The 57,671-nt window shown below is 61.7% G+C and carries 45 protein-coding genes, 2 tRNA genes and 1 pseudogene (1 of these 48 running past the window's edge); 23 read left to right on the top strand and 25 right to left on the bottom strand.

The features are described 5' to 3' along the window. Positions 1-1,454, top strand: partial view of a hypothetical protein gene (locus LAN64_03315; GenBank protein ID MBZ5566860.1) — the 3' portion only. The gene continues 73 nt to the left of window position 1, outside the view; 1,454 of the gene's 1,527 nt are visible here — the last part of the coding sequence; its start codon lies off the left edge, out of view; its stop codon occupies positions 1,452-1,454. 118 nt (positions 1,455-1,572) lie between these two features. On the opposite strand, the gene LAN64_03310 is transcribed toward LAN64_03315, so the two are convergent. From LAN64_03310 to LAN64_03280, 7 genes are all read right to left on the bottom strand, one after another. After that, on the bottom strand, positions 1,573-1,935 hold the full coding sequence (locus LAN64_03310; protein ID MBZ5566859.1) for a cupin: 363 nt from the start codon (positions 1,933-1,935) through the stop codon (positions 1,573-1,575). 49 nt (positions 1,936-1,984) lie between these two features. Beyond that, positions 1,985-2,764, bottom strand: coding sequence for an inositol monophosphatase (locus LAN64_03305; GenBank protein ID MBZ5566858.1), 780 nt, complete (start codon positions 2,762-2,764; stop codon positions 1,985-1,987). A 188-nt stretch (positions 2,765-2,952) separates the two neighbouring features. Then, complete coding sequence (locus LAN64_03300) at positions 2,953-3,249, bottom strand: RNA chaperone Hfq (GenBank protein ID MBZ5566857.1); 297 nt, start codon at positions 3,247-3,249, stop codon at positions 2,953-2,955. Between the two features lie 130 nt (positions 3,250-3,379). Continuing rightward, positions 3,380-4,360 (bottom strand): VWA domain-containing protein, encoded by a 981-nt coding sequence (locus tag LAN64_03295; GenBank protein ID MBZ5566856.1) that lies wholly within the window; start codon positions 4,358-4,360, stop codon positions 3,380-3,382. Between the two features lie 35 nt (positions 4,361-4,395). After that, positions 4,396-5,097, bottom strand: coding sequence for a molybdenum cofactor biosynthesis protein MoaE (locus LAN64_03290; protein ID MBZ5566855.1), 702 nt, complete (start codon positions 5,095-5,097; stop codon positions 4,396-4,398). Between the two features lie 18 nt (positions 5,098-5,115). Beyond that, a complete protein-coding gene (locus LAN64_03285) occupies positions 5,116-6,717 on the bottom strand; it encodes a hypothetical protein (protein ID MBZ5566854.1) in 1,602 nt (533 codons plus the stop codon). A 38-nt stretch (positions 6,718-6,755) separates the two neighbouring features. Beyond that, on the bottom strand, positions 6,756-8,393 hold the full coding sequence (locus LAN64_03280; GenBank protein ID MBZ5566853.1) for a hypothetical protein: 1,638 nt from the start codon (positions 8,391-8,393) through the stop codon (positions 6,756-6,758). Between the two features lie 30 nt (positions 8,394-8,423). Here LAN64_03280 and LAN64_03275 point away from each other — a divergent pair, with 30 nt between their 5' ends. Further along, positions 8,424-9,389, top strand: a complete 966-nt coding sequence (locus LAN64_03275; GenBank protein MBZ5566852.1) for a sel1 repeat family protein — start codon at positions 8,424-8,426, stop codon at positions 9,387-9,389. A 62-nt stretch (positions 9,390-9,451) separates the two neighbouring features. On the opposite strand, the gene lon is transcribed toward LAN64_03275, so the two are convergent. After that, entirely contained in the window at positions 9,452-11,899 is a 2,448-nt protein-coding gene (lon, locus tag LAN64_03270; GenBank protein ID MBZ5566851.1) for an endopeptidase La, read from the bottom strand. Positions 11,900-12,497: 598 nt separating this feature from the next. Between lon and LAN64_03265 the strand changes: the two genes are divergently transcribed. The 6 genes from LAN64_03265 (at position 12,498) to metH (ending at position 19,163) form a co-directional block, all read left to right on the top strand. Continuing rightward, positions 12,498-13,133, top strand: a complete 636-nt coding sequence (locus LAN64_03265; protein MBZ5566850.1) for a TetR/AcrR family transcriptional regulator — start codon at positions 12,498-12,500, stop codon at positions 13,131-13,133. A gap of 37 nt (positions 13,134-13,170) precedes the next feature. Next, on the top strand, positions 13,171-13,581 hold the full coding sequence (locus tag LAN64_03260; GenBank protein ID MBZ5566849.1) for a DUF1761 domain-containing protein: 411 nt from the start codon (positions 13,171-13,173) through the stop codon (positions 13,579-13,581). Between the two features lie 39 nt (positions 13,582-13,620). Continuing rightward, positions 13,621-14,181: a hypothetical protein gene (locus LAN64_03255; GenBank protein MBZ5566848.1), complete on the top strand. Its 561-nt coding sequence runs from the start codon at positions 13,621-13,623 to the stop codon at positions 14,179-14,181. 57 nt (positions 14,182-14,238) lie between these two features. Then, the gene (locus LAN64_03250) at positions 14,239-14,883 is read left to right on the top strand and encodes an SRPBCC domain-containing protein (GenBank protein ID MBZ5566847.1); all 645 of its coding nucleotides are present in this window, start codon (positions 14,239-14,241) and stop codon (positions 14,881-14,883) included. 130 nt (positions 14,884-15,013) lie between these two features. Beyond that, positions 15,014-15,556, top strand: coding sequence for an NADH-quinone oxidoreductase subunit NuoI (gene nuoI / locus LAN64_03245; protein MBZ5566846.1), 543 nt, complete (start codon positions 15,014-15,016; stop codon positions 15,554-15,556). A 94-nt stretch (positions 15,557-15,650) separates the two neighbouring features. Further along, positions 15,651-19,163 (top strand): methionine synthase, encoded by a 3,513-nt coding sequence (gene metH / locus LAN64_03240; GenBank protein MBZ5566845.1) that lies wholly within the window; start codon positions 15,651-15,653, stop codon positions 19,161-19,163. 42 nt (positions 19,164-19,205) lie between these two features. Here metH and LAN64_03235 read toward each other — a convergent pair whose 3' ends face one another. Together LAN64_03235 and LAN64_03230 are read right to left on the bottom strand one after the other, a co-directional pair. Beyond that, entirely contained in the window at positions 19,206-21,002 is a 1,797-nt protein-coding gene (locus tag LAN64_03235; protein MBZ5566844.1) for a redoxin family protein, read from the bottom strand. 326 nt (positions 21,003-21,328) lie between these two features. Then, a tRNA-Gly gene (locus LAN64_03230) sits at positions 21,329-21,402 on the bottom strand. 149 nt (positions 21,403-21,551) lie between these two features. Here LAN64_03230 and LAN64_03225 point away from each other — a divergent pair. Next, positions 21,552-23,129 carry a UbiD family decarboxylase gene (locus tag LAN64_03225; protein MBZ5566843.1) on the top strand — a complete coding sequence of 526 codons (1,578 nt, stop codon included), beginning with the start codon at positions 21,552-21,554 and terminating at the stop codon, positions 23,127-23,129. Between the two features lie 80 nt (positions 23,130-23,209). Here the strand turns inward: LAN64_03225 and LAN64_03220 are convergent, their stop codons facing one another. Both LAN64_03220 and LAN64_03215 read right to left on the bottom strand, forming a co-directional pair. After that, on the bottom strand, positions 23,210-23,677 hold the full coding sequence (locus LAN64_03220; protein MBZ5566842.1) for an Rrf2 family transcriptional regulator: 468 nt from the start codon (positions 23,675-23,677) through the stop codon (positions 23,210-23,212). A gap of 218 nt (positions 23,678-23,895) precedes the next feature. Then, the gene (locus LAN64_03215) at positions 23,896-25,209 is read right to left on the bottom strand and encodes a sigma 54-interacting transcriptional regulator (GenBank protein ID MBZ5566841.1); all 1,314 of its coding nucleotides are present in this window, start codon (positions 25,207-25,209) and stop codon (positions 23,896-23,898) included. Between the two features lie 376 nt (positions 25,210-25,585). Between LAN64_03215 and LAN64_03210 the strand changes: the two genes are divergently transcribed. The 8 genes from LAN64_03210 (at position 25,586) to LAN64_03175 (ending at position 35,840) form a co-directional block, all read left to right on the top strand. Next, positions 25,586-27,451 carry a S8 family peptidase gene (locus LAN64_03210; GenBank protein MBZ5566840.1) on the top strand — a complete coding sequence of 622 codons (1,866 nt, stop codon included), beginning with the start codon at positions 25,586-25,588 and terminating at the stop codon, positions 27,449-27,451. 43 nt (positions 27,452-27,494) lie between these two features. Continuing rightward, on the top strand, positions 27,495-28,220 hold the full coding sequence (locus LAN64_03205; GenBank protein MBZ5566839.1) for a hypothetical protein: 726 nt from the start codon (positions 27,495-27,497) through the stop codon (positions 28,218-28,220). Between the two features lie 22 nt (positions 28,221-28,242). Then, positions 28,243-28,824: a GAF domain-containing protein gene (locus tag LAN64_03200; protein MBZ5566838.1), complete on the top strand. Its 582-nt coding sequence runs from the start codon at positions 28,243-28,245 to the stop codon at positions 28,822-28,824. A gap of 448 nt (positions 28,825-29,272) precedes the next feature. After that, positions 29,273-31,705 carry a diguanylate cyclase gene (locus tag LAN64_03195; GenBank protein ID MBZ5566837.1) on the top strand — a complete coding sequence of 811 codons (2,433 nt, stop codon included), beginning with the start codon at positions 29,273-29,275 and terminating at the stop codon, positions 31,703-31,705. 13 nt (positions 31,706-31,718) lie between these two features. After that, positions 31,719-32,585, top strand: a complete 867-nt coding sequence (locus tag LAN64_03190) for an ABC transporter permease (protein ID MBZ5566836.1) — start codon at positions 31,719-31,721, stop codon at positions 32,583-32,585. Continuing rightward, positions 32,582-33,388, top strand: a complete 807-nt coding sequence (locus LAN64_03185; GenBank protein MBZ5566835.1) for an ABC transporter permease — start codon at positions 32,582-32,584, stop codon at positions 33,386-33,388. Before LAN64_03190 ends, LAN64_03185 begins: the two co-directional genes overlap by 4 nt. Further along, positions 33,385-35,016 carry an ABC transporter substrate-binding protein gene (locus LAN64_03180; GenBank protein ID MBZ5566834.1) on the top strand — a complete coding sequence of 544 codons (1,632 nt, stop codon included), beginning with the start codon at positions 33,385-33,387 and terminating at the stop codon, positions 35,014-35,016. Before LAN64_03185 ends, LAN64_03180 begins: the two co-directional genes overlap by 4 nt. Beyond that, on the top strand, positions 35,013-35,840 hold the full coding sequence (locus tag LAN64_03175; GenBank protein MBZ5566833.1) for an ABC transporter ATP-binding protein: 828 nt from the start codon (positions 35,013-35,015) through the stop codon (positions 35,838-35,840). Before LAN64_03180 ends, LAN64_03175 begins: the two co-directional genes overlap by 4 nt. A gap of 44 nt (positions 35,841-35,884) precedes the next feature. Here LAN64_03175 and LAN64_03170 read toward each other — a convergent pair. After that, a tRNA-Ala gene (locus LAN64_03170) sits at positions 35,885-35,960 on the bottom strand. Positions 35,961-36,083: 123 nt separating this feature from the next. Here LAN64_03170 and ribA point away from each other — a divergent pair. Then, positions 36,084-36,716 carry a GTP cyclohydrolase II gene (ribA, locus tag LAN64_03165; protein ID MBZ5566832.1) on the top strand — a complete coding sequence of 211 codons (633 nt, stop codon included), beginning with the start codon at positions 36,084-36,086 and terminating at the stop codon, positions 36,714-36,716. 165 nt (positions 36,717-36,881) lie between these two features. Here ribA and LAN64_03160 read toward each other — a convergent pair whose 3' ends face one another. The 10 genes and pseudogenes from LAN64_03160 to LAN64_03115 all read right to left on the bottom strand — a co-directional run bounded on the left by LAN64_03160 (position 36,882) and on the right by LAN64_03115 (position 50,501). Further along, entirely contained in the window at positions 36,882-37,583 is a 702-nt protein-coding gene (locus LAN64_03160; GenBank protein MBZ5566831.1) for a 1-acyl-sn-glycerol-3-phosphate acyltransferase, read from the bottom strand. A gap of 43 nt (positions 37,584-37,626) precedes the next feature. After that, a complete protein-coding gene (locus tag LAN64_03155; protein MBZ5566830.1) occupies positions 37,627-39,525 on the bottom strand; it encodes a hypothetical protein in 1,899 nt (632 codons plus the stop codon). Further along, positions 39,522-40,940, bottom strand: a complete 1,419-nt coding sequence (mpl, locus tag LAN64_03150) for a UDP-N-acetylmuramate:L-alanyl-gamma-D-glutamyl-meso-diaminopimelate ligase (protein ID MBZ5566829.1) — start codon at positions 40,938-40,940, stop codon at positions 39,522-39,524. Before mpl ends, LAN64_03155 begins: the two co-directional genes overlap by 4 nt. A 118-nt stretch (positions 40,941-41,058) precedes the next feature. Continuing rightward, positions 41,059-42,030, bottom strand: coding sequence for an LD-carboxypeptidase (locus LAN64_03145; GenBank protein MBZ5566828.1), 972 nt, complete (start codon positions 42,028-42,030; stop codon positions 41,059-41,061). Continuing rightward, positions 42,027-42,812 carry a diaminopimelate epimerase gene (gene dapF, locus LAN64_03140; protein MBZ5566827.1) on the bottom strand — a complete coding sequence of 262 codons (786 nt, stop codon included), beginning with the start codon at positions 42,810-42,812 and terminating at the stop codon, positions 42,027-42,029. The genes LAN64_03145 and dapF overlap by 4 nt, the downstream gene beginning before the upstream one ends. Positions 42,813-42,828: 16 nt before the next feature. Further along, positions 42,829-44,532, bottom strand: a complete 1,704-nt coding sequence (locus LAN64_03135) for a hypothetical protein (protein ID MBZ5566826.1) — start codon at positions 44,530-44,532, stop codon at positions 42,829-42,831. 102 nt (positions 44,533-44,634) lie between these two features. Next, complete coding sequence (locus LAN64_03130; protein MBZ5566825.1) at positions 44,635-45,558, bottom strand: sugar kinase; 924 nt, start codon at positions 45,556-45,558, stop codon at positions 44,635-44,637. Beyond that, a pseudogene (gene mtnP, locus LAN64_03125) lies at positions 45,559-46,417 on the bottom strand (S-methyl-5'-thioadenosine phosphorylase). Positions 46,418-47,704: 1,287 nt separating this feature from the next. Continuing rightward, positions 47,705-49,081: a hypothetical protein gene (locus LAN64_03120; protein MBZ5566824.1), complete on the bottom strand. Its 1,377-nt coding sequence runs from the start codon at positions 49,079-49,081 to the stop codon at positions 47,705-47,707. A gap of 373 nt (positions 49,082-49,454) precedes the next feature. Beyond that, positions 49,455-50,501 (bottom strand): 3-isopropylmalate dehydrogenase, encoded by a 1,047-nt coding sequence (locus LAN64_03115; GenBank protein ID MBZ5566823.1) that lies wholly within the window; start codon positions 50,499-50,501, stop codon positions 49,455-49,457. A gap of 162 nt (positions 50,502-50,663) precedes the next feature. On the opposite strand from LAN64_03115, the gene LAN64_03110 reads away from it, so the two are divergent. From LAN64_03110 to LAN64_03095, 4 genes are all read left to right on the top strand, one after another. Further along, positions 50,664-51,767: a folate-binding protein gene (locus LAN64_03110; GenBank protein ID MBZ5566822.1), complete on the top strand. Its 1,104-nt coding sequence runs from the start codon at positions 50,664-50,666 to the stop codon at positions 51,765-51,767. Between the two features lie 93 nt (positions 51,768-51,860). Then, complete coding sequence (locus tag LAN64_03105) at positions 51,861-52,481, top strand: DUF1844 domain-containing protein (protein ID MBZ5566821.1); 621 nt, start codon at positions 51,861-51,863, stop codon at positions 52,479-52,481. Next, positions 52,478-53,248, top strand: coding sequence for an MBL fold metallo-hydrolase (locus LAN64_03100; GenBank protein ID MBZ5566820.1), 771 nt, complete (start codon positions 52,478-52,480; stop codon positions 53,246-53,248). The genes LAN64_03105 and LAN64_03100 overlap by 4 nt, the downstream gene beginning before the upstream one ends. A 113-nt stretch (positions 53,249-53,361) precedes the next feature. Continuing rightward, entirely contained in the window at positions 53,362-54,303 is a 942-nt protein-coding gene (locus LAN64_03095) for a bifunctional riboflavin kinase/FAD synthetase (GenBank protein MBZ5566819.1), read from the top strand. Positions 54,304-54,402: 99 nt separating this feature from the next. Here LAN64_03095 and LAN64_03090 read toward each other — a convergent pair whose 3' ends face one another. Beyond that, entirely contained in the window at positions 54,403-54,933 is a 531-nt protein-coding gene (locus LAN64_03090; GenBank protein ID MBZ5566818.1) for a class I SAM-dependent methyltransferase, read from the bottom strand. A 221-nt stretch (positions 54,934-55,154) separates the two neighbouring features. Continuing rightward, complete coding sequence (locus tag LAN64_03085; protein ID MBZ5566817.1) at positions 55,155-55,619, bottom strand: hypothetical protein; 465 nt, start codon at positions 55,617-55,619, stop codon at positions 55,155-55,157. 957 nt (positions 55,620-56,576) lie between these two features. On the opposite strand from LAN64_03085, the gene LAN64_03080 reads away from it, so the two are divergent. Next, positions 56,577-57,560, top strand: a complete 984-nt coding sequence (locus tag LAN64_03080) for a hypothetical protein (GenBank protein ID MBZ5566816.1) — start codon at positions 56,577-56,579, stop codon at positions 57,558-57,560. Positions 57,561-57,671 lie beyond the last annotated feature (111 nt).

Raw genomic sequence — 57,671 nt, 5'->3', positions numbered from 1 at the left:
CGTCGGCCGCGATCCGCGCCGTGCTGTGCGTGCGAGGCGGGCAGTTTTTCTGGGTTGACGAGGGGCGTATCCAGCGCTCCTGGTCACTCCTGAAGCACGTGGGCCATCCGCTGACCACGCTGGACACCCTGGTGCGCAGTTCCGACCATTGGTTGTTCAGCGTCGTCGGCACCGTGCCGGCGACGGCGCAATACGTGGTCATGCGTCTGCGAGGCGGGCCGGCAGTCCCGAGTTTTGCTGACATCGCGGCGGGCAGTTGGATTTCTGCGCTGTGCTTTTCACTGTCCGGCCTGGCGTGCAATGTCCTGGTGTACGCGATCGCCCGCCGGAGCGGCGCGGGCCGGGCGGAAGCGCTGCTCGCCGCTTTCCTGATGTTTTGCTCCACTTCGGCAACCATCTACTCGCGCCATCTGTTGCCCTACGACACGTCGCTGGCATTTGCCCTGCTCGCGCTCTGGCTGGGAATGAAGCACGAGGCAGGCATCGAACGCTCTGTGCTGTGCGGATTGGTGGCAGCCGCCGCGTTCGGCGTTTACAACGGTTACTGGCTATTAGCAGCGGTTGTGCTGGGGGCGCACCTGTTGTGGCCGGGATGGTCGCCGCTGGTGATGATCCGGCGAGCGCTCGCCGCGGGGATCGCGTTTACATTGCCGCTGCTCGTGCTGCAAGTAACGTCGTTGCTCCGGATGCTGCCGCCGTTCTTCGATCAGCAGCGCCAGTTTTCGCGAACCGTGACGCAAGGCTCCTACGCCGAAGGATGGTCCCTGCCGTGGGCATATCTGTGGCATTCCGAGCACCTGCTGCTGGTGTTGTGGCTGGTGGGCTCCGCCGCGCTCGTGGTCATGGTGGTTACCAACTGTGAATTCCGCCGACGCGGCATGGCCTGGCTGGCTATGCTGGTGGCGATCTACGCCGGTTTGGTGGTGAGTTCGGTCGTACTGGGAAAGTTTGTCGTGTACGGCCGCAACGCGCGCGAGATGGTACCCTTCCTCTGCCTGGCGACCGCGCCGGTGCTGGCGGCGGCACTGCGCCGGGGACCCAACCGGCGTGCGGCCGCGGTCTGTCTGTTACTGGTGGCGCAGTTTTCGTGGAACCTGCGCCGACCGCTGACGCAGCGTTTCCCCACCCAGGTGAGCCGTCTGGCTGCGGCCTATGTGCCGTTGCGCCATGCCAGCAGCTTCGGCAAGGGCGCGCTCCTGATCGGCGATTGTCGCTACCACAATTCCGCCCAGGTAGAGGGCGAAGCGCGCTACGTGCTGATGAACACCTGCTTCGCGATTCCCTTCGTTGCAGGTCCCGCGGCGCCTGCCGGGCGCGTGGTCTTCCGCTACCCTCACCCGTTGCAGTACAAGCCCTACCAGTACGAGGGCTACTCGCCTCGGGACCGCGCGCTGCTGCGCTCCCTTGACGTTTCCATGCGGCTGATTGACACAGGGGCAATGCCAACGCGCTAGGGAAGCTCTGATCAAGCCGTCGCCGGTCCCTCAGCGGCTGAAGCCGTACTCTTTGTACGGCATTTGCGGACGGCCTGAAGGCCATCCCCTTCAAGAACCGGGGTTGATCAGACCCTCCCTAGCCGTCGCGGTGCACGGTCTCCATGGAAAAAGCGGGCAGGCAGACGGCGATGTACTCGGCGCCGTCGGCTTCCGGCGTGGAGTAGCGCACCCATTCTCCGCGGTGCGCGATGACCGCCTGGCCGGCGCGGACCTCAAGGTGGCCGCCCTGGTGCTCGACGCGCAACATGCCGCGCAGCACGATGGTGTACTCGTCGAACTCAGGCGTCTGGCCCGGCTCCTGCCAGCCCGCGGGACTGCGCATGTGGGCGACACTGACGGGCGCGGTCCGGGAATTGACGCGTCCGATGTATTCGTCGATGAGTTTGGGCTTGTTGCCGGCGGCCCGGATGCGGGTGGGTTGACTTACCAGCGTAGGCATAGGTGGTCAGCATACATTTCGCTGACGGTAACTGGTGCGTTCAACCGGCTTACTCCCGCTTGCGCCCGGCAGCGTACTCCATCGGACTCGGCAGTGGTTCCAACCCGCGCCCGGCAAGAGTGTCTTGCACGCTGGCAACGAAATCAGCGTGGACCAGACCATTGCTGGCGAGCGTCTCGCGGCTGTCGAGGCGCCACGGCCCGCCGTTCATGACGGTAAGTTTTCCGCCGGCTTCTTCCACCAACAGCGCGCCGGCAGCGGTGTCCCAGGGATTGAGATTGAATTCCCAGAAGGCGTCCAGGCGTCCGCAGGCCACGAAGGCCAGGTCCAGCGCCGCCGATCCAGCGCGGCGCACGCCGTGGGTCTTGAGCGTGATCTGGTGATAGAAGTAGATGTTCGGATTCTGGTGGCGCTTGTGGCTGGGAAACCCGGTACCGCAAAGGCACTCGGCCATGTTGCCGACCGTGGAGACATGAATGCGGCGCTGGTTAAGGTAGGCGCCGCTGCCCTTCTCCGCCGCGAACAGTTCGTCGCGTGTGGGATCGTAGATGACGCCGGCAATGCGCTTGCCCTGGTGCGCGAGCGCGATCGACACGCAGAACACCGGAAAGCCGTGCGCGAAGTTAGTGGTTCCGTCGAGCGGATCGACGTACCAGCGGTAGTCGCTGCCGGTTTCGACGCGCGCGCCCTCTTCACCCACCAGGTCATGGCGTGGCCAGCGGGCGCGGATGCGGTCGGTGATGAGGGCTTCGGTGGAGCGGTCAGCCTCCGTCACCAGGTCCACGTCGCCTTTGTATTCGAAGCCAACCCGCCGGCGGAAGTGGGTCATCAGCAGCGACCCGGCCTCGCGCGCGATGTCGGTGATGGCGGGAACGAATTGGTCGGTGGAGTTCAAGCAGGCGCTGGTCGATGGTCTATGGTCGATGGCCCGGCAACGTGGAAGTATGGCATGAGTTGCTCAACTTGTGAGAAAGAAGGTGGGCCCGAAACATCAGAGTGGCCGCAAACCACCATCGTCTAACCGCCATCCGCCGCTTTTCCCCGCTTTTGCTGGCTGCCGTCCTCGGCGATGTACATGATCTCGTGCTTGAAGATGAACAGATTGGGTGCGCCTTCGCGGGTTAGGCGGATCATGTTGCGGTCGTAGTACTCGATCCAGCCGCGCACGATTTCGCCGTCGAGCAGCTTCACCTGGACCGGGCGCTGCTTTTCACCGAGCGATTTGAGGTAGGCAGCCTCTTCGGAAGTCTCTTCCGGAGGCGGGGTCTTCGCTTTTTTCAACGGGTTGGAGATGCCAGGAATGCGAAATGCCATGAGGTATTGTACACGCGCAGGTCGGCGGTCGGCAGTCGGCAGTCGGCAGTCGACGGCCAGGGATAAGCTTTCGATGCGGGATCAGCAAGCAATCTGCTGTGGCCATCGACCGTCGGCCATCGACCATCGACTACTTGAATTTCGACGTGTAGTAGCCGCTGCGGTGGCGCGCCTTCAGACCCTCGGTGCCGGGGCCTTTCAGCTCGACTTGGACTTTGCGGAAGTCGGAGTCAGCGATGCGCCGCACTGGGTAATACGCCAGCAGGTACTGCGTGCGGAGTTCTTCGCTGATCTGGCGGAAGGCTTGGTCGAGTCGGGGCAGCGTGTCGGCGTAGAAATACTTGCCCCCGGTATCGCGGGAGAGTTGGATCAGGGCGTGCTCACCGCCAAGGTCACGCCCGGCGCTGGCCTCGATGGGCACCACGATGACCGAGTACACGGTGGCTTCGGCCTGCTGTGCCGCCCGCAGTGCCTCCTGGTAGGACGTGTTGCTCATGGTGTCGCCGCCATCGGTAATGATCACCATGATCTTGCGCCCTTGCCGCTTGTAGAGGGCGTCGGCGCCAAGGTAGATGGCGTCGTACATGGCGGTGGCGGAGCCCACGTGGACGCGGTCGATGCCGGCATCAATGCGCTTGAGGTCGGCGGTAAACGGCACCAGCTCTTCGACGATTTCGCTGAACTGGTAGAGAGCGAGCGAGTCCTGCGGACGCAGGATTTCGTGGGCGAAACGGCGCGCCGAGGTCAACTCCAGCTTCAGGTCTTTCTTCGTGCTCAGGCTGGCATCGATGGCCATGACGATGGAGAGTGGAAGTTGCGATTCGCGGCTGAAGACGGAGATGGTTTGTGGAACGCCATCTTCCATTAGCGCGAAATTATCCTTGTTCAGGGTACGGGCGGGCGCGCCGTTGGCGTCGGTCACGGTGGCGAACACGTTGACCAGCTTGACGTCAACGCTGATGGCGGGCTCTTGCTCGTCTTTTTGCGGACCCTCGGTGGGCATGGCGGAGGGCGCCGGCAGCGCGACGGCCAGCAGAAGTACAACGGCCGCGAGACGACGAAACGTCGTAGTGGTGCAGATCGGTAAGATGGGGAGGCACGGGGTCGGCACGATTTTTGTTCTGCTTTCCTCGGTGTCCTCTGCGGCTAAGCGCTTCGGATCTCCGGCGGGAAGGGCTCGCCGTCGGCCCAGACCGCGCCGTCTTCGAAATATTCCTTCTTCCAGATCGGTACCGTTTTCTTCAGCGTGTCGATCAGCCAACGGCAGGCGCCGAAGCCTGCCGCGCGGTGCGCCGAGCTGACTACGATTGCCACGCTGGTTTCGCCGATCTGCAAGCGTCCCAGGCGGTGCACGATGGCGAGGTCGCGCACCTTGAACTGTGCCAGCGCCCGCGCCGCCAGGTCCTCGAGCTGCTTGCGCGCCATCGGCTCGTAGGCTTCGTAATCGAGATACAGCGTGCGGCGGCCACGGCTACTGCGGCGCACGATGCCCTCGAACACCACCGCCGCGCCATCCTCGGGGCGCTTCATGCGCTCGGCGAGCGCGGCGGTCTCGATGCGCTCCCGGGTAAGTTGAACCCGGCCTTGGGTCACGGGTTTCGCGTCGGTGCCGCCGCTCACCGGGGGCAGAAGTCCGACCTCGTCACCATCGCGGAGCACGGCGGTGGGCGCGGCATACTCCAGGTTGAGCGCGACGGCAATCGATCCCAGCAGGCCTTTGAGCTTCGCGTCTTGCGCGTAGTGCGAGAGCAGGTTGCCGATGGTGGCGCCATCGGGCAGCGACACGTCATCGCTCGCCTTGCCGGCGACTTCCTTCAGCATTCCGAAAAAAAGTACGCGGACCTGCATCGAAAAAGTGGCGAGAGGTTAGTGGCCGGCTGCCGGCACCTGCGCCAGCTTTGATTGTAATGGAAGCGGCTCAAAAACCACGTTGGCGTCGGTGCACTGAAAGGTGCGCGCGACGCGATAATTCGCCTTCAGCCCCTGCAACATGCCGGCGGAGAAGCGCTCGACGCCGCGTTGCAGAGCATCGGATGATCGCGTGTAGTCGCGGCGCGTGACCACCATGTCAAACCAGCGCGAGCGCAGGCGCGGCTCCATGACCTCATCCGGCCATGTGCCGTGCATCACAATCTGGCTGTACACGAACGGGTCCAGCACCCATACGGTCTTTCCGCCTAGCAGCAGCGCGCTCACGTTTTCTGACAGAGCACGGTCGCCGCGATGGCTGCGGACGTATGCGTAGGCCTGCGGACACTCCTGCAAGCCGTTAGACCAGTCAAACATGGACTGGGCCGGCCAGACCCACATCACCGCCAGCCATGCGGTGAACACGACCGCCGCCGACCGCGCGCGCCGCACAACCTCCCAGCCAAGGCCGGCGCACAAACACAATGCCGCCGCCCACTCCAGGAAATGGTTCCAGCCGGAGCCCTGCTTGCCGGCGGTGATCGCCGTCACTGTCGCCAGCAGAAACCACCAGCCGGCGAGCGACAATTGCTTTTGCCGTAACTCCCAGATAATGCGCACCGAGGCGAGCGCGAGCAGTGGCGCGGCTCCGATCGCCAGCCGGGTGATTCGCAGCGCGTATCCGTTCCACGAAAACGGGTCGGGATGAGTGAGGAACAGGTGTTCGGCGAAGAATCCGCGCGTGAGCCATTCGGCGACCGCAAACGCGGCCACACCCAGGACAGCACCGAAGCCGGCAAAGCTTGCCGCCTCGCGCCAGCGGCGCCGCGCCACCAGGTACAGCGTGCACGCCGCGGGCGCGGCCAGCAGGCTGTGCTTGCAGAAGATGGCAGCGACGAAGAGCACTGCCGATAAGACCAGGCGGGAATTTGACGCAGAGGACACAGAGGATTTCTTCTCTCTTTCTTCCTCCGCGTCCGCTGCGTTCTCCGCGACCATTTTCTGGGAGAAGACGCACAGGCCGCCGACGCTCAACGCCAACCCGACCAGGTCCACGCGCAACACCGCGCTCAGTCCCACCACCAAAGGGAGCGCAGCGTAGGCGGTGCCGAAGATCACCCCAGCCCCGAGGGAGCACGTGCGTGTTGCGATGGCCAGCGCCAGCAAAATGCAGATCGCGACCACGGCAGCGATCACTAGCAGCCGCGGCGCCAGCAGCGAGACGCCGAACAGTTTTACCGGGACCGCAAGCAGGTAGTAGCCCACGGGGCCGTAGGGATCGATGGCGTTGGGGAACGCGCGCGGATCGGGATACGGGGTAAGACCGTGGGCGATGCGCACCAGCGTGGCCAGCACGTTGCCTTCGCCGTAATCGAACTGGAAAGGAGTCAGGACACTGGCACGCATGGCGATCGCCGCGCCGATCAACCGCCAGGCCACAAATGCCGCCAGCGCCAGCTCGCATCCGATCACCCAACGATCAGACCAGCGCGCGCCTCTCTCGGCCAGCCGCGCACTCTCGCCGTTCTCCATTGCACGTGTTGCTGCAGGCTTCGCCATTGATCGGCCCAAGGCTAATGCTAATCGCTGATTGCCGATTACTTCCTCTCAAACATAACGCGCGCATCGGTGCAGCCGTACATCTGCACCACCCGGTAATTCTCGGCGATTGCCTTCACCGCACGGGAGGAGAAGCGCTCCGCCCCGTTTCTCATGAAGCTGGGATAGGCCGGGTAGTTCCACTGCGCAACAATCAGATCAAACCGGCGAGCGCGCACCATGCGTTCCAGCCCTGCGTCGGGCCATCCGCCGCGCATCACCAATTGGGTGTACACGAACGGATTCGAAACCCAGACCGTCTTGCCCGCCAGCACCAGCGCGCCAACGTTTTCGGAAAGTACCTGGTCCCCGGGATATTGCTTGACGAAGGCGTACGCTTGCGAGCAGTCCTGTACGGTAGCGTAGGGATTGAAGGGCAGCGAGCGCTCGCGCCACAGGAAGATGCACAGCCACGCCGTCGCGGCCAGCCCCGCCACGGTTGCGAGCACGCGTGGCCGGATTCGCGTGAGCTTCGTCCAACCAATTCCCGCGCACAGACACAGCGCCGCCGGCCACTCCAGAAAATGATTCCAATTGGAGCCCACCTTGCCCGCCGTGACCGCCGTGCCGCTGGCGATCAGCAGCCAGAGCGCGGGTACGGAGAGGCTGCGCTGCAGAAGTTCGGGGATCAGGCACGCCGCCGCCAGCACGGCCAGCACCCGGCACATGGCGATGATGCCGGTCATGCGCACAAGGTAAACGTCGGTAGAGAACAGGTCGGCATGGGTGCGAAACAGATGTGTGAGGATCGTGCCTCGCGTGGCTGCCACCGACAGCAGCAGCAGCGCGGCCGCAAGAGCGGCGGCGAAACCGGCGAACCAAGCCGCCGGCTTCCATCTCCTTTGCGCCAGCAGGTAGAGGAAGCAAGCCGCGGGCGCGGCAACGTAGGTGTACTTCACAAACAGCGCGGCCACGAACAGCGCCGCCGATGAAAACCAAGGCTTAGCCACAGAGGACACGGAGGGAGAAAAAGCATTTCCGATTGTCGATTGTCGATTGTCGATTTTGTCGGATTTGGTGACGCCATCGACGACGGATGCCCCTTTGCCCTCTGTGTCCTCTGTGGCTAAGCCCCGGATAAAGAGGTACACGCCCGTCGTACTCAGTGCCAGCGCAAGGAAATCCACGCGCAGCACCGCGCTCCAGGACTCCACCACCGGCAGTGTTCCATACATCGCCCCAAAGGCCAGTCCGGTGAGCGCCGAACCTGTCAGCCGCGCTACGGTCAGGCCGACAAAGCAGCAGATCGCCGCCACGCAAGCCACGATCACCAGCCGCGGCCAGAGAAACGAAACGCCGAACAACTTCACCGGCACGGCCAACAGGTAATACGCCACCGGCCCATACGGGTTCAGGATGTTGGGAATGGCGTGCGGATCGGGATACGGCGTGAGGCCATGTGTGATCCGCACCAGCGCATTGAGGATGTTGCCCTCTTCATAGTCCACCTGGAACGGAAGCCCGACGTGGCGTCGGATGGCCTCGGCGTGCACAGCGAGGTCGCGCACCACCCATCCCAGCACCAGCAGTTGGCAAAGGACAAATGGAATCCGCTCGCGCGTGATCGGCGGTCGCGGCTGCGCGCCGGCAAGATCCGCCTCAGCTTGGGCTTGTTCCGGGGCCTTGGTGAGCAGCATGTAAGTGAAACACTAGCACAGAAACAGTCGATGGCCGACGGTCGATGGTCGATGGCCGATCGTCGTATGCGGCGCCCTTCAAATATCAAATTTACATTGGCCCATGTCACTGCTCCGGCCTTGTGCGGCGGGGTACAATTGGCGGCATCCTTCATTGCAAAGCAGCGAGAGGCGGCCATGATTCGACAGCTCGCCGCATACACAATCCTTCTCCTTTTGTTACTCAACTTCACATCGGCCCAATCGCAGGAAAATTCGAGCCCGTCCGAAGGCCAGCGATTGTATGAACAGGCCATGAACATGATTCGCGGCAGCAGCTTTAACCGCAACGACCGGGATGCGATCGAACTGTTTCGCCGATCAGCGGACACAGGCTACGCCCCGGCACAAGTGGCGTTGGGTTACATCTACGAATCAGGATTCAGCGTCGCCAGCGAACCGAGGAAGGCGATGGATTGGTACCAAAAGTCAGCGCAGCAGGGCGATCCGCTGGCAGCGTGGCTGCTGGGGCGAATGATCTACCAGGGTGTTGTACCGCCGCTGGGGGTCAATGACGCCATCCCATGGCTGCAGAAGTCCTCTGACGCGAACAACCCGTTCGCGCAATTTCTGCTGGGCTGGATCAGGCTGGAAAAGAACGATTACGGGAAAGCGGCAGAGTTGTTTCAACAGGCGTCGCAGCAGGGCCTTCCGCAAGCGCAGTACGAGCTCGGGAAGCTTTTGGCAAAGGGCCGGGGCACGATCAAGCAGGACAAGGTCGAGGCTTACATTTGGCTAGTGATGGCGGGCGACGCAGAATACCAACGTTATCCCGAGCTGCAGTCGCTGGAAACTGAGTTGGGCAAGGTACGCGTGGAAGAGGCCAAGACGGAGGTTCGCCGGCGCGAAAGAGAATCTGCGCGTACAGTGATCGCGCACGGCTGCACCGGATGGGACGGCGAGTTTGACCGCGTTCCGTCTCCGCCGCCCCTCGACAAGCAGCAGTTCTGCCACTAACGATCGCAGACAAGAACGGGCGGCGTCTCGCAACGCGGCCCGCTAACTCCTAACCCCTGCTGTTAATTCGCCGACACGGGGACGCCGCCGCTCAGCACCTCGTCGCGTTTCTGCGCGTCCTGTTTCTCCTCCGCCTTGCTGGTGGGGAGAGCGACTTCCAGGACTTCGTCAATGGTGGTGACGTACTTCACGTCCACATTCTGCAACTGCTCCGGCGTCAGGTCTTCCTCGACGTTGGTCTTGTTGTCCGCCGGGATAATTACGGTCTGCACGCCGGCGCGCTTGGCGGCGAGAAACTTCTCCTTGATGCCGCCGATGGGCAGCACGTTTCCGCTGAGTGTGATCTCGCCGGTCATGGCGGTCAGCGGCCGCACCCGGCGCTCGGTCAGCAGTGACACCAGCGCGGTCGTCATGGTAACGCCCGCCGAGGGCCCATCCTTCGGGATGGCGCCCGCCGGCACGTGGATGTGGATGTCGTGGTCCTTGAACCAGTCCTCGTTGACGCCCAGCTTGCCGGCGTTGGAGCGCACCCAGGTAAGCGCCGCCTGCATCGACTCCTGCATCACCTGGCCGAGCTGTCCGGTCATGGTGAATCCGCCTTTGCCCTTCATCTTGTTGGCTTCGACGAACAGGACGTCGCCGCCGGTCGGCGTCCACGCCAGTCCCACCGCCACGCCTGCACGCTTGGTCCGCTCGGCGATCTCGGTGTCCACGCGAATCTTTTCTCCGCCCAGGAACTCGCGCACCACCTCCGGCGTCACCACCAGCTTGTCGTGCTTGCCTTCGGCGATGCGCCGCGCCTTCTTGCGGCAAATGGTGCCGATGTTGCGCTCCAGATTGCGCACCCCGGCCTCACGCGTATAGTGCCGGATGATGTGCCGGATGGATGCTTCCGGAAACTCGATCTGTTCCGGCGTAATGCCGTTCTCGTCGGTCTGCCGCTTGATGAGGTAGCGCACCGCAATGTGCACCTTCTCGTCCTCGGTGTAACCCTGGAGTTCGATGATCTCCATGCGGTCGCGCAGCGGGTCCGGCACCGGATCGAGCTGGTTCGCGGTGGTGATGAATAGCACCTTCGACAAATCGAACGGAACGTCCAGGTAGTTATCGCGGAAGGTGTAGTTCTGCTCCGGGTCGAGCGTTTCCAGCAGCGCCGACGCCGGATCGCCGCGGAAGTCGCGTCCCAGCTTGTCCACCTCGTCCAGCATGAACACCGGGTCATTGGTTTCCGCCCGGCGGATGCCCTGGATGATCTGACCCGGCAGCGCACCGATGTAAGTGCGCCGGTGGCCACGAATCTCGGCCTCGTCGTGCACCCCGCCCAGCGACAGGCGCACGAACTTGCGTCCCAGCGCCCGCGCGATGGACTTGCCCAGCGACGTCTTGCCTACACCCGGGGGCCCGACAAAACACAAGATCGGCCCTTTCATCGAGGGCTTCAGCCGGCGCACCGAGAGGTAATCGAGGATTCGGTCTTTGACCTTCTGCAGGTCGTAGTGATCGGTGTCCAGGATGTCCTTCGCCTTGAGGATATCCACTTCCACGCCCGAAGACTTGTTCCACGGCAGCACTGCCAGCCACTCGATGTAGTTGCGGGTAACGCTGTAGTCGGCCGCCATCGGCGACATGCGCGACAGCCGCCCCAATTCCTTCAGGGCTTCTTTCTTGACGTCGTCGGGCATGCCGGCCTGTTCAATCTTCTGTTTCAGGTCTTCCGAGTCGCGCGTGGTCTCGTCGGACTCGCCCAGTTCCTTCTGGATCGCCTTCATCTGCTCGCGCAGGTAGAACTCGCGCTGCGTCTGCTGCACCCGGTCCTGCACTTCGCTCTGGATCTTGTTGCGCAGCTGCATCACTTCCAGCTCCTTCGCCAGGTGCTGGTTGATCTTGTCCAGACGCGAACGGACGTCGGCGGTCTCCAGGATTTCCTGCTTGTCGCGGGTGGACAGCGTAGGCAGTGAGCTGGCGATAAAGTCCACCAAACGCCCGGCCTCCTCGATGTTCATCGCGACCGTGGACAGCTCGTCCGACAGTGTCGGCGATCCGGCCACGATCTGCTGGAAAAGGGTCAGCACATTCCGCTGCAGCGCTTCTTCCTCCGACCCGTTTCTTGCCGGGATTTCCGCAATGGTCTCGACACTGGCGCGCATGAACGGCGTCAGTTGCGAGTATTCCTTTAAGTGCACCCGGTCCAGGCCCTCGGCAAAGACAAACAGGCTCTGGTTGGGCATTTTGACGACCTTGTGCACCACCGCCAGCGTGCCGATGGCGTACAGATCCACAGGTTGCGGCGAATCTACCCTCGCCTCGCGCTGCGCGACTACGACGATGGTTTTGTCCTCGCCCAGCGAGTTGATCAGTTGCACCGAGCTCTCCCGGCCCACCGTCAACGGCAGTACGGCATGAGGAAAAAGCACCGTGTCGCGTACCGGCAGCACGGGCAGATTTCCGTTCTCCTGCCCACCTTCTGCGGGAGTGCCGTGGCGCTCTAAAGTGCGCGTTTCATTAGCCATATGACTCCCTTGAGTGTATGATACTCAACTTTTGATGCCGCCCCTGAGAAAAAGATTCGTGGCCGGTTAAGAACCTGCCCACCGACCTCTGCCAACGAGACGGTCTCACCTGCCCTGGATTCGACTCTCGGGCAGCAGCTCCGAAAATGACACTTGCCAACACTAACCGCTGGCCGCTAACCGCTGGCTTTGTCGAAGCCCGGATTCTACTCCCGGCCGCCTCCTGCGGCAACGTATCCAAAGTGCGATTTCTGATTCCCTTCCCACCTTGGAACGACTCCCGCTCCGATGCTTGCAAGCTCCTTGTAAGTGTTGTGGACACGCCACTGTCGATCGCGCCAGGCCCTTGCCGAGTGCAGTCTGCTCCCACGGCTGCCACGCCGCGTCCCTGTACGGCGGCACGCGAATTCGCGACAGGCGCAGGCAAGGATCATCCTGCCGCTTGCGAAAACGAAGTATGTCACTGTTTGTCAGTAGATTACGTACACTTGTTGCCGCCGCTAGACTGGTCAAGCCTGTTCCCGAATCCGAGTATCAGGGACGAAATTGACATTGACATCGCCGACGCGTCATAGTACTTAGTTGAACGGTCAATTCAATGTATGATGCAAGCGCTGCTCGCGACAAGCCCCGTCAGCCGCCGGAAGCGGTTTCGACGCGCGAACGCCTGCTTATAGCCGCCATGGAACTGTTCACCACGCAAGGATACGAAGCCACCAGCGTCGCCGAGATCCTCAAGCGCGCCGGCGTCAATAGCGGCAGCCTGTACTACTTCTTCGACAACAAGCACGACCTGCTGGTGGCGGGACTGGAGTTCTTCAAGACTCTGCTGTACCCGGTCGTGATGGAGCCGGCATTCGTTCGCGAGGTCGATCCCATCGAGCGCATCTTCGCCGTGCTGGCCGACTACCGCCAGCGGCTCATAATGACTGACCTCGATTACGAATGTCCGGTGGGGAAACTGGCGCTGGAGGTGGCACGCCATTCGCCCGCGGCTCGCGAGAAGATCGCGGAAAACTTTGCTGCCTGGCGCGACCATATGCGCGACTGTCTCGATGAGGCGGCCGACCGGCTGCCCGCCAGCATGGACCGCAACGCTTTGGCCACCTTCATCCTGACCACCATGGAGGGCGCGGTGATGCAGGCGCGCACACACCGTGACATATCGTTTTACGATGCTTCGATCGCGAATCTGCGGACGTATTTTGGGTACTTGCTGACAGAAGTACGGTAGCCATAGCCGACGGCCATCATCAACAAAGGAGAAGTGCATGCCCATGCAACATGTCAATTGGATCGCAGTGTTCACCGCCGCCGTGTCCGCCTTCGTGCTCGGTGGTTTGTGGTACTCGCCGGTGATGTTCGGACGGGCGTGGATGGCAGCCAACAATTTCAGCAACGAGGACTTGCGCAAAAGCAGCATGGGCAAGATCTTCGGAATTGCGTTTGTGCTCTCGCTTCTGATGGCAGCCAATCTCGCCATGTTTCTTGCCGAACCGAAGACAACCGCGTTGTGGGGCGCAACCGCGGGCTTTCTGGCCGGCTTTGGGTGGGTGGCACTCGGAATTGCCATCATTGCCCTGTTCGAACGCAGGTCGTGGAAGTACGTCGCCATCAACGCCGGGTACATGACGGTTGCGTTTGTCGTAATGGGCCTCATTCTGGGCGCCTGGCGGCAATAGAACTCGTACTGAGCAGTGAATCTATCAGAAGGAGCTTCTATGAAACGAGCGGTCCTGCTCACTCTGATCGTCGTCGCACTGGCGCAGGCTTACGCCTCCGCCGAAATCGCCGACTCCGCCGCCAACGGATTCACCTACAAGACGACGCTCAACCTTCAAGCTCCGCCGGAGACGGTGTACCAGCGCCTGCTCGCCGTCGGAAGCTGGTGGGGCTCCGATCACACCTTCTCCGGTGACGCCCGCAACATGAGCATCGACCCCAGGCCGATGGGCTGCTGGTGCGAGAAGTTGCCCAACGGCGGAGCCGTGCGCCATATGCAAGTGGTCATGCTGATGCCCGGAAAGATGCTGGTGATAACCGGCGGCCTGGGCCCGCTGCAGTCAATCGCGGCCACCGGCAGCATGAGCTTTCGTCTATTGTCCGCCGCCGGCGGCACTAAGCTCGAGATCAGGTACGCAGTCACCGGCTACCTACCCGCGGGCATGAACACCTTGGCTGGCCCGGTGGATCAGGTCCTGACGCAGCAGTTCACTCGTTTCAAAAACTACGTCGAAAAGGGCGATCCGGCGCCGAAGGGCGATACGCCGCCTAGGCAATAAGGCTCGCAACCGACAACCGAAAACCGCTAAGCGAAAACTTTTTCCATGAGGATGGCTATGACAAGAACGACTACGACGGCGCTGGCGATCATGTGGCTGGTTGCCGGTGCCTGCGCGCAGGAGCAGAAAATTGCCGAGCAACCGAAGCTCGACGTGTCCAAGATGCACGAGTCCCTCCCCGACAAGGACTACACCGCCAAGACCACCGACACTTCTTTCGTCGCGCCCAATGGCGAACGCGTGCAGCGGCTGGAGATCGTGATCCCGAACGTGACACCCAGACTCGTGTGGGAGGCGGTGAGCACCTCCGAGGGCCTGCGCAGCTTTGTCGCGCCGGTCACGGACGTGGAGATGAAAACCGGCGGCCATTACTACACCAACTACAATCCGGCGGCGAAGATCGGCGATCCGGGCACTATCTACAACACGGTCCTGGCCTACGTTCCGCTGGAGATGGTCGCCATCCATGTCAAGCTGGGGACGCAGATCTTTCCCGAGTCCGTCGCCACCGCCGAACGGCTGAACGCGATCTTGACGATCAAGGACCTGGGCAACGGCCAGGTGCGCGTCTCCGAGATCATGACCGGCTGGCAGACGGGCGAAGACTGGGACAAGGTTTACAAGTTCTTCCAGACCGGTAACGCCTACGTCCTGGGCCAACTCTACAAGCGCTTCGAGGTCGGCCCGCGACAGTGGAAGTGACTGCGGAATGGCAGAACTGCCGAATTGCCGAATTAAATAAAAACTGTCTCATTTTCTCAGTTCGGCAATTTTCAATTCTGCAGTTTGGCAATTGTCAGCGAACGCGAGGTGTAATTTATACTGATTGGTTATGGCGGTGTTCAAGGATCTGGCGGCAGTCGCCAAGGGGATGAGCGTCACCCTGCGGGAATTGTTCCAGCCCACGATTGTCGAGAACTATCCCGACGGGAAAGGACTGCTGCGCGGCGCGCAATTCCAGGAGCGCTACCGCGGCGTCCACGTTCTGCAGCGCGACGAGAACGGCTTGGAGAAATGCGTTGCCTGCTTCCTGTGCGCCGCCGCCTGCCCCTCGAACTGCATTTACATCGAGGCCGCCGAGAACACCGCCGAACACCGCGTCTCCGGCGCCGAGCGTTACGCCCGCGTCTACAATATCGATTACAATCGCTGCATCTTCTGTGGATACTGCGTGGAGGCGTGCCCGACGGACGCGATTACGCACGGGCATGGTTTTGAACTTGCCACGCTCAACGCCAGCAGCCTCGTGTACCGCAAGGAGCAACTCCTGGCGCCCATGCCGGCCCACCTGGGCGCCAATGCGGTGTTCAACCGCGCCGAGGTGGACAAGAATCCCGCGTTGAAGATGCTTAGCGACGTGCCGGCGAAAACCTGATTCTCAGTTTCAGTTTCGGTTTCAGAAAGCCCGGCGAAAAGTCGGGCTTTTTATTACCGCCTCATGTATTTAGTACACTGGCAATTCACGAGATATGTCTGATTTCTTGCAATGCGTGCGGGAGCGCGTGGTCATTTATGACGGCGCGATGGGCACTTCCATCCAGGCGAAGAATCCAACGGTGGACGACTACTGGGGCAAAGAGGGTTGCAACGAGCTGCTGGTGCTGAGCCGGCCGGACATCATCCGCGACATCCATGCCGGTTACTTCCAGGCCGGGTGCGACGTGGTGGAGACCGACACTTTCGGGGCAACCAGGATCGTGCTGGGCGAATACCAGCTCGAAGACAAGGTCGGGGAGATCAACCGGGCGGCGGCACGGCTGGCGCGCGAGGTGGCGGCGGAGTTTTCCAACGGGCGCAAGCGCTTCGTGGCAGGCTCGATCGGGCCGACGACCAAGCTGCCGTCGCTGGGACATATATCGTATGACGACATGACGTCCGCGTACCTGGAACAGGTGCTGGCGCTGATCGAAGGCGGGGTGGACATCCTGCTGGTCGAGACCTGCCAAGACCTGTTGCAGGCGAAAGCGGCGCTGGCGGCGGTCTTTGACGGCATGAAGCAGGCGGGAAAGCGCCTGCCGGTGCAGGTGCAGGTCACACTGGAGGCCACCGGCACGATGTTGCTCGGCACCGAGATCGGCGCGGCGCTGACGTCGCTGGAGCCGTTCGACGTGGACGCCATCGGCCTGAACTGCGCTACCGGGCCCAAAGAGATGAACGATGCGGTGCGCTACCTGGGCATGAACTCGCCGAAGCAAGTTTCGGTGCTGCCGAATGCGGGGTTGCCGCAGAACGTCGGTGGGCATGCGGTGTACGCGCTCAGGCCGGAAGAGTTGGCGGAGTACCACAAGCTGTTCATTACCGAGTACGGGGTGCGGATCGTCGGCGGCTGCTGCGGCACGACCAAGGAGCACCTGAAAAAGGTGGCGGAGGTGTGCGCCAGCCTGGAACCGGCGAAGCGGGAAGTAAAGCCGACGGCGGCGGCGGCGAGCGCGTACTCCATGGTGCCGCTCGATCTAGATCCCAAGCCACTGATCGTGGCGGAAGAGATGAACGCCACCACGCGCGTGGCTGCCTTCCGCAACCTACTGCAGCAGGGCAAGTACGACGACATCCTTGCCTTGGCGAAAAAGCTGGCAAGCGAGGGCTCGCACATGCTCGACCTTTGCTGCGCGATCGTGGGCGAGGACGAGAAGAAGTACATCAGCAACGTGCTGGAGAAAGTCGCGACCCGGGTTCCGGCGCCCATCCTGGTGGATTCCACCGAGGCCGATGTGGTGGAAGAGGCGTTGAAGCGCATACCGGGCAAGGCAATCATCAACTCCATCAATCTGGAGGACGGCGAGAAGCGTACGTCGAGCGTGCTGCCCATGGCCAAGCGCTACGGCGCGGCGGTGATCGCGCTGACCATCGACGAAGAGGGCATGGCGCTCACCGCCGACAAGAAAGTTGCGATCGCGAAGCGGATTCACAAGCTGGCAACCGAGAAGTACGGGATGCGAGCGGTGGATTTGATTTTCGATGCGCTCACGCTGCCCATTTCGACAGGCCAGGAGGAGTACCGCACCGCCGGGATGGAGACGCTGAAGGCGGTGAAGCGGATCAAAGAAGAGCTGCCCGAGGTCAAGACCATTTTGGGGGTAAGCAACATTTCATTCGGACTGGCGACCTATCCGCGGCGGGTGCTGAACTCGGTGTTCATGCACGAGGCGGTGAATTACGGCCTCGACATGGCGATCGTGAACTACTCGAAAATCTATCCGCTATACAAGATCCCGGACGCCGAGGTGGAGATCGCGCGCAAGCTGATTTACCAGGACCGGTCGCAGGGCGATCCGCTGCAGAACTACATGGCGTTCTTCGCCGGGCGCGAAAAGACGGTGGAGGAGAAAGTCCACGTCGAGTCGCTGTCGGTGGAGGACAAGCTGAAGTTCTGCATCGTGCACGGAGAGAAGGCGATCGGCGAGGGCGAAGCCAAGCAGTCGCTGGAAATGGTACTGGACGACGCGCTGCACACATATAGGCCGCTGGACCTCATTAACAATGTTTTGCTGGACGGCATGCGCACGGTGGGCGATCTGTTTGGGGCACGCAAGATGCAGTTGCCGTCGGTGCTGGATTCCGCGGCGGTGATGAAGGCGGCGGTGGCCTACCTGGAGCCCAAGATGGAGAAGGTCGCCGGCCGCGAGAAGGGCATCATGGTGCTGGCCACGGTGAAGGGCGACGTGCACGACATCGGCAAGAACCTTGTGGATATCATCCTCAGCAACAACGGCTACAAGGTGGTGAACCTGGGGATCAAGCAGCCGGCCGACACCATCATTAAGGCGGCGCAGGAACACCAGGCGGACGTGATCGGACTGAGCGGGCTGCTGGTCAAGTCCACGCTGGAGATGAAGTACGTTATCCAGGACTTGCAGCAGCAAGGGCTGAAGTTCCCGGTGGTCTGCGGCGGTGCGGCGCTGACGCGGAAGTACGTAGAAGACGATTTGCGACGGGAGTATTCCGAAGCGGTGTTCTACGCCGGCGACGCATTTGACGGGCTGCACGTCATGGATGACCTGACGCAGTCGGAGAAGAAGCGTGAAACGCGGCTGGCGGAGGGGCGCGTCGCAAAGGAGTTCGCGAAGGCGGCAGCGGCAGCGGCGGAGGCGGACGTCTCCACGGAACGCAGTGCGGCGGTCGGGCCGGCGCCGAATATTCCCCGCCCTCCGTTCTGGGGCGCGCGAGTGAAGAAGGATTTCGATCTGCGCGAGGTGTTTCAGTACACCAATGAGACGGCGCTGTTCAAGAACCAGTGGCAGTTGAAAACGGCATCGCAGGAAGATTACGTGCGGGTGGTGGAGGAGAAGTACCGGCCGATCCTGCGCGGTTTGGAAGAAGAGATCATTCGCGAAGGATGGTTCGAGCCCAAGGTGGTGTGGGGATACTGGCCGGCGCAGAGCGAGGGCAATGATGTGATCGTGTACGATCCCGCTTCGCTCGCAGCCAGCGTGGACGGGCACGACACCGTCGACCGTCGACCGTCGACCCTCGACAGCAAGGAACTGGAACGCTTCACGTTTCCTCGCCAGCGCGAAGGGCGGCGGCTGTGCATCGCGGATTTCTTTGCCCCGAAATCCAGCGGCCAGATGGATGTCATCGGGCTGTCGCTGGTGACCATCGGGCACAAGGCGAGCGAGTTGACGCAGAGGTTATTTCATGGCGGCGAGTACACGCGGTATCTGTATACGCACGGGATCAGCGTGGAGACGGCGGAGGCGCTGGCCGAATTGCATCACCGCGTCATGCGCCAGGAGCTGGGAATCGCGGGCGAAGACGCGCCGCGGATCAGCGACCTATTCCACCAGAAATATCGCGGGTCGCGGTATTCCTTCGGCTACCCGGCTTGCCCGCACATGGAAGATCAAACCAAGCTGTTCCATCTGCTGCGGCCGGAGGAGACCATCGGGGTGCGGCTGACGACGGGGTTCATGCTCGATCCGGAGCAGTCCACTTCGGCGATCGTGGTGCACCATCCGGCAGCAAAGTATTTCGTGGCGTGAGAAGCAGCCCGCTACAGCAATCGGCAGCAGCCGGGGCATGAGTCAGGGCTTTACGCCAGGTGACGATGATTTCGCGAGTGCTGACAGATCGGCCTCCAAGTATGCAACAACATTATTCAGTGCGCCGAAATGTTCGACACGAATGCTGCCGTGGTCAATGACATACGTCGTCGGGAAACCGAAATTAGGAAATTTCGTCTGCAGAGTGTCGCCAATCGCCACGCGCAACCTGTCCAGCTTCTGCTCGCTGATGATTTTGGCGACGGCATCGTTGGAGGAGTTAAACGCCAGGGCAGCGACCACAAGGTTGGGATGCTTCGCCTGAAGTTCCTGGAATCCGCGCAGTTCGGGGATACAGGGCCCGCACGAAGTGGACCACAAGTTCAGCACCACGGTCTTGTCGCGCATCTCAGTGCTGCCAAGCTTCTCGCCTTTAAGCGTAAGGAATTCGATCTCGGGCAACCGACGGTTCACAAGAATCGGCACGTACTTTTCGGCTTTGAAGCGCTCTTGCTGAAGGGTCTCAATCCGCTGCTGCAATTCTTCTCTGGAGCCGAGGCGGGCTGTTAACCAAAACTTTTCCATAGAATCGAGCTGCTTTTCATGTTCGGTTGAAGGCGTCACGATGGCCTGTAGATACGCATCCAGCGCCTTCTGCCTGTCGCCGGCTGCTTCATAGGCCTGCGCGACCACAAAGTAGGTCGCTGAGTCCTTCCGGTACTCCAGCATTTTGTCCGCGAGGAAGGCGGCGGCAGCGCCCTTGCCCTGCAGCAGATACGCGCGGGCACGCCAGAACGCAAGCTCAGCTTCTGTCTCTTTCGGGTCTGGAACTAACACGAACATCCAGTTGTGAGTCCGACTTTGAAACCAGGAGGGATTGGCCTTCATCAGTTGCTCGGCTTTATCGAGCAGGCCCATCGCCTCTTGCAACTTGACCCCGCTGTCGATATACACCGCCGCCATACTGGCATAGTTGTCGGGCCAATTCGGCTCTTCGGTAGCGCGCTGTTCATACATCGCTTCCGCAGCGGCGACCTCATGCAGTCTCCAATAGAGCTGGAACAGTTCGTCGGTCGCCCAACCCTTCTGCGAGTCAGCGGGATGCTTGGCGATGTAGTCTCGCAGAACATCGGCGCGCTTGTGTAAGTCGGGCTCCCGGCGGATGCGGTTCAACCCTTCCGATGAGTCGATCCTGGCGGCCATCGCCGGGTCAAGCGGTTCGAGATACTCCATCAGCTTGGGATAAAGCGTGGAAGGTAAGCGCTTCTCGCTATGTAAAATGAAATTGGATGCGCCGATCAGTGCGCTTTTGTCCAGCTTGTGCTCGTCCAGAAATTGTTCAACTTCCTCTGCAATCCTTGTCCATGCGGCATCGTTGTCGCCGTCGCGGCGGACCTTGTACTCCCAGTAGTCGGCTAACGCGTTGAAGCGAGCCGGGGCGGCCGAATTCAAGGTCGGCTCCAACGCACTCATTGCCTTGGCATAGTCCTTGGGGCGCGCCATGCCGTTGTCGAACTTCACGCCCGTGTAGCTGGCAGCACGATACTCTACCCCCTGGAAATGTAGCTGGCCGTTGGAAAGGCAAGACACAACGTCCCAATACTGCCTGGAATTGTCATCAAGCTGACCCGCAGCTTCGTCCTTGACGCTGAACATCAAGAAAAGCCACAAATCCCGCTCGCCCGGCGAAATCGTCGCCTGCCACACGCCGTCGTCGCGACGTGCCAGCGGGGCCGTGGCAACCTTGTGGTAATAGGGTGTGTTGATCGCAAAATTGAGAACCGGACGTTGCGGGCTCTTGATCGTGGCGCCAGGATTGCGCGGGTCGTAGCTCACCACAATCTCTTTCGTGCCGGGCCTATCCACGGATCTGACAACAGGGCAGGATGGGGCAACAACAAGTGCCGACGATTGCGCAAAACAAGACCAAGACGAGAATAGAAGCACCAGGACGCAGGCCGTACGCATGAGTGACCTCCGTGACGAAGAAGGATACCCCCAACCCAAGCGCCAACCAAGCCGCGTTAGCCGCCTGGCATGTAGAGCCGGCTTAGTGCAGGCGTGCTGAAGCTGATCGCAGGCATCGGCGCATTCGGCCAAACCGCTGCCGAATAGGGAGGTCAACGCAGGGGGCGCAGAGAGGCAGAGTGCGCTGAGAAGGAGGATGGAGCGGGGTACGGGAGTCGAACCCGTTTCACAGGCTTGGGAAGCCTGGGCACGACCGATATACCAACCCCGCTCGTGCAGCACGCCTTCGCTTGATAGTGTACCAAAGGTTACCCACCCGCGCCCCGCCGGATGGCGCTTGTGCGCAATCCGCACCTAATGACGGAGAGCCGATTGCCGAGAGCCTCTATATAATCGTGCGTCAGTTCAGGACTCCTCACCATGGCTTACGACGACTTGCGCGGGTGGATTGCGGCGCTGGACAAGGCCGGCGAATTGCTGCGGGTGCGCGCCGAAGTGGACCCGGTGTTGGAGATTACGGAGATCACGGACAGAGTGAGCAAGAAGGCGCTCGGGCGCGAGCGCGCGTCAACCCAGGCGGGCGGGCCAGCGCTGCTGTTCGAGAAGGTCAAGGGGCATCCGGGGTCGAAGGTGTTGATCAACCAGTTTGGGTCGGCGCGGCGAATGAACATGGCGCTGGGCGTGGAGTCGCTGGAGGAGATCGCCGAGCGGCTGCGCATGTTCCTGGACGTGAAGTCGCCGCAAGGGCTCCTGGACAAAATCAAGATGCTGCCCATGCTCGCTGACCTCGGCAAATTTTTCCCCAAGACGGTGGCCACCGGACCGTGCAAGGAAGTGATCAAGAAAGACAAGTTTTCCCTGTTCGATTTTCCCATCCTGCAATGCTGGCCGAAAGACGCCGGGCGTTTCATCACGCTGCCGTGCGTGATCAGCCGCGATCCGCGCACCGGCAAGCGCAACGTCGGGATGTACCGGATGCAGGTGTACGACGAGCGCACCACGGGTATGCACTGGCAGCGGCAGAAGGTGGGCGCGGAACATTATCGCGAAGCGTTGCGCATGGCGGCTTCTGGTGGAGCGCTCTCGCCGTCGAGCGCGAGCGTGGACATCATGGCTCGAGCTTCCGGTGGCGCGCGTGTGCCCGACGGCGAGCGGCCGCAGGGAAAAATGGACGTCGCGGTGGCGATCGGAACCGAACCGGCACTGACATTTGCGGCAATCGTGCCCGCACCGCCGGATGTCGAGGAATTCATGATCGCCGGCTTCTTGCGGCAGAAACCGGTGGAGCTGGTGAAGTGCGAGACGGTGGACCTGGAAGCGCCGGCGACGGCGGAGATCGTGCTCGAGGGCTACGTCAATCTCGACGAGCTGCGCAGCGAAGGGCCATTCGGCGACCACACCGGGTTTTATTCGCTCGAAGATCTCTATCCCGTCTTCCATGTGACCTGCATCACGCACCGGCGTGACCCCATTTACGCGACCACGATTGTCGGCAAGCCGCCGATGGAGGACGCGTGGATGGGCAAGGCGGTGGAGCGCATCTTCCTGCCGCTGATGAAGCTCACCATTCCCGAGCTGGTGGACGTGAACCTGCCCATCGAGGGCGTGTTCCACAACCTGATGATCGTGTCCATTCGCAAGTCCTATCCCGGGCAGGCGCGCAAGGTGATGAACGCCATCTGGTCGCTGGGACAGGCGATGTTCACCAAATGCATTGTCGTGGTGGACGAAGACTGCGACGTGCAGGACCTGCGCGAGGTGGTGCTGCGCGGGTTCAACAATATCGACCCCGAGCGCGACATCCAGTTCACGCTCGGGCCGGTGGATTCGCTCGATCACGCCTCGCGGCTGCCGGATTTCGGCTCCAAGATGGGCGTGGACGCCACCCGCAAGTGGCCGAGCGAGGGCTTCTCGCGGCCCTGGCCGGATGAGATCACGATGGATCAGGCAACCAAGGAAAGGGTCGACCGGATGTGGAAGAGTTTGGGGATTGAATGATTGGGTAACCGCGATGTTGGCCGGCCGTGCTTGGCGGGCTGTGATCAAAGTCCGCGGCGCAGGAAAATCGGCTGTTGGCGTCAACGTTGCGCGTTGGCGGCGGCTCGCTTGCGGCGCACCGTGCGAGTGAGTTGCGTCTCGTGCGCCGTTTCATGCGAGATGTCGTGCAGCGTGGTTTGTTCCAGGAATTCCAGGTAGCCGTCACGCACCTTGCCCCAGTGCGCATGCGCCGCGCAGGGCTTGTCCGAATTGCACCGGCGGTCGCCGCGGATCAGGCAGTGCGGCCAGGTGGACGGGCCCTCAAACAGGCTGACGACATCAATGAGGTGGACGGCGTCGGCCGGACGCAGCAGCATGTAGCCGCCGCCGGTACCGCGCGTGGCCAGCACCAGTCCGGCATTGCGCAGGGCGAGCATGATCTTGGCGAGGTACTGCGGGGGTACGCCGGTGCTCCTGGCCAGGTCCCGGCCGAGAATGACGTAGCCGCGCGAAAGCTGGGCGAGACGGGTCAGGGCGCGCAAAGCATACTCGGAAGTCGTCGAAAGCATTGTGGACCTCTTGATATGGAAGTCCTCTTGTACCGGGAGGGGCGGGGGCCGCGCTGTGACCAACGTCACTTTTTGAAGTGACAAGTCGCAACCCGATAAAAGGCGGGCAGTGGCCGAAGTCGCCGTCTTGGAGGCCCGCGGGTGCGGCGCCAGAGAAAAGGGCAGCCCAGGGAGCGCGGAGTCTCACGGAGAACAAGGGGAGGTGAGAGCGGACAGGTTCAGCCAACGGTCTCGCCTACGACGCACTTGCCGACCGCATTGGTTGGACTGATGTGCCAACCTTCTTCCCCTTGCTTTTGCACCAGCCACCGGGTGAGGCGGCCTTGAACCTCGGGGGAGATGTCGACAAAGCGAACGCCGGCCCGGCCCTGGGGCTCCGCCCATACAAGCTGACCTTTGCATTCGATGAAGTCGGTGGTGCCAGGCAGGGCAAAACGGATGACAAAACCGCGGGCCAAGCGCAAGGGCTCGCGGATTCCATCGAGGGCGACTCCGCCCGCGCTGACATTCAGAATCTTGCCGGCGAACTGCGCGTCACGAGCAGTGAGCTGCGCCGGCACATCCAGCCGGGCGCGAAAATACCGCTGTTCGGACTCTGAAAGCGTGCCCAGCGGCCCAACCGAGGGCTGAGTCGCTGCTTTCAAGTCGTATTGCTTGAGCTTGCGGCTGAGGGTGCGACGCGAAATTCCCAATTGGTCGGCCGCCATTCCCTGGTGCCCACCGACGCGATCCAGCGCACGCAGGATTGCCTGTTTCTCCATATCTTCCAAGTCCGTGGCTTCCGAGGGGCTGTCGGCCAGTTGGGTTGCCGGCGCCGGCTCGGTTCCGACGATTTCAGCGGGCAGGTCAGAGGCGCGCACCTCATTTTGCTCGCCCAGGGTTGCGGCCTGACCGATCACATTGCGCAGTTCACGGATATTGCCCGGCCAGCGATAGGCGCGCAGCATCTCCAGAGCTTCAAACGACAGCCGCATGTCGGGGCGGATTTTCGCCAGAAAATAATGGGCGAGCGCGACGATGTCCTCAGGCCGCTCGCGGAGAGGCGGCACGCGCAATTGAATGTGGCTGACGCGGTGAAAAAGGTCGCTGCGAAAGCGCCCGGCGCGCACGGCCTCCTCCAGTGCGATATTGGTCGCTGCCACGATGCGCACGTCCACCGAAACTTTGCGGCTGCCCCCGAGGCGGTAGTAGGGAACACCGTCCAGCACGCGCAGCAGTTTCACCTGCACCTTGGGATCGAGTTCGCCGATCTCGTCCAGGAAGAGAGTGCCCTTGTCCGCCAATTCGAAAAGACCGGGCTTGGCGCTATCGGCGCCGCTGAACGCACCTTTCTCGTAGCCGAACAGCTCGCTTTCCACCAGGTGTTCGGGCAGAGCGGCACAATTGACATCTATCCACGGCTTGGCGCAACGCAGGGAATGATGATGGATAGCGCGCGCAATCAATTCCTTGCCGCTGCCCGTCTCCCCGGTAATTAGGATCGCCGCACTGCCTCGCGCAACGCGCTCCGCCATCGCCACGAGCTTCTTCATCAGCTCGCTGCAAACCACCAATTCCCCGTCGAAGATCCGAATCGCTTCTGAAGTAGCCGTATATCCTCTGTGTAATTCTGCCGTCAGATTGCAACGTGCTGATGCGACCGCCCAATTGTCGCCCTTTTTATCAGGGTGTTCAATAACTGGATTATCACCTGCGCAAGCGGGAAAACGGCGAGCCCCGGCTTGCAACCCGCGCCTCTGCGCCACTTTGTCCGAATGACCGCCGGCATGTGGGACATTCTGTCCGGAGCACCGCCGAGCACGCCAGCGTGCAGCCTGTGTTTTCAAGCACTTGGTCAAGAACCTGTTTGGCAAGCGCCCTGCCTAGTAAGTGCAGAACGCGCACTCTCAGCGCACGAGGGAACGATTTATGAACTGCCCGAAAACCAACTTCAAGAAGACAGCCTGGAGCGCCGCCTGGGGAGGAACCAAGGCGGCGGTGGTCGCGGTGGCGTTACTTGCCGTATTGGTGATCACACCGGCCGCTGCCGGCGCTAAGAATGCCGACAAGCCCAAGGTCGGTCCCGTGTTGCGGCGGATGTTAGCCAACAACGATCCGTCCACCGTGGTCGACGTGATCGTGCAGTACAAGGTCAAACCGCTGCAGAAGCACATGGACCGGGCGAAGAGGCGCGGCGGCAAGGTGAAGCATCAGCTCGGCTTCATCAAGTCCGAGGCCTACACCCTGTCGCTGGCCGACGTCCAGGATTTACTGGATGACGCGGACGTGGCCCACGTCACTCTGGACCACAAGGTGAAGATGACTGGTCACCCGGATGCTGCTCTGGTTTCCGTCACTGCCGACGTAGCGCAGTCTTACGGCTACGACGGTTCGGGTGTCGGCATTGCCCTCGTGGACAGCGGTATCTATGCGCATCCCGACTTAAACCTGTTCGGCACCAACAACCAGCGCGTGGTGTACAGCGAAAGCTTCGTAACGGGCGATCCCAGCCCCGCTGACACGTACGGGCACGGCACCCACGTTGCAGGCATCGCCGCCGGTAACGGGCAGGCCTCGGCGACCGGGTACAAGACCCAGCACACCGGCGTCGCGCCCGGCGCCAATATCATCAATCTGAGGGTGCTCGATGGCTCAGGCAGCGGCAGCGACAGCGGTGTCATTGCCGCCATCCAGCGGGCCATTGAACTCAAGGACCAGTACAACATCCGGGTACTGAACCTGTCGCTCGGTCGGGGCATGTACGAGAGCTACACCCTCGATCCTCTGTGCCAGGCGGTAGAGCAGGCCTGGAATGCCGGCATCGTGGTCGTCGTCGCCGCCGGCAACTCCGGCCGCGACAACACCATGGGCACCTACGGCTACGGCACCATCACCGTCCCCGGCAACGATCCCTATGTCATCACCGTGGGCGCCACGAACTCGCCGGATTACAACCGCGCCAACGACGTGATCGCCAGCTACAGCTCCAAGGGGCCCTCCCTGGTTGACCATATCGCCAAGCCGGACCTGGTGGCGCCGGGCAATGCGATGACCTCGCTGCTCGATCCCAACGGCTCAATCATCAAGAACAACCCGAGCTACAAAGTCTACCCCTGCGACAGCACGGACACATATTGCGGCCCCACGCATGGCAGTCCGATGTACTTCAAGCTGAGCGGCACCAGCATGGCGACCCCGATGGTCGCCGGCGCCGCCGCCCTGCTCATCCAGAAGGATCCCAGCCTGACGCCGGACCTGGTCAAGGCCCGCCTGATGAAGACGGCGTACAAGAACCGCCAGATGTACAGCACGGCGCTGGATTCGCGGGGCAACCGCTATTCCCACCAGGGCGACCTGTTTACCTACGGCGCCGGCATGCTCGACGTTACCGCCGCGCTCAACAGCACCGACACCGGCGTGGGTTATGCGCTGTCTCCCACCGCCGTCTACAACGCCGCCAACCACACTGTCACGCTAACCCAAACCGGTCCTTCCAGCACCTCGGTGCTCTGGGGTTCGTCCGTAATCTGGGGCAGCTCTGTCATATGGGGCAGCTCGGTCATCTGGGGCAGCAACGTGTTCTTAAGCGGCTCTTCCGTTCTCTGGGGCAGCTCCGTAATTTGGGGCAGCAGCACAGATAGCGGCTTTAGCGTGATTTGGGGCTCCAGCGTGATTTGGGGCTCCAGCGTGATTTGGGGTTCCTCGACCACTCAGGCCATGGACGATGGCGACGCCGGCGACTGCTTTGAAGATCCGGACAGCGGCGTCGTAACTTGCGAGCAGTTGCAGCAGTAAGGCTGATCACCGTGGACAGACAACCCACGAAAGGAGGCGCGTTATGAGCGAAATCCCAAACAAAGCGAAGATGTTCATCGTAGCAGTCATGCTCATAGCCGCGGTGATCACGGTGTACGCCATCGGAACCCGCATACCGTCCGAGACCAGGGAATTCCTGGTCCTGGCGGCCATGGCAGTGATCGCAGCCCGCTTAAAGTTGACCTTGCCGGGCTTCGAAAGCAACATGTCCATGAACCTGCCGTTCATGTTGCTGGCCATCGCGGAACTCTCGATGCCGGAAGCCATTGCCATCGGTGCGGTGTCCACCTTCGTACAGACGCTGCCCCGCTCGGGCCAAACCGTCAAGCCGGCGCAAGCCGTCTTTAACGTATGCAACATGGTGAACGCGATTGCGATCGCCTCGGTGGTTAGTGGCCGGGCGATGCATCTGGCGACGCTGAACAAGCCCTTCCTGATCGCCACCGCCGCGTTGGCTTTCTTTCTAGCCGACACGCTGCCGGTGGCGGCCATCATCTCGATGACCAGCCCGACCAAGCTGATAGTGGGTTGGAGTGAGATGGCGCTGATGACGTTTCCGTACTTCGTCCTGAGCGCCGGGCTGGCTTGCATTGTGGCCATGGGCTTCCAGGCAATCGGCTGGATGGCTGGAATCGCCACTCTGGGAGTGATGCTGGGAGTGTATCGCTGCTTCCAGTTCTACTTCCAAAACGCGCGCACTGCGGCAAGCGTCGCAGTACCGGTTCACCGCGCCGCCGAGGCCGACTAAGGAACTGCCCTTGGCGATGATAATGACGACGAGAAACCAAACTCAAGAGGGCCTTGAAGCCATAACGGCGACAAGGCCCTTGCTCACCCCGGAGTCGGTCTGTTACCACCTCGCCGAACTCTTCAAGGTTCGCCCTACTGAAGTTGGCCTGCTGCAAATGCAGGGTGCGGTACTGCGGTTTGTATTCCCCCGGGAATTGGCCCACGTCGGGTCGATTCCGCTAAACAGTAACGCCGTGGCCGCCCGCATCGCGAGGACGCAGCGCGCTGAGCTATTCAACGATTTCGTCAAGGTTCCTCACTGGAGTATTTTCGAAAGCGTCCGCCTTCACGACGCAGAGAAAACCGCTCCCATGGTGATTCAGAAGCTGATGTCAGCTCCCATTGTTGCTCGCAGCGGCGTTGTCGTCGGCGTGCTGCAAATCTCGCGCAAGGGAGCTACACGCCAGGAGGCTGGTCCTGATTTCGGGGCGGATGATCTGCAGCGGCTCAAGTTGGCGGCAGCGCAAATTGCTCCCATCATGTTGCTGTTGACGGTGCCGGACCAAATGCCTCGCCAAAAACTGTCTTTCTGCAACCAAGCTGCGGAACAAAAACGGGTATGACCGAGGCGTGCCATGACACCGAGCGCAAGTGCGGAAAAGGTAGAAAGTGTTGGACGAGAGCGGCGGACACGTACGGATGCTACGTTCCGCATATGCCGATGCGGCGCCTCGATGGAGCCGCACATCGCCGAAGCCCGTGACCCTGTGGGCACGATTGTCTATGTCTTCGTCTGGCACTGCCGGGGCTGCCGGAGGGTAACCCGGTAGCCGCTGATGTACACAATTTGAAAGGCGCCGTTGGCCCTTGACCCCGGCTGCAGCCCTCCCAAACGACGGCGCCATGCCTCAAACTGCGACAAACTGTCCTATTCCGTTGAGGAATGAGACAGGTTGTCGCAGCGGCCTTTTGCCAGCCCCTACGGATGCCTGTAAGCCAAACAAAATAAAAGGCTACATTTCAGCCGATTGGTCCTCCGTGTGCTCTGATAACAGGCTGCAGAGGATGCCAATGAACGGCAAAGTGAAAACCTTCGTTGCGGTGACCGCTTCCGTCGGCCTGGTGGTGATCGCCTACGCCTTCCTCCACTGGCAGTCGAACGACCCGGTGCGGTTCGTCTGCTATCTCGCGATTGCCGTCCTCGCGTCCAGCCTGAAGGTTTCGCTTCCGGGCATTGACGGGACAATGTCCGTAAACTTCCTCTTCATCCTGATTGGAATCCTCGAGCTTTCCTTCCCCGAGACGCTGGCTATAGGCTGCGCAGCCACCTTGACCCAGTGCTACTGGCGGGTCAAGAATCGGGTACAACCGATCCACGTGGTGTTCAACGTAGCCGGCATGATGGCGCCCGCGATTGCAGCTTCCTACCTCGCATTTCATCTATTCGCGCATCTGCTGCACGGCAGCACGCCGCTGCTGTTGCTAGTTGCCGCCTGTGCCTACTTTGTCACCAACACCATTCCCGTCGGGATCGTCATTTCCTTGGCCGAGGGCAAGTCGTTTCGCAAGATCTGGAAGGAATGTTACTTCTGGTCATTCCCTTATTACCTGGTGGGTGCGGGTATCGCCGGCCTGGTCAGCTATGTGAACCACTACGTTAGTTGGCAGACCTCGCTGCTGGTTCTGCCCGTGATCTATTGGATCTATCGCTCGTATCGACTGTATCTAGGCCGCCTCGAAGATGAGAAACGGCACGTGGAAGATATGGCGGCCCTGCACCTAAGGACGATCGAGGCGCTGGCCCTGGCCATCGACGCCAAGGACCACACGACCCACGATCATCTGCAGCGCGTGCGTGTGTACGCGGTGGAAATCGGCAAAGAGCTGGGCCTCAGTTGCGATGAACTGGAAGCACTCAAGGCGGCCGCGCTCTTGCATGACATCGGCAAGCTCGCCGTCCCCGAACACATCATCAATAAGCCCGGCAGACTGACCGCCGAGGAATTCGAAAAAATGAAGATCCACCCGGTGGTGGGGGCGGAAATCCTGGAACGCGTCAACTTCCCGCATCCGGTAGCGCCCATCGTTCGCTCCCATCATGAAAAGTGGGACGGCTCGGGTTATCCCGACGGCCTCAAGGAGCAAGAGATTCCCATGGCAGCGCGTATTCTCACCGCCGTGGACTGCCTGGACGCGATGGCCTCCGATCGCCAATACCGGCGTGCGCTGCCCTTGGACAAAGCTATGGAACATGTCGCCAGCCTCTCGGGCCGCGACTTCGATCCCACCGTGGTCGACATCCTGAAACGCCGCTATGTCGAACTGGAACAGATGGCGCACGCCACGCCACCGTTGGAATCCCTCTCCGTGCAGAAGGACGTCGCCGTCGAACGCGGAGGAGCGCCGGACGCCGGATTCGAGCAGGAAGCGCTGAGTCGGCACACCCACGAGGGTGATTTCTTGTCTTCCATCGCCTCCGCCCGCCAGGAAGCCCAGATGCTGTTTGAGCTATCGCACGATCTCGGCAAGTCGTTGAGCATCGACGACACCCTGTCGCTGGTTTCCGTCCGCCTACGCAAGATGGTGCCCTATGACGCCATCGTGTTTTGGCTGTGCGAGGACCAAGTACTCGTTCCCAAGCACGTCAGCGGGGAAAACTTCCGCATGTTCTCCGCCATGGAAATCCCCTTGGGCCAGGGTCTTTCCGGATGGGTGGTGCAGAACGGCAAGCCAATCCTGAACGGCAACCCCTCGGTCGAGCCCGGTTACATCAACGATGCCTCGCGGTTCAGCCCTCTCCGTTCGGCAGTGTCCGTGCCGCTCGATGGTCTCGTCGGCATCATCGGCTCCTTGACGCTGTACCGATCGGAGCCAGACGCGTTCAGCAAAGACCACCTCCGGGTGCTGATGGCGATCAGTTCCAAGATGGCCCTTTCCATCGAGAACGCCTTAAAGTTCCAGCAGGCGCAATCTTCAGCGACCACCGATTATCTCACCGGGTTACCCAACGCGCGCTCCCTCTTCCTGCATCTTGACGGCGAAGTGGCGCGCTGCAAGCGAACAGGTACGCAAGTCGGTGTCATGGTTTGCGATTTGAACGGGTTCAAAGCCATCAACGATCGCTTTGGACACCTGGAAGGGAATAAGGTTTTGCGTCTGTTCGCGCAAGCGCTGCGCGAGGCCTGCCGGGAATACGACTACGTGGCGCGCATGGGCGGCGACGAGTTTGTCATTGTGGCGCCGGGACTCGACCCTGCCGCCGTTGACGAGAAGGCCGCCCGGATGAACGAGATCGCACGCGCTGCCGGGCTCGCCGTTTCTCGCGAGGCGGAGCTCTCCGTAAGCATTGGCTGCGCCTTTTACGCCAAGGATGGTAGCGATGCTGAACAGTTACTGGCCGAAGCCGACCGCCGTATGTACAGTGTGAAGCGGGACCATCACGAGCGCGGCAAGAACATACTGACCTTCCCGGCATCGTCCGCCTTTGCCGCGACGGTGAACTGATCGGAGCCTTGTCTTGTCCGCATCACGAATTGGGCGCCACCTGGCAACCATGCTGCTGACTGTACTGGTGGGAGCGTTCCTCGCCGCCACTCTGATCCGCTTGGCGCCGGGTTTCGATGCCGACGTGCAACAGCTCGACAGCCGCCTCAGCCATGAAACCGTGGAAGCCTGGCGGGCCAACCGCGCGCAAAACCGTAACATTGTGCGCTTCTATTTCAATTATCTCGGCGCTGCTCTCCATGGCGACTTCGGACAATCGCAGACCTTGAACCGTCCCGTCCGCCGGTTGGTCGCCGAGCGTTTGCCCGTAACCGCCCGCCTGGTTGGCTGGGGAGTGCTGCTGGGCTGGACCTTGGCGCTGGTCTTGGCATTCTCCGTCTCGCTGCTCCGCCTTTCCGGCTTCCGTCTGATTGCTGTAGTTTGCGCGGGGGCGTTGCTGTGCATCCCCTCCGCCGTTCTCGCGCTGGCGTTCGTCATTTTACGGGCGCCGGCGTTTTTGGCCGTTGCGCTGGTCGTGTTCCCGAAAATCTTTAGCATCACACGCAACCTGTTGGAAAAAAGCTACGACCTGCCGCACATTGTCACCGCGCGCGCCAAGGGCATCAGCGAGCTGCGCGTGCTGTTGTGGCACGTGTTGCCGGTCAGCGGCGGTCAACTGATCGCGCTCGCGGGCGTGTCTGTCAGCCTGGCGCTTGGCGCCAGCATCCCGGTGGAAGCGCTATGCGGTATCGCCGGCCTCGGACAACTCGCCTGGCAGGCAGCGCTGGGCCGCGATCTGCCGCTGCTGGTGACGTTGACGGTCTTGGTCACGGTTGTGACCCTGGCCGCGAACATGACTTCCGACATCGTAAACGAGTCGCTGAAACCACGGGCTGCATGAACAGACTCCGCCGGCTTTCGTTTGCCCTGCTGCTCGCCATCGTGCTGGCGAGCCTGGGAGCCGATATTCTCGCGCCGGCAGGCTATGCGACGCAGTTCCGCGAGGCCCCGAATTCCCCGCCCACCCGCGCCCACTTGCTGGGAACGGATGCGCTCGGCCGCGACCGCCTGGCACGAACCTTATACGGCACGCGCGTCTCCCTGCTTCTCGCTCCCGCTGCGGCGCTGCTGTCAACCTTGCTGGCGGGCATGATCGGAGGCTTTGCCGGATATGTGGGCGGCGCATGGCAGAAGGCATCCATGGCCTTCACCGATCTTTTTCTCTCCCTGCCCTGGCTGTTCCTGCTGATCACCGTGCGCGCACTGTTGCCGCTGAACGTGTCGCCGACCGCGTCGGTGATGGTGACGTTTGCCTTGCTGGGCGCTCTCGGATGGGCCGCGTCGGCACGTGTCGTCTGCGCCGGCGCAGCCGGCATGCGCGACTCCGAATTTGTGCTCCTGGCCCGCGCCTCCGGAATCGGCCGCGTGCGCCTGCTCTTCATCCACATTTTGCCCAACCTCAAGCCCGTACTCCTGGCGCAATTTTGGCTTTCCATCCCGATCTTTATTCTTGCCGAGGCCAATCTCGGCATCCTGGGACTCGGCGTCGCCGAGCCCCTACCCTCGTGGGGAAGCCTGCTGCGCGAACTGGAGGATCTGGCCACCTTCTCCGGTGAGTTCTGGAAGCTCGTTCCGCTCGGGTTGTTGGTGGTCGTCGTAACCAGTTTTCAGTTTCTGATCTCACACAACGAGGTGAGCGCATGATTCGCCGTACTCCCCTGATCCGCCTCGCCATTATTCTGCTCATCGCCCTCAGTTCGCTGGCTCAGACGGGCGGCGAATTACGTTTCTGCCTCCGCTCCGAGCCCAAGACCTTCAATCCGCTGCTCGTGGCCGACGATGCTTCAGAAACCATTCGCTACCTGACCGGCGGCGTTCTCATCCGCGTAAACCGGCTGTCGCAGGCGGCGGAGCCGGAACTGGCAACCTCATGGAAGCTCAGCAAGGATGGCCGCAGCATCACCTTCACGCTGCGCGATAAGGTGTTCTTTTCCGATGGCACGCCTTTCACCGCCGAGGACGTCGCCACCACCGTTCGCCAGATGATGGATCCCAAGCTTCATTCTCCGACCGGGGATGCCTTCCGCTCTGGCACCGGCGACGTGACCGTGCAAGTGCTGGCCCCGAACCGCGTGACCATAACCTTCCCTGCCGGGGTCGCCGGTCTGGATCGCCAGTTTGACCAAGTCGCGATCATGTCGGCGAAGTCTCCCAAGAAAGAGATGGCAGTCCTCGGACCTTTTTATGTCGCCGACTACAAGGCGGGCTCTTACGTACTGCTGAAGCGCAATTCCAATTATTGGAAGAAGGACACCAACGGACGCCAGCTTCCCTATCTGGATGGAATCCGGCTCGACATTCAATCCAACCGCGACATTGAAGCGCTGCGGTTCCGCCGCGGGGAGATTGATCTCATCAACTCCATTGACGCCGAGTATTACGACCGCATCGGCGAGGCCTCGCCGGCGCTGGTGCGCGACGCCGGGCCGTCGCTCGATTCCGAGCAGATGTGGTTCAACCAGGTGACGAAAGCTCCTGTTCCCGGCTACAAGATCGCGTGGTTCCGGTCGCAGAATTTTCGCCGCGCCGTATCGGAAGCCATCAACCGCGACGACCTCGCTCGCGTGGCATTCAGTTCGCATGCCAAACCGGCGATGGGACCGGTCTCACCGGCCAACAAGGTTTGGTTCGACACAAAACTCAAGCCGATTGCCTACAACACCGGCAGCGCGCTGCAGCGCTTGCAGAAAGACGGCTTCCGCCTGGACAAGAGCGTGCTTCGCGACAAGGACGGCCACGAAGTCGAGTTCTCGATCGTCACCAACTCCGGCAACAAGTATCGCGAGCGCATGGCCACCATGATCCAGCAGGACCTTGGCAAGATTGGCATGAAAGTGAACGTGGTCACGCTCGATTTCCCGTCTCTGATCGAGCGCATGACGGAGTCGTTCAACTATGAAGCTGCTCTGCTGGGTCTGACCAACGTGGATCTTGATCCCAACGCCCAGATGACGGTGTGGCTCAGCTCCGGCGACAATCACCAGTGGAACCCCCGCCAGAAGTCGCCGGAGACTTCCTGGGAGACCGAAATCGACCGGCTTATGCGCCAGCAGGCCTCGGCGGTTGAGTTCCCGGCTCGCAAAGCGGCCTTCGATCGAGTGCAGGAGATCGTCGCCGACCAGGCCCCGTTCATTTACCTGGTCAACAAGAATGCGCTGTCCGCTATTTCGACCGGCCTACGGGGCGAGGTCCCGGTTGTCCTCCGGCCGCAGACCTACTGGAATATCGAGCGCCTGACCCTCAACGCGGAGATTGCTAAGGCCCGGCAATGACTGACAACCATCCATTCTTGTCGCTTCGCCTCTCGGTGGATTACGCCACCAAGCCCGGCGTGCTGCGCAACGTGGCTTTGGACGTGCGCGAAGGCGAGGTGCTGGGTCTGATCGGGCACAGCGGGTCGGGAAAGAGCACCATCGCGCTTTCCATCCTGCGTCTGCTGACGCTGAAAGGCGGCAAGGCCACCGGCAGCATTTGCCTGCGGGACCGCGACCTGATGCGCGCCACCGAGCGCGAGATGCGCTCCATCCGCGGCCGCGAAATCGGGTTGGTCCTGCAAAGCCCGTTGTCCTCGTTAAACCCGGCCCTGCGGATCGGCACCCAACTGAGCGAGGCTTGGCGCGCCCACGCTAACGGCACCGGCTGCCACCAATGCTTACGCGAGGCGCTGCGCAGCGTTTCGCTGCCCAACGACGACGAATTTCTGAAACGGTATCCGTCGCAACTCAGCGTCGGCCAGGCGCAACGCGTTCTCATCGCCATGGCCATCCTGCATCGGCCGCCGCTGCTGATTGCCGACGAACCAACCAGCGCCTTGGATCCCATCACCCAGGCGGAAATCCTCGCGCTATTCTCCAGCCTCAATCGCGAGCGCGACATGGCGATCCTTTACATCTCGCATGACCTGCTTTCGGTCGCCTCCATTTGCCACCGGGTAGCCATCCTGCATGATGGCGAGATTGTCGAGTGCGCCCCTCCTGCGGACGTATTCAACCGCCCCTCACACCCCTACACGCAGCGGCTGGTAGCCTCGCTGCCGGTCGCCGCGTTGGAGCACGGTTCGGCACGCCGGCTCGCTGCCTCGGCGAGCGAGCGCTGAAGTGCGTGATTGTGACAGGGGCGGGCGGGACGTAATTGAAGAATTGGTGGACCTGACCGGGATCGAACCGGTGACCTCATCGTTGCGAACGATGCGCTCTCCCAGCTGAGCTACAGGCCCACGCGTGCCTTTATTTTAGCAGCAGGCGGCGAACCGGAGCCAGTAGCCGGATCGTGCGTCACAACCTGTTGTGACCGGGTTCCACGCCGCCAACCCTCGGTTTGAGCGAATATAATAAGAGTCGTGACTCCATCCCAACACGTACGCAAGGTGGCCGAAGCGGATTTTCCCACCCGCTGGGGGCAATTCCGCATCTTCGGGTTTGAAGGCCACTTCCCTGCCGGCGCCAACGGCAGCGGCGAGCGGCGCAAGGAAACCGCGGTCGCGCTGGTGATGGGCGACATTCACGGCCATGATCCGCTGGTGCGTATCCACTCGCAGTGCCTCACCGGCGACGTCTTCGGGTCGTTGCGCTGCGATTGCCGCCTGCAACTGGAGATGGCGTTGGAGATGATCGCCCGTGCCGGCTGCGGCGTGCTGGTGTACGAGCAGCAGGAAGGCCGCGGCATCGGCCTGATGGCCAAGCTGCAGGCGTACGAACTGCAAGACCGCGGCCTGGACACGGTGGAGGCGAACGAGAAGTTGGGATTTGCCGCCGATTGCCGCCGGTACGCGCTGCCAGTTGAGGTGCTCAAGGCGCTCGACTTGCAGCGGGTGCGGCTGCTGTCGAACAATCCGGACAAGGTCGCGGCGTTGGAAGCGGCCGGAATTCAGGTGTCCGAGCGCGTGCCCTGCGAGCCGGAGCCCAAGTCGGCGCACTCCCGGCTGTACCTCAAGACCAAGAAAGAAAAGATGGGCCACCTGTTCTCGAAGTAAACCAACCGCCAAATTATTTCCGATTTCTTGATTGACGATTGAGGCTGTCCGCTGTCGGCCTTCGGAAAGATTTTTCACCACGGAGATACTGAGAAACGCAGAAGTAAGTTCCTCCGTGGCTCCGTGGTGCCGATGAACCAGATCAACAATCCCTTCCGCCATCATTTACCTTCGCTCCTCCGGCAAGGCTCTGGCGATGGAGTCGCGAACGGCCGCGATCAGCGCGTCGCGATCCTGAAAATCCATGGGCGAAATCGGCTGGTGAAACACGACGGTCGCCTTGTCCGGCGCGATCAGCCACTTCCCTTTCGGCAGGATTTCGTGGGTGCCCAGCAGCGTTACCGGCACGATGGGGCAGCCGGATTCGGTCGCGAGATAGAACGGACCTTTCTTGAGCGGCTGCAGCCGGCCATCTAGCGAGCGGGTGCCTTCGGGAAAGATGGTCATGCTCAGGCCTGCGCGGAGAACGTCGGCGGCAGAGCGCATGCTGGCGATGGCGGCGTCGCGATTGCGGCGGTCAACGGGGACGAGATGGGCAACCCGCATCGCGAACCCGAGGATCGGAATGCGAAACAGTTCCTTCTTCACCAGCACTGAAGTCCGGCCCGGCACCAGCGGGATGAGCAGTGGCGGGTCCAGATTAGAGACGTGGTTGGACATGAAGATGTAGGTCTGAGCAGGGTCGAGGCGGTCGCGTCCGATGATCTCGACGCGGACGCCAGCGAGCATGACGCCGACGCGTACCACCCACATCCCCGTGCGGTAGAGGAAATTGCTGTTGCCGGTGAGCAGCGCGTACGGCAGCGTCAGGACGGCGGTGACGGGCGTCATCAGCGTCCACCAGGCGAGGGTCAGCAGCGTGCGCATTGGCTATCAGGTCCGGTCTTCCGAAGCACGAAACTGAAATTGCTCATTCCGAGTCGCCGCGCATCCAGGCGGCGCGGCGCGTGCGTTGCGCCGGGGTGGCGTCTTGCCTCTCGACCAGGAGGTAGTTCTCCACCGGGCGGGCGCCGACTTTGAATTTGACCCACCGCGGCCCGCCGGCGCCGACGACGCGCAGCTCCACCCGGTCGCCGACACGCATAGAGGAAATTTCCGTCTCCGGTAAGAACTCACTCGCGCGGCCATTGACTTCCTGGATGGTGTCGCCGGTGCGCAGACCTGCCTTTTCCACTTCGCTGCCCGGAGCGACGGAAATCACGGTCGCAGGCCGACCAAGATGGCGCGCGCTGCGAAAGCCGGCGTCGGCGGCACTGATCATCTGGCGCTGCAATTGAAGGCCTACGCTGGCGAAAAACTTGTCGTATGGAATCGGCTCCACGCCGGCGACATAGCGCGCGAAGAAATCGCCGAAATCGGCGCCAGTAACCGTTTCCGCAGCTTCGCGTACCCCGGCGCTGTCAGGAAAAAACTTGCCCTGCTTGGCGTAATGATCGTTCATCCAGTGAAAAAGGTCGCGCAGAGATTTCTTGCCCGCGCTCACCTCGCGCATCTGCAAGTCGAGCAGCAGGCCGACAATCTCGCCCTTGTTGTAATAAGAAATCGAGCGCTCGGGCTGTTCATACGCCGGATATTTCTCCAGCCAGGCGTCGAGGCTTGCTTCCTCTACCGATTGCGTCAGTCGTGCCGGACGCGATTCGAGCTGGCGAATGTCGGCGGCTAGTTCGGCCAAAAAACCCTTCTCGTCCAGATACCCTGCGCGCACGCGCACGAAGTCGGCGACGGTGGAAGTAACGCCTTCGCTGAACCACAACGCGCGCGTGTACTGCTCCTTGGTGTAGTCCACCGGCTCGAGCGATTGCGGCCGGATGCGCTTCACGTTCCACAGGTGAAAAAATTCGTGCGCCGTGACGTCGGCAAGCGAGAGCGGGTTGGCCTTGACGCGCTCGGCGGGGGCGTCAATCGCGGTGGAGTAGGCGTGCTCCATGCCGCCGCCAGCGGGATGGCGCGGGAAGTGAAAAATGAAGGTGTATCCAACCGGAACGAAATCAGGCTTGTCCTGCATCCACTCCGTTTCGGTGACGGCGATTTTGTGCGACATGTTGGCGACGGTGGCTAAGTCGTAGTCATGAGGATCGCCGTCAACGACAATGCGATACGACGTTCTTCTGCCGTCCTGAAAAGCTTGTTCCTTGAAAACACCTAATTCGACCGGAGAATCCACCATCTGGTCGTAGTTGGCAGCGGCAAAGCCATCGACACACTCAGACTCGGTTGCACATAAGAAGCCGAACCCTTCCAACGAGGCCGCCACCCGCCAATTCGCTGGATAGCCGACGAACCTAATGAACATCGCTGTGTCTTTTGCTCCTACTGCGTATACACAGACCTGCGCCAGGTTGAAAAAGGCGTGCTCGTCGTTGAGCTGCGCTCCGAAAGGGCCTGGTGAGTCGGCAAGGATGTCGTATTCAAAAGTAAACGGAGCTGCGCGGCCGTCCACGTGCCACGTCGTTTTGTCCACCGCGCGCACCATCAGCGCGTTTCCATCTTTGTCGTGGGCTGACACCGCGCGCACGTACTGGGAGAAGTCACGCACCTGGTACAACGCATTCCACACCGGAAGTTGCACATCACGGGGCGACGTAGCAGGAAAGCGCGCCTCGACGTGAACGATGTGGTCACTGCGCTTAGCAAGTGAGATTCTGTACCCGACGGCGTTATCGTCGGGTTTCGGAACCCGGACGAATGGCGCTGCCGCCGTCTGCGCCAGCGCCTGCGAAGCAAATACGACGAAGAGTGTCAGGACGATGGTGCCCCACGTCTGCCCGGGTTTGGCAGATGTGGGTTTCTTTGTGCCGGACTGTTTCACGCTTTCGCCGACACCTCGCGGCCCCTCAGCAAACGCGGAAGCTTCTCATAAATGCCGCCGAAGCCGCCATTGGAAAGAATGGCGACCACGTCGCCGGAGCGCAGTTCGGGCACGATCGCGGCGACGATAGCATCGGCATCGGGTAACCGCCGCGCCGACGCACCTTGCCGCCGGACCTCCAGCACAACTTCATTCACATCCAGCCGCTCGGCTGCCGGGATCGTTTCGGATTTAAAGATCCCGGCCACTACCACCTCGTCCGCCAGCGCCAGGCTCCGCGCCAGCGCTTCGTGGAAAATGTTGCGACGCAGCGTGTTGGAGCGCGGTTCCAGCACTACCCACAGTCGCCGCCCGGCATAGCGTGTGCGTAGGGCCTTCAGGGTTTCGGCGATCGCGGTGGGATGATGGGCAAAATCGTCAATGATGGTGATGCCGCCGATCTCCGCCTTCACCTCCAGACGGCGCTTCACGCTCTTGAAGGAGCGCAAAGCATCCGCAATCGCGGCGGCGTCAATGCCGGAAGCAGCGGCGGTGGCGGCCGCAGCGGTGGCGTTGATCACGTTGTACTCACCGGCCAGCGCGAACTCCAGCTCCTCCCACTGCCGCCCTGCGCGCAGCACCGACCAGCAGGTGCGATCACTGTCGTAGCGAACGTTGCTGATGCGCCAGTGCGATTCCTCGGCGAAACCATAGCGCTCAACCGGGCAGAAGGCGCGCGCCACACATTCATCCACGCTGGGCGCGCCGTCCCAGGCGATCACCCGCCCGCGGCGCGGCACCAGGTTCACCAGGCGTTTGAACGCAGTCTTCACCGAGTCAAGGTCCTTGTAGATGTCGGCGTGATCAAATTCGACCGAGGTCAGCACCACCGTGTCCGGAAAGTAGTGCAAGAATTTCGGGCCTTTGTCGAAGAAGGCGGTATCGTACTCGTCTCCCTCGATGATGAACTCGCGGCCGGCGTCGAGCTTGAAGCTGGCGCCAAAGTTTTCCGCGATGCCGCCGACCAGGAACGACGGCTTGCGCCCGGCGACTTCGAAGATCCAGGCCAATATCGAGGTGGTGGTGGTCTTGCCATGCGTGCCCGCAACCGCGATGACCTCATGCCCGCGCAAGAATTGGTCGTAGAGCGCCTGCGCCATTGACTGGAACGGGATGCGCTCGTCCAAAACCAGCTCCAGCTCAGGGTTTCCCCGCGAGATGGCGTTGCCGATCACCGCCAGGTCGGGCCGCGGGTCGAGGTTCCGCGCGGCGTAGGGCTGCGCCACCGGTATTGCGAGCGACGCCAGAAAGTCCGACATCGGCGGATAGACAGCGGTGTCGGAGCCGCGCACGTCGAAGCCGCGCTGCTTGAGCATGCCCGCAAGCGAGGCCATGGCGGTGCCGCAAATGCCGATCAGATGAATGTGCTTGGACATGACCTAACGCAAAAGCATTTTCCAAATGCGACTGTGTAATTGCGGAGTCAGGTAATTGGGTAATTCAAAAATCCGATTCAATTACCCGATTACCAGATTGCGCAATCGCCCGATTTGGTTAGCCGATGCCCCGAGTCGCGACCGCGCTTTCGAGAAATTCCACGCGCACCGTTTCCGCCGTGACCGTGAGCGCTGTCTTCACCCCGAAAGGCAGGGTGGCATTTTCTCGCGAGACGTGCCCCGACCTCAACCCGTACGCTACCGGGATGCCGAGGTCGCCGACGATTCGCTGCACCACGTCCTGCAATGTGTACGGCTGATCGGGCGATTGCACGCAGTCCATCATCTCGCCGAAGATGATGCCGCGCACGTCGCGGAATTTTCCCGCGTACTTCATCTGCATCAGCATGCGGTCAATCTGGTACGGCTTGGCGCCGACGTCTTCCAGGAACAGCAGCTTGCCCTCGGTCTTGGCCTCGTACGGCGTGCCCAGCGACGCCACAATGATCGACAGGCAGCCGCCGTAGAGTACGCCCTCGGCGCGGCCTGGAATCATGGGATTCAGCCCGAACACCTGGTGCGACGCCAGCTCCCAGTTCGGATTTCCCGCCGTCGCCGCCGCCCACGCCATTTCGTCGATGCCGTGCTCGCGCGCGAAATCGCCGGTGATCATCGGCCCGTGGAACGTGACCAGCCCGACGGCGTCCTGCAACCAAGTGAGCAGGCAGGTAACGTCGCTGTAGCCGATAAAGACTTTCGGGTGCCGGCGGATGATGTCGAGATCAATGTGCGGCAGCAGGTAGTTGGCCCCGTAGCCACCACGAACGCAGAGGATGGCGCCTACGTCGTCGCGAGAGAACATGGCTTCCAACTCGCGCGCCCGCCGCACCGCCGCGCCGGCGAAGTAAAGATCGCGGTCAAAGATGGTGTCCAGGAAAACGGGCTCGTATCCCAATCGGCGGAGCCCCGCCAAACCTCGCTCAAACAGTTCGCGCTTGAAGTAGCTGGCGGGCGCAACGATGCCGACGCGGTCGCCGGGGCGCAATGCCGGAGGCTTGAGCAGTGGCGCGGTTCTACTGGAGGCCTTCATTGGCTGAAGAATTCTCCGCGGCACACGATCTCCGCCGGCCCGGCGAGGAAGACTCCCCCCTCCCAGCGCACCGTCTGCTCGCCGCCCGGGGCTTTGACCAGGACGGGTGATTGCGCCCGCCCACTGGCGATGGCTGCCACCGCCGAGGCGCACGAGCCGGTGCCCGACGACTGCGTTTCGCCAACCCCGCGCTCGAAAACACGGATGTAAATTTCTCTTTTGTTTACAGCGCGTACCAGCTCAACATTCGTGCCAAACTTGAAGTGATGATGGTGCTCGATCTCGCTCGCTTTCGCCTGCCAGCCGGGAGCGAACTCGTCCACGAAGAGCACGAAGTGTGGGTTCCCCATGGAGACGGGAATGCCCACCTGCTCGCCGAATGCCAGCTTGATTGACAATGGATTGCCCACTTGCGGCTCGCCCATCGCGGTCTCGAATTCGAATTGATTGCCATCGTGGCGGACCAGCGTACAGGTCTTGATGCCCGCGCCGGTGCGGATGGTCAGCTTCTCCTGCTTGCGCTTCGACACCAGGTAGGCCGCGACGCAGCGCGTGCCGTTGCCGGAAATCTCGGCCTCGGAACCGTCGGCATTGAACAGCCGCGCGCGCGCGTCGGCCTGCGGATCGGAAAAAATCCATTCCACGCCGTCAGCGCCGATGCCGCGATGGCGATCGCAGATTTTGACCGCGAACGCCTTCAGGTCCTTGGGCGCGTACTTCCCTTCGATCAACAGGAAATCGTTGCCACAGCCGTGCGCTTTGGTAAACGGAACCATCGGCATTAGAGTATGCCTAATCCTAACGTCTGCTTTTATAAATTCGAATCGGCGCCTGCCCCGCGGTCTGCACCACGATCAGCAAGTCGAGATTTTCGGGATGTTGCGCTACCGCCTGCGCCACCGGGTCATTCGCCCCGGCAATCACGAAATTGGCATTGGCGGCAGGCGCGCGCAGGGCGGCATCCCACAGCTTGTAATTCCCTTCGTTGATGGTGCGTTCCAGCGGGATGGCGGCGCGCTCCAGCGCTCCACCGTGGTCGCCGATGTAGATGAGCATCGTCATGGAGGGCGGCAGATTCTCCAGCAGCGACCCCAGCCGGCCATCCAGCGCGTACCGCGAGCCGCCGTTGCTGCGGATCTCGCGCAGGCAAATGGGCACGTTGCGCCACACCGAGACGTAGCTGGCGGCAACAAATCCGCACACGGCCAGCGTCACCGCGACGCGCCAAACCGTCGAACGATCTCTGGTCATCGCGAAATACAAGACGACGGCCACCAACGCCGCCATCGCCGGCAGAAGTTGCAGACCGTAGCGCGTGTTGTAGTACGAGAACGGCCACCACTGCGGGATAAAGATGGGGACTTCGCCCCACGCAATGGAGATGGCGTAAAACGGCAGCGGCAGCCACAGCAACATCCACGGCAGAAGTCCCCGCGCCCGCACCAACAACAACAGCGTGCCGGCGACAACCAGCAGGATCCAAATCCGCTCGTAGTGGGAAGACGCGGAGTGCGGATCGCGGCGCGACTCGCCGACCGTCAAGGTCGCGTTGCGCACAAAATGCTGCGCGGCGACGTACGGGTTGTGCCATCCCGGATGATGCGGATCGCCCGCGCGCCGCGAGCGCAGCTCGATTGCCTTCGCCGAGTACGGCCCGGTGGCAAATTCCAGCGGATTGCCCCACACGTAAGCGTTGTAGCTAAACCACAGCGCGGGCGCCAGTGCGTTGATCAGGACGAACGTTGCCAGGGCGCGGCCAAGCATCCCAAAGAGGTTGTGGCGAAGGCGCGCGCGCGATGCAACCATGGCGGCGACGACCGCAGCGCCCACGAAGGCGGCGCCGTGAAACCAGCCGTCGTAGCGCACCAGCATGTCGCACATCAGCAGCCAGCCCGACCACTTCAGGTGGCGTGCCGCTTCCTCGTCCTCGCCGTGCAGGGCGAACTGCACGAAGTCGGTGAAGAATGCCGTCGCCCAGATCTGCAGCGCCAAACTGAGCGGCTCATTGAGCGCCGTGGTCTGCAAATAGATCAGGTTGGGATTGGCAGCCAGGATTCCGGCCGCCACCCACGCGGCCGCGCGCCCCGGGCCGTCCTGCGCGCCGGCCCACGCCAGACCGGAACGCACCAGGCGAAACATTCCCAACACGCCGGCAACGAACGCCGCCATCGACGGCAGGGCGCCGCCGATGCCGCTGCTCCAGGCCGCGTCGGAAACGATGAAAGGGATGGTGAGGAGGTGTTGCAGCGGCAGCCACACCGTGCCCAGTTGCAGCGGGCCGGGCGTGCGTGAATCAAACACCCGGCGCGCGATGTTGATGTGGGCCACCGCGTCGCCGGAGAGCAGGATCTGGCCCCACTTGTATTCATGCACCAGCGCGGCGACCGAGAGCGCCATGGCCGCCAGCGCCAGCACCTGCACGTCGCCGACACTGACCGCGTGCTCGCGCAACCGCTGCGCGCGTTCCTGCCGCACACTCCAGTTTTTCGGCGCAACCGCCATGGCAAAAGCTTAAATGACAACACAGAGGCACGGAGACACGGAGAAAAATCATTTCTTACGCTCCGTGTCTCCGTGCCTCCGTGGCGAAGTCGTTCTTTGCTCCTAATCCAAGTGCGTCAGTTCGCGGAAGACCTCGAACCGCGCGTCGATTTCCTCGCGGGTGAGGTTCTGCAGGCGCTCCGGCCCGAAGCGCTCGACGGCAAACGATCCCATCACCCCGCCATAGAACATGGCGCGCTTCAGCACCTCGCGGTTCAACTCCTCCTGCGAAGCAATGTAGCCCATGAAGCCGCCGGCGAAGGAATCGCCCGCGCCGGTAGGGTCGCGCACTTCATCCAGCGGCAGCGCCGGCGCGCGGAAGGGATGGTGGCCGATGCCGAACTTGCGGTCACCGAAGAAAATGGTTGCGCCGTACTCGCCGTGCTTGATCACCAGCGCCTTCGGTCCCATGGCCATCACCTTGTTGGCGGCGCGCAGCAGGTTCGGTTCGCCGGCCAGCATTTTGGCCTCCGTGTCGTTGATCAAGAGCAGGTCCATGAGCTTGAGCGTTGCCAGCAGCTCCAGGCGCTTGCCGTCGATCCAAAAATTCATGGTGTCGCCGGCCACCAGGCGCACGTCCTGCAACTGCAGCCGCACCTGCGCCTGGAGAATGGGATCGATATTGGCGAGGAAGAGGAACTGGGAGTCGAGGTACTGCTGGGGGACTTTCGGCTCGAATCTTTCGAAGACATTGAGGTGGGTGAAGTGAGTTTTCGCCTCGTTGACGTTTTCGCCGTACTCCCCGCCCCAGTGGAACGTCTGGCCCGCCGCGCGCTGCAGGCCGTCCAGGTTGACGCCGCGTAGGCGCAGCACGCTTTCGTATTCCGGCCCGAAGTCCTTGCCTACGACCGCGACAATGCGGACGTCAGTGAAGTAACTCGCCGCCAGTGCAAAATAGGTGGCCGACCCGCCAAGAATTTTTTCCGCCCTGCCGAAAGGACTTTGAATGGTATCGAACGCTACCGAGCCTACAACCAGGATTGCCATCTACGATTGACCCTCATTGCCGAGGTATTTGTCCAACAGCAGCTTTAATCGCTCGCGCGCTCCCGGCGGTATCAGCTTGGCGTCGGTCATGATCGCCGTCGCCAGCGCCGAACCGCATTTGCATTTGCGTTGCTTGGGCAACACCTTCACCGTCTCGCGCACCACGTTGCACGCGTTGGACGCATTCTTCAGCAACACGGTGACGACCTGGTCCACAGTCACGGACTCGTGCCCCGGATGCCAGCAGTCGTAGTCGGTGATCATGGCCAGCGTGGCGTAGCAGATCTCAGCTTCGCGCGCCAGTTTCGCCTCCTGCAGGTTAGTCATGCCGATCACGTCCATCCCCCAGGAGCGGTAGATGTTGGACTCCGCCTTGGTGGAGAACTGCGGCCCCTCGATACACAGGTAGGTCCCGCCGCGTTTGCCGACAACGCCCGCCGCGGCGCACGCCTTCATCATCGCGGTGGCAACCTCATCGCAGACCGGGTCGGCGAAGGCGACATGCGCCACGACGCCATCACCGAAGAAGGTGGAAATACGGCGGCGCGTGCGGTCAAAGAACTGGTCGGGGATCACGAATTCTAGCGGCTTGTGCTCTTCTTTCAGCGACCCGACCGCCGATAGCGACAAAATGCGCTCCACCCCGAGCTGCTTGAAACCGTAAATGTTAGCGCGAAAATTCAGCTCCGTAGGCATGACGCGGTGTCCGCGCGCGTGCCGCGACAGAAATGCGACCTTGCGGCCTTCCAGCACGCCGAGCGCCGAAGGGTGTGTCCTGCTTGAGCTCGCACGCCTCGGTCAGGCCGGGCATCTGGTAGAGCCCGCTGCCGCCGATGATTCCGATTTCCGCTTCCGCCAAAGAATCTCCTAAGAGGCTGCAGTCCTGCTGACAGCGATTTCGACCCTCAGCGGCTAAAGCCGATGTTCATTCGGTACGATTACGGCACGACTGAAGTCGTGCCCTTTCACAACAGGCTCGCGCGCCCTTCCGAAACAAGCCGTGGAGGGCATGTTGCTGGAAAATGGGTACCCCCCTCCCCCCGGGGTCGATCTTTTAGAATCAACATTTTGCGGAGAAATTCCCGCCAGATCTTTGAGGAATAGGGAGTTACACGTAAAATATTGATAATAAAAGGCCAATGAAGCACCTTGAGCCGCAGAAGCGACAGCTCCGGCGGCTCAGCGAGGACGCTGTTTCTTCAGCATCCAGAATGCATTTTAGCACGGCGAGTCAAGCGAAGAGCCGTAGATTCCTCGCGGGCTTCGGCGCTTCGCGCCTCGGCCCCGGGTGAAGGGCTGGTGAAAGAGTGGAAAAACAGGTTCCTCGCCGCGCCTTCCTCGCTCCGCTCAGTCGGCGCGACTCGGAATGACAAAACTAAGGATGCGGTTTGCGGTACGACTGAAGTCGTACCCTGACACAAACGCGTATTTCAGCGGCCTGAGAAGTCGAGCCTGACACAGAAGCCGCGGGCGAGGGCGCCCGCGCCACAAGAGTTCTTGGGCAAGGGCATATTTCAGCAGCCTGTGAAGTCGTACCCTGACACAAGCGCGTTTGCCAGCAGCCTGCAAAGCCGTGACCTACCGAGCCCGCTCGGAATGACAAAAAAATAAAGGACTTGTTCGGCGCGGCGCTTCGCGCCACCGGCTGAAGCCGGTGGTCTACCGAGCCGCGCCCCCTCAAAACAAGCCGTAGAGAGCATTTTTCGGCAACCTGTGAGGTCGCACCCTGACACAAGTGCGTTGGTCAGAAGCCTGTGAAGTCGTACCCTGACACAGAATCGAGTTTTCAGCAGCCGGTAAGGTGTGTGCGTGGGAACTTCAATCGTGCCTACGGCACTGAGAGATCCTTCCCACTATGCCCCGCCACTGAAGTGGCGGGCTATTCTCAATCGCCCCGCTGGGGCTGCGATGTCGCGGTTACATACCACCGTCGATCATGCCAGACCAGTTTTCACGTAGACACCTAAAGGCCCGCGCTTCCAACAAGCCCGGACGGAAACTGGAAGCCGCGGGCGAGGGCGCCCGCGCCAATCAGGTCGCGCATTGTCGCTACCGCGATTGTGCCTGGATCATAGGCAGACTTCAAACTGAGCCTTTACGAGACACGTATGTCACCAATCCAACATCGAACGCGATATTGCGTTCATCATTTGCCCAGCACCGCCAGCCGGACTTTGTCCACCATCTCCGCCGGCACGCTCTCGATGGCGATCACCGTGTCGGCTGCGGCGACGAGTTCCACCGGGCCGGCGGCGGTCTTCCAACGCGTCAACTCGACACTAGGGATTGCACTGATCCTCTCAACTCCGCCGCCGGGCGCGCCCGCTTCCACCGTGTAACGCTTCGGAACCGCTGTCGCGTACAGGTTGCGAAACTCGTCCGCCGCCGCCGCGTCTGCCCACTTCGTCACCATCACCAGCGCCAGTTCCCCACCGTTCTTGCGCTTGGCGGAGTAATACCAGCCGCCGCGCCATTGCGGATAAATCTTTTTCGCCACGTCGGCGCCGGAATAAATTTCCGCCATCACCGCGACGTCGAACTCGCCGATGGAGCCCACGTCGTACTTCTCCCAATCTTTTCCCAGGAGCTTGGCGACATCGGGCACCGGCAAATCGGGAAGTTTTTCGCCCGCCAGGTAGGTCGCCGGCTCCATCACCTGGCGCGTGTTTTGCGGCGGGAACTTGAACACGCCGGCGAACGCTTTCTCCTTGCCGCCCTTGGTCAACAATTCGCGCTCGAAATCAAGCCCGTAACGATAAGGGAACAACAGAACGCGCTTGAGGAACATGGGGGCGCGGTTGAACACCGGCGAGTCGGCGCTCTCCATCATGCCCTGTTGGATTGCCTCCGTGACCCGCGGCATCGAAACCACCGATCCCCCCGTGGGCGCCAGCAGGTAATCGATCATGACCGCCATCGCCTGCCCTTCCACAATGGCGTGCCGCGCCGCGATTTCCTCGTCGCCGTACGCTTCCTCCGTCGGCGTCTTCTCCGACGTCCCCTTCCCCATCCACTTTTCCAGCCCGTAATTCTGGTCCTGCAGCGCGTGCGTCAGCTCGTGCGCCAGCACCGGCAGCTGCGACGCCGGTAGCAGCCAATCCAGCAGGTACACAGTCTTGGTCTTGCTGTCGTAGTAGCCGGCGACCTGCTCGCGCATCAGCTCGACCAGGAATGTCTGCAAATCGAATGCGCGCGGCAGCAGGCCCAGTTTCTTCAGCACGACCTCGGCGCGCCGCAGCCGCTGCGTGTCTTCGTCCTCTTGCAGCCGGGTCTCGATGTACTTCTGCACCTGGTCGCGGCTGGCGAGTTGGCGCTTGACCTCGTGCTTGATCTTGAGCCCGCTGTCGTCGCTGTCGAAGCGGAGCACCTCGTCCACCGCGCCCAGCAGTTCCCTGGCTTCCTCGGGCGTGATGCGATGCTCGGTGGTGGCCCGCGCCGGGGTTTGCGGCGGCTGTGTCGGCGCGGACGGCGCCACCTCGGGCTTGGGCGCCTGCGCCTGGGGAGGCGACTGTGCCGTCGCCAAGGACGCGAGAAGCACCACGAGTACGATCGCGCGCAACAACAATCGACAATCGACAATCGACAATCGGAAATGGTTTCTTGTTAGCACCCTCACCGCCAGCTCATCAGCCTTTGCGTGCCGCCCCTACGGGACTCGGAGAAAGTTATGGCCCCGATTCCCGGCACTGACGTGCCGGACTAGTTTCTACCGCCCCTTCGGGGCTGGGTGTCACGGCGATTTAAACATCTCTTCCTCTGCCCTCGACCGCGCGGCGAAAGGCACGCCAGAACGCAAAGGCAGCGCGTTCCGGGGACCACGCGCATTGGGCCGCTCGCTTGTTCCCTAAAATCGCTTGACACCGGTTACCGTCGTTAGAGACGGGATGACATCAACATCAGCTCACCCGTTTCGCGACCCAGTCGCCCACCTGTTTCGTTCCCATGCTGCCGCCCACATCCTGCGTCAACTGTTTCGCCCGCACCGCCGCCAGCACCGCAGCATCGATGCGGTCAGCGTGCTCTTGCAGTCCCAGGTGCGCCAGCATCATGGCCGCGCTCTGGATTGCGCCCAGCGGATTGGCCAGGTTTTTTCCCGCCAGCGGTGGCGCCGAGCCGTGCACCGGCTCGAACATCGACGTGCGCCCGGGATGAATGTTTCCGCTGGCCGCCATCCCCAGCCCGCCCTGCAACGCGGCCGCCAGGTCGGTGAGGATGTCGCCAAACATGTTGTTGGTGACGATCACGTCAAACTGCCGCGGCTCGCGCACCATCGCCAGGCAGAGCGCGTCCACGAACATGTGCTGCGCCGCGATCTCGGGAAACTCGCCGGCTACTTGCTTGAACACGCGCTGCCAGAGCCCGCCGGCGTAGGTCATCACGTTGGACTTGTCCGACATCAGCACCTTCTTGCGCCCGTGCCGCCGCGCGTATTCGAACGCATAGCGGACCACGCGCTCCACGCCCTTGCGGGTGTTGATGTCCTCCTGGGTTGCGACCTCGTCGGGCGTTCCCGGCTTGAACACGCCACCCATGTCCATGTACACGCCTTCGGTGTTCTCGCGGATGATGGTGAAATGCACGTCCTCGGGCTTCACGTTCTTCAGCGGGCAGAGGCATTCATCGAGCAGCCGCACCGGGCGAACATTGGCGTACAGGTCCATTTTGAAGCGCATGCCGAGCAGGATTTCCTTGGCATGAATGTTGCTGGGCACGCGCGGATCGCCCAGTGCGCCGGCCAGGATGGCATCGAAATCGCGCGCCAGCATTTGGAATCCGTCGTTCGGAATGGTGGTGCCGTCGCGCAGGTAGCGATCGGCGCTCCAGTCGAACTCGGTGAAATCCGCCGGCGCGCCGCTGGCCCGCACCACCTTCAGCGCCTCGGCGATGACTTCCTTGCCGATCCCGTCGCCGGGCACCACGGCAATCTTCTTTCGGTCGCTCACCGGGGACAAGATACAGCAGTCGACAGTCGCGACTCGTGCCGCCGAAGCCGGGCGGCTCTCACTCGGGATGACATTGCGCTTCAACCGTACCGGCCGTCAGCCGTCGGCCATCGACCATCGACCGTCGACTTCTTGCCCTCGACTATAATCATTCGTTCGACCATGCCCACGACTGCTCTCCACGATCCGCTCGTTGCCGCGGGCGCGCGCCTGAGCGACTACCTCGGGGCGGAGACCGCTGCCACCTTTGGCGATCCTCGCCGCGAGTACGTGGAACTCCGCTCTGGCTGCGGCATCTACGACCTGGGCTGGCGCGCCAAAATCGTGGCCACGGGCGCCGATCGCCTGCGTTGGATGAACGGCATGGTCACCAACAACATCCGCGACCTCCCTCCGGGCCATGGCAATTACAACTTCCTGCTCAATGCGCAGGGGCGAATCCTCGGCGACATGTACCTCTACAGCCGCGGTGACTACCTGCTCCTGGACACCGCGCGCTGGCAGGCGCCCACGCTACTTGAGGTGATGAACAAGTACATCATCATGGATGACGTGGAATTGACCGACGTCACCGAAAAGCTGACCGCGCTCGCCGTGCAGGGGCCGCGCGCGCCCGAGGTGCTGCGCGACGCCGGCTTCGGTTGCCCCACCCTTGTGGCGCCCGGTGTTGGCGCCACTGGGTGGGAACACGCGGACCCGCTCGAAGTCCAGGACATGGCGTGGAACGACCTCGGGCTCTCCCTCACGCGCATGGCCGGCGACATCTCGCACACCTACGAAATCTGGCTCGCGCCCGCCGGCGCCGCCGATGTGTGGGATGCGCTCGTCCGCAGTGGCGCAAGACCAGTTGGCACGGAAGCGCTGGAGATGTTCCGCCTCGCCGCCGGCATCCCGCGCTACGGAGTGGACATCAGCGAGCGCTACCTGCCGCAGGAAACTGGCCAGGAGCAGGCGCTCAATTTCAAGAAGGGCTGCTACCTCGGCCAGGAAATCGTGGAGCGCATTCACTCGCGCGCGCTGCTGCATCGCATGCTGACCGGCTTCGTGGTGGATGGCCCGCCGCCTGCGCCGGGCGCCAAAATTCAGCAGGAGGGCAAGGACGTGGGCGAGATCACCAGCGCCCTCACCGTCCCCGGCAGCGACGGCGACCGCACTCTCGCCCTCGGCTACCTGCGCATGGAAGCCCGCAACCCCGGCGCCGAGTTGAGCATCAGCGGCGCGCACGCCGTCGTGCACCTGCTTCCCTACAGGGAGCTGGCCGCATGATCCAGATTGCCGCATTGCCGAACTGCGGAATTGCGGAATTGGTTTTCAACTCGGCAGTTCCGCACTTCCGCAATTCTGCAGTTGTGAAACGCTATGCCTGATAACAAAAAAGAACCTGAGTTCACCGTCACCGACCGCCGCCGCTTTACCTCCGAAGGCGAAGCCACGCCCGAACCGCCGCGCGAGCAGGAGGAGCGTCCTCCCGAGCCGCCCCAGCCTGCCCTGAGCGAAGTCGAAGGGGCCGCCGCGCCCGAGGCGACGAAAGCAGAACCGCCGCAGCCGGACCAGCGCAACGTCCCGCCTCCGCCCAGCGCCGCCGAGCGCCAGGCGCAGCACGACGCCTTCAAGCAATCGTCGAAGCAGCTCGATGCGCAAATCCAGTCCGAGCTTGGTGGCCGCCGCGCGCAGGAATTCGAAATGACCTTCGAGCGCTTCATCGCCTCGGTCTACATGACCGCGCTGGTGCAGCTCGGCCTCATGCACGAGCAGGGCGGCCCGCCGGCGCTGGACCTGCTCGGCGCGCGCCAGACTATCGACACCCTCGGCCTGCTCGCCGAAAAAACCAAGGGCAATCTGACCATGCCCGAAGACAACCTGCTGCAGAACTGCCTCTACGAGCTGCGCATGGCTTACGTCGAGGTCACCAACGCGATCGCGCGCGGGCCGCAGGCGCCCGGCACGCCGCCTCCGGCCGGCGGCCTGAACATCAAATGAAAGCCACCCTCACCGTGCTCGGCAGCGGGACCTCGATGGGCGTGCCCACCATCGGCTGTCCCTGCGCCGTGTGCAACTCCTCGGACCCGCGCGACCGCCGCACGCGCCCCTCCATCATGGTGGAATACGGCGGCCACCGCATTCTGATTGATTCCAGCCCCGACTTTCGCGAGCAGGCCATCCGTGAAGGCATCCGCCACCTGGATGCCGTGCTCTACACCCACGCCCACGCCGACCATATCCTGGGCCTCGACGACCTGCGCCCCCTCACCTTCCACACCGCAGGCAAAATTCCTCTGTACGCGCAGCCCTCCGCCATCGGCCGCATCCGCGAGATGTTCAGCTACATCTTTGCCGGGGATTACAAGTACGGTGGCATCGCGCAGGTGGAACTGAACCCGTTGCACGGCCCCCTGGACCTGCACGGTGTCTGCTTCGAGCCTATCGCTATCATGCACGGCGACGCCGAAATCTGCGGCTTCCGTTTCAGCTCGGCCGCCTATGTCACCGACTTCAGCGAAATTCCGGAGCGCTCCATGGCGCGACTAAGCGGCCTCGACATCCTGATTCTCGACGCGCTGCGCCATAAACCGCATCCCACCCATTCCACGGTCGCGAACTCGCTGGCCTTGATCGAGCGCCTGCAGCCGCGCCGCGCCTTTTTCACGCATATTTCGCACGATCTGGACCATGAGCGGACCAATGCCACGCTGCCGGCCAACGTGCGGCTTTCGCATGATGGGTTGAAACTGGAATTTGAGTTGTGAGTTGGGAGTGATGAGTTGTGAGCGCTGGTAGTCCGTAGCCGGTAGTCCGGCCCCCGACTACCGGCCACCAACTACGCTCTTGGCGATTGCCGACGCTAATGGCCGATGACTGAATGAAAATTTTCCGCCATCTCGACGAAGTTCCGGCCGACCACGGACCTACGATCGTCTCCATCGGCAACTTCGACGGCGTGCACCTGGCCCACCGCCGCGTGCTGACCGAGTTGGTGCGTCGTGCGCGGGAGATCAACGGAACGTCCATCGTCGTCACCTTCGACCCGCACCCGACGCGCATCCTGCGTCCCGACGTCGCCCCCCGCCTGCTCACTCCCTTGCCGATCAAGCTGCGGCTGCTGGAAGAAACCGGGATCGATGCCGCGCTCCTGCTTCCCTTCACCCGCGACCTGTCGCTGATGACGCCGCTGGAATTCACCGAGCAGGTCATCGTCCGCGCGCTGCACGCCCGCGAGGTGCACGAAGGGTTCAACTTCCGTTTCGGCCACCGCGCCCAAGGCAACGTGGATCGTCTCGTCGAGTTCGGACGTGAGTTCGGGTTCGAGGTCAAGATCTATCCCGCACTCACGGTCCGCGGAGAAGTGGTTTCCAGCTCGCGCATCCGCGAACTGCTCTCGGATGGCAATGTCAGCCGCGCACGGCATCTGCTGGGCCGCGTGTTCAGCATCATCTCTACACCCGGGCGCGGCCGCGGCTACGGCCACAAATACACCGTGCCCACCCTCAATCTCAGCCGCTACGACGAAACCATCCCGCGCAATGGCGTTTACGTCACCCGCACGCGCGTCAACGGCGAAACCTTCGATGCGGTCACCAACGTCGGCGTGCGTCCCACCTTCGGCCCCGATTCCTTCGCCATCGAGAGCCACCTGCTCAACTTCTTCCCCATTTCCCTGACCGCGCAGACCGAGGTCGAGCTCTGCTTCCTGCGGCGCCTGCGAGACGAACAGAAGTTTCCCAACGTGGAAGCTCTGCGGGAGCAGATCGCGCATGATGTGCACCACGCGCGGCGCTATTTTCATTTGGCTGCGAAGGGCTAGGCGCTGGCTTAGAACCGCCTTTTACCCGCGCCGCCTGGGTCGATTATGCTAAGCAATACGGTCCCTTGAGACGCTGGACGGCGAATCGCATTCGCTCTTCTACAACTGGTTGAGTTCGTAGCTCATGGGAATGACGATCATCGTGGCGCCTGCAAAGCGCTGCGTGCGCCGGATCGCGGTAGGCCCTTGCGCACCTACCTTGGCGAGGAGTTCGGCGTAGTTCTCGAACCGCTGTTCCGTGTGAAACCTTTCGCGGCGCCGCAATCCGAAGCGCTCCATGGCTTGCGCGCTGCGGCAGACCTTGTCCTCTTCCGCACCGTAGAAGATCCACTCCGAGCCAGGCGAATGGTCGAATACCACGATGTCGCGTGCCAGACTCTTGGCGTGGGTCAGCGCCTTCTGGGGATCGGCCATCTCGTGCAGGCAAAATTCGAAGTACACCACATCGCCCGACAGTGTCACATCCTCGAACTTGCCGCCAACAACCTCCACGGAATCCTGCATGCCCTTTGCGGCAACGTTCGCCGCAAGTTCCCGCAGGGCCTCCACATCCTGATCAATCGCGATCAGCTTCTTGGTTCCGGCGGAGGCGGCAAGCAGTTGCCTCCCACCCGCCCCGACGAAAAGCACGACCTTATTGGTGAAGTCGTAGAAGCGGAGAAGGTTCTCGGTGAGCTGCGCGTAGTCGGTGGCCAGTGGTGAATCCTTTCCCTAAATGCCCGATCCCTCGCGATTGAAGATTGCGGGACGTTGCTTCGTCCTGACTTTCTCGGAGCGCAAGCAAGCTGAACCATGCCTTACCGTCCCGCCCGGAACGGAAAGGCATAGTCTCGGTGAATGGCAGTGGAAGATTATTTCTTGTCGTACGCAAATGTGGCGGTAACCTTCTTGCCGCCGGCATCCGTTACATTCGTAGTGAGAGTGCGAGTTTTGCCGTCGGGAGAGACAACGATCGTGCCGGTGACGGTCGGCTTCCCGCCCTTCTTATTCGTCAGTTTGTAATGATGGCCATCGACTGCCTGGATGGCGCGGGTATCGCTGATCGGGTCGCCGACGATGGGATAATCCTTGCCATCAAACTTGCCGGTCCATTCGTTGTGGGTGGGCTTTCCGGCGCCATCTACGCCGTCAACGACGCACTTGTAGTTGTCGCCCGCCGCGGTATAGACAACGCTGGTATTCTTGCTCGCCCCAGCGGGAATCTTTGACTTCGCTTCGTTCAACTTCCAGGCACCCAAGTTCGAATCGGCGGCAAAACATGCGACGGCCCCGGCCAGGCAAAAGACCAAGGCGAACAGTATTGTTCTGGCTTTCATTGACGTTCTCTTTCATGGAAATGTTTGAGATTCACGGCCCGGAGTGGTGACGTATCGTACAGGCGCTGCTTGGGTTTTGGCAATCAAAATAGGAAGCGAACTATGCTCTCCGCTTACCTGTTGAACGCCCGCGGCCCCCGCTACGTGTATCCCACAACCAGTTCACCAATTCCCAGTGTTTTTCCGTGACCTCGCACGAACGGCCCGAGCATGAGAACCGAGCACCGGCAACCGATAACCGACACCCCTTGTAAAAACAGATCGCGCACGACGTGCACCACGCGCGGCGCTATTTTCATTTGGCTCGAAGGGCTAGCTAGGCGCTGCCTGGTAAGGGCGTGCAGTGGCCGGCTTCGCAGCGGGTTACTGGTGAGAGGCGATTTATCGCCAGTAACACGCAGCTTGTTCCAGTTTCGGATCAACTTTCCTCCTCGTACCCGGTCTTGCGAAGTTGCAAAGTGTTGCATAAATGACAGATCCCTAAAGTCTGTCCTGAAACCGGAACAAGCGAAGTCGAAGTGGATCTTTTCTTGCCGTCGATGCTATTTTTCCGCGACACAAAAGCCCTTCGTGGGAGGAAGAAGTAAATGCAGAGATTAATTCTTGTGACTTTGTGGATTCTTCTCTCCACATTCGCCGTCGCGCAGATCTGCGAAGACGGACGATGCATGAATGTGAACCCGACACTGGCAAGTTGTCAGACTGCTTCGGGCTGCACACGAACGATGAGGATTTTTCCGCAGAACGGCATGCAAGATGCATGTCGCGTCCACACGCCAGTTGTATGGTATTGCTGCGGGGAGATTCAATACGACACCACGGACGACGTGGCTGGTGCGAGATTGTCAAGAATAACGATGGCAAGAGCACTGGTAAACGCGCGAGAGCGCAAAAGAGAAAAGGCTCGGTCGCCGATTGCCCTAATTCATTAACTGCATTCAGGAAGGCAGCGGCGGGATGGTGAGCAAGGCGACAAAAGCCGTATTCTCGGGAATGCTCCTCTTGGGCATCCTGGGTTTAGGAATCGACGGCGTAGATACGCGCCAGAGTCTCACTATTACAGACCGGCGCGTTATTGAGAAGCTGCAGTCCAGCTCAGGCTTTGCCATTGCGCAGCCAATCAAGTGCAGTCCCGATGGTACTACCATGTTCGTCAGATTCATTCGGCGTTCGCCGGCCCGATCCGTAACGGCCATCGGCGTGAGCGGCAGGAATACATCTGAGTTCGTGGTGTCGTCCGCCACAGATGTCCCGGGTGCATCCATGGTTGACTTTGCACCCTATGGAAGTGGAGCCGCGTTGTTGCTCGAACGGCAAGAAAAGAAGACCTCGCCTGTTGAGACCTACGTGGCGATATTTGACAAAGACGGCCAGTACAAGTCTGCATGGAAGCTGACTTTTGAAGGTTTGGAGAACGCCCGCGCTCGACAGATCGCTGCGTTCCATACAGGTGATGTTCTGATCTCAGGATTCGATCGGCAGGACCTTGTGCCGTTTGCAGCCGTTTTTGATTCGCGAGGACGGTTTCTCAAGCGCGTGGCGCTGGAGGGTGATACGCGTTTCCTCGCGAATCAACACCTGGCCGATAAGAAGCTATATGAAGCTGCCCGCGGCTTTCTAGGAGCACTTGCGACAGCACAGCTCCAGAGTGGAGACGACGGCAACGTGTATCTCTTGCGGCATAGCCCGACAGGCCTCCTCTACGTAATAGATCCGAGCGGGAATGCTCGAAGGGTTTTGCTTCGTGCACCCGAGCACGGTAATCTGATTTCAGCGAAAGTCTCGCATGGCACCATTGCGGTTGAGTATGGTCTCAACATGGACTCAGCTTCCTCATCGACAACGACCGTCTTCGTAATTAACGACACGTTAACCGGCGAGAAGATCGCGGAGTATGGGCGAGGTAAGGAGCGTCTAGCAGCCCGTGGTGTAAGTAGCTGAATTTCGGCACGGGCAGCGGCGTACTCGGTTGCGTGAGTTCGCCAAGTTTTTCGCGCGGGACATCGAGATTCCACTTCTGCACGGCCGATTCCGATCTTCCCGGCGCGGGAG

Source organism: Terriglobia bacterium (assembly GCA_020073185.1).
In the GTDB taxonomy this organism is placed as follows: Bacteria; Acidobacteriota; Terriglobia; order Terriglobales; family Acidobacteriaceae; genus JAIQGF01.
The sequence above is the reverse complement of the archived record's forward strand: the minus strand, read 5'-3'. Positions and strand labels throughout refer to the sequence as shown.

Bases quoted from the DNA above. Each gene is read 5' to 3' on its own strand.
- LAN64_03195 (MBZ5566837.1), top strand. From the start codon at position 29,273: ATGAACGGCAAAGTGAAAACCTTCGTTGCGGTGACCGCTTCCGTCGGC.
- dapF (MBZ5566827.1), bottom strand. From the start codon at position 42,812: ATGCCGATGGTTCCGTTTACCAAAGCGCACGGCTGTGGCAACGATTTC.
- LAN64_03280 (MBZ5566853.1), bottom strand. From the start codon at position 8,393: ATGCTGCTCACCAAGGCCCCGGAACAAGCCCAAGCTGAGGCGGATCTT.
- LAN64_03110 (MBZ5566822.1), top strand. From the start codon at position 50,664: ATGCCCACGACTGCTCTCCACGATCCGCTCGTTGCCGCGGGCGCGCGC.
- LAN64_03255 (MBZ5566848.1), top strand. From the start codon at position 13,621: ATGAAACGAGCGGTCCTGCTCACTCTGATCGTCGTCGCACTGGCGCAG.
- LAN64_03130 (MBZ5566825.1), bottom strand. From the start codon at position 45,558: ATGGCAATCCTGGTTGTAGGCTCGGTAGCGTTCGATACCATTCAAAGT.
- LAN64_03210 (MBZ5566840.1), top strand. From the start codon at position 25,586: ATGAACTGCCCGAAAACCAACTTCAAGAAGACAGCCTGGAGCGCCGCC.
- LAN64_03145 (MBZ5566828.1), bottom strand. From the start codon at position 42,030: ATGAAGGCCTCCAGTAGAACCGCGCCACTGCTCAAGCCTCCGGCATTG.
- LAN64_03285 (MBZ5566854.1), bottom strand. From the start codon at position 6,717: ATGGCGAAGCCTGCAGCAACACGTGCAATGGAGAACGGCGAGAGTGCG.
- LAN64_03250 (MBZ5566847.1), top strand. From the start codon at position 14,239: ATGACAAGAACGACTACGACGGCGCTGGCGATCATGTGGCTGGTTGCC.
- LAN64_03290 (MBZ5566855.1), bottom strand. From the start codon at position 5,097: ATGCAGGTCCGCGTACTTTTTTTCGGAATGCTGAAGGAAGTCGCCGGC.
- LAN64_03265 (MBZ5566850.1), top strand. From the start codon at position 12,498: ATGTATGATGCAAGCGCTGCTCGCGACAAGCCCCGTCAGCCGCCGGAA.
- LAN64_03135 (MBZ5566826.1), bottom strand. From the start codon at position 44,532: ATGGCGGTTGCGCCGAAAAACTGGAGTGTGCGGCAGGAACGCGCGCAG.
- LAN64_03180 (MBZ5566834.1), top strand. From the start codon at position 33,385: ATGATTCGCCGTACTCCCCTGATCCGCCTCGCCATTATTCTGCTCATC.
- mpl (MBZ5566829.1), bottom strand. From the start codon at position 40,940: ATGTCCAAGCACATTCATCTGATCGGCATTTGCGGCACCGCCATGGCC.
- LAN64_03175 (MBZ5566833.1), top strand. From the start codon at position 35,013: ATGACTGACAACCATCCATTCTTGTCGCTTCGCCTCTCGGTGGATTAC.
- LAN64_03205 (MBZ5566839.1), top strand. From the start codon at position 27,495: ATGAGCGAAATCCCAAACAAAGCGAAGATGTTCATCGTAGCAGTCATG.
- LAN64_03220 (MBZ5566842.1), bottom strand. From the start codon at position 23,677: ATGCTTTCGACGACTTCCGAGTATGCTTTGCGCGCCCTGACCCGTCTC.
- LAN64_03160 (MBZ5566831.1), bottom strand. From the start codon at position 37,583: ATGCGCACGCTGCTGACCCTCGCCTGGTGGACGCTGATGACGCCCGTC.
- nuoI (MBZ5566846.1), top strand. From the start codon at position 15,014: ATGGCGGTGTTCAAGGATCTGGCGGCAGTCGCCAAGGGGATGAGCGTC.
- LAN64_03185 (MBZ5566835.1), top strand. From the start codon at position 32,582: ATGAACAGACTCCGCCGGCTTTCGTTTGCCCTGCTGCTCGCCATCGTG.
- LAN64_03085 (MBZ5566817.1), bottom strand. From the start codon at position 55,619: ATGAAAGCCAGAACAATACTGTTCGCCTTGGTCTTTTGCCTGGCCGGG.
- LAN64_03080 (MBZ5566816.1), top strand. From the start codon at position 56,577: ATGGTGAGCAAGGCGACAAAAGCCGTATTCTCGGGAATGCTCCTCTTG.
- LAN64_03305 (MBZ5566858.1), bottom strand. From the start codon at position 2,764: ATGACCCACTTCCGCCGGCGGGTTGGCTTCGAATACAAAGGCGACGTG.
- lon (MBZ5566851.1), bottom strand. From the start codon at position 11,899: ATGGCTAATGAAACGCGCACTTTAGAGCGCCACGGCACTCCCGCAGAA.
- metH (MBZ5566845.1), top strand. From the start codon at position 15,651: ATGTCTGATTTCTTGCAATGCGTGCGGGAGCGCGTGGTCATTTATGAC.
- LAN64_03105 (MBZ5566821.1), top strand. From the start codon at position 51,861: ATGCCTGATAACAAAAAAGAACCTGAGTTCACCGTCACCGACCGCCGC.
- LAN64_03225 (MBZ5566843.1), top strand. From the start codon at position 21,552: ATGGCTTACGACGACTTGCGCGGGTGGATTGCGGCGCTGGACAAGGCC.
- LAN64_03200 (MBZ5566838.1), top strand. From the start codon at position 28,243: ATGACGACGAGAAACCAAACTCAAGAGGGCCTTGAAGCCATAACGGCG.
- LAN64_03100 (MBZ5566820.1), top strand. From the start codon at position 52,478: ATGAAAGCCACCCTCACCGTGCTCGGCAGCGGGACCTCGATGGGCGTG.
- LAN64_03215 (MBZ5566841.1), bottom strand. From the start codon at position 25,209: ATGAAGAAGCTCGTGGCGATGGCGGAGCGCGTTGCGCGAGGCAGTGCG.
- LAN64_03095 (MBZ5566819.1), top strand. From the start codon at position 53,362: ATGAAAATTTTCCGCCATCTCGACGAAGTTCCGGCCGACCACGGACCT.
- LAN64_03310 (MBZ5566859.1), bottom strand. From the start codon at position 1,935: ATGCCTACGCTGGTAAGTCAACCCACCCGCATCCGGGCCGCCGGCAAC.
- LAN64_03300 (MBZ5566857.1), bottom strand. From the start codon at position 3,249: ATGGCATTTCGCATTCCTGGCATCTCCAACCCGTTGAAAAAAGCGAAG.
- LAN64_03275 (MBZ5566852.1), top strand. From the start codon at position 8,424: ATGGCCGACGGTCGATGGTCGATGGCCGATCGTCGTATGCGGCGCCCT.
- LAN64_03260 (MBZ5566849.1), top strand. From the start codon at position 13,171: ATGCCCATGCAACATGTCAATTGGATCGCAGTGTTCACCGCCGCCGTG.